Genomic DNA, 57,671 nt, shown 5'->3' with positions numbered 1-57,671 from the left:
GATCGAGAATGCGATCGGGCTCACCAACATCGACGCCATCGCGACGGCCAGCCCCCGCGTGCAGACCCTGGTGTTCGGTCCCGCCGACTTCATGGCGAGCATCAACATGCGCACGCTGGTCGTCGGGGAGCAGCCGGACGGCTACGACCGCGGCGACGCCTACCACCACATCCTGATGACCATCCTCATGGCCGCCCGCGCGCACGGGGTCCAGGCCATCGACGGTCCCTACCTCCAGATCCGCGACGTGGAGGCGTTCCGGCGGTCGGCGCAGCGCACGGCCGCGCTCGGCTTCGACGGCAAATGGGTGCTGCATCCCACCCAGATCGAGGCGGCGAACGACGTGTTCAGCCCCCGCCAGGACGATTACGACCGGGCCGAACTGATCCTGGACGCCTACGAGTTCCACACCTCCGCGGCCGGCGGCGGTCGCGGTGCGGTCATGCTCGGCGACGAGATGATCGACGAGGCGAGTCGCAAGATGGCGCTCGTGATCTCCGCCAAGGGTCGCGCCGCGGGTATGAAACGGACCACCGAGTTCGTGCGACCTGACGAGAAATAGCCTCAGCAGGCAGAATGGTTCTCACAGGACCGATCCTGAGAGAACCACACGAGGAGACCAGCTGACGATGACGAATCCACTCGGACAGTCCAATGGGGCGCGGCGTGGGGCTCTGCCGGAACCCCCCACGGGCTGGCCCATCGGTTCGTATCCCACCTACGCGGAGGCGCAGCGCGCCGTCGACTACCTCTCCGATCAGGAATTCTCGGTGGAGGACGTCACCATCGTGGGTGTCAACCTCATGCAGGTCGAGCGCGTGCTGGGCCGCCTGACCTGGGCGAAAGTGATTGGCGGGGGCATTGTTTCGGGCGCCTGGCTCGGCGTGTTCTTCGGTTTGCTGCTGGGCATCGTGACGGGTGGTTTCCTGGCGCCGCTCGTCGTCGGCATCGTCGGCGGCATCATCTTCGGGCTGATCTCCACGACGATCCCGTACGCGGCGACGCGCGGGACCCGGGACTTCGCGTCGACGATGCAGCTGGTCGCCGGGCGGTACGACGTGCTGTGCGAGCCGAAGTCGGCGGAGAAGGCCAGGGACATGCTGGCCAAACTGGCGCTCTGATCGGCGCTCCCGCCTCGACCTGCGGGTTGCGGTCGGGTCACGGATTGCGTCCTATTCGCGACGTTCGCGGCGATTTCACCCAGTTCGCCGACGATGTCGGATAGGTTTACGGCGCAATGCGTGGGCCCAGGCCCTCGCCGAAACCGTGACCTGTCGGTGGAGTGCGCGTTCCGGCAGGAACAAATGTGCGGGCCCGCGTGCCCAGCCGTACCGCGACTGGATCCGTGAGGGCCGCTCGAGGAGGCGGCTGTGCTGCATCGCACCAAGCCCGGACGCTCACTGAAGTGGGGACTGATCGGTGCCGCCACCGTCCTCACCGTTCCCCTGCTGGCTGCATGCGGGTCGTCCGAAGAGGGCATCGTCCTCAGCTTCTACACGGCTGCCGACGGGGCCGAACAGTACGCGGAGGCTGCGGCCAACTGCACGGCCGCGGCCGGCGGCCGGTACACCGTGGAGCAACGCACGCTGCCGAAGGGCGCGGACGATCAGCGGCTCCAGCTGGCCCGCCGGCTCACCGGAAACGACACGTCGCTCGACATCATGACGCTCGACGTGGTGTGGACCGCCGAGTTCGCCGAGGCCGGCTGGGCGGTGCCGCTCCCACCCGGCATCGCGGCGGAGGTCAGCGAGGGCACGCTCGAAGGCCCCCTCGAATCCGCGAAGTGGCAGGACCAGCTGTACGCCGCGCCCCTGAACACCAACACCCAGTTGCTCTGGTACCGCAAGGACCTCATGCCGGACGGGCAGCCGCCGCAGACGTGGGATCAGATGATCGACATCGCGGAGGGCCTCGCCGCGGAGGGCAGGCCCAGTTGGATCGGGGTGCAGGGCAAGCAGTACGAGGGCCTGATGGTGTGGTTCAACACCCTGCTCGCGAGCGCGGGCGGGTCCGTCGTCGCCGACGACGGGACCACCGTGACGGTCGCGGACGGCGACGCCGCCCTGCAGGCGCTCGAGGTCATGAAGCGGGTGGCCACCGCGAAGGGTGCCGACCCGTCGGTTTCTCAGGGCGACGAGGCGTCGTCCCGGCTCGGGATGGAGAGCGGAAAGGCTGCGTTCGAGGTCAATTGGCCGTTCGTGCTGCCGGGCATGATCGAGAACGCCGAGAAAGGGGACCTGCCGTTCATCGACGAGAAGGGCAACCCGACGTCCGTGGACACGGGCAACACGGTGCTCACCGTCGACGGTCAGCAGAACTTCCTCCCCGCGCCGTACCCGTCGGTGATCCCCGGGCGGCCGGCCGAGGTGACGATCGGCGGATTCAACATCGCGGTCGCGAAGACCAGCCAGCACCCGGACCTGGCGTTCGAGGCGGTGTCGTGCCTGCGGAACGAGGAGAACCAGCGCAACAACGCCGTCAACGGTGGTGTGCCGCCGACGTTGGCGAGCCTGTACGACGATCCGGCGTTCCAGGAGGCGTACCCCGCGTGGCGCGAGGTGCGGGAGAGCCTCGAGACCGCTTCTGTCCGCCCGGTGTCACCGGCGTACCAGAGCATTTCGACCCTGATCACCGCCACGCTGAATCCGGTCGGTGACATCGATCCGCCGCATACCGTCGACGAACTCGCCGAACAGGTACGCAAGGCGGTCAACTCGGAAGGGCTGATCCCGTGACGACCGAAACCGTGCAGGCGGGCCGGGCCGAAGAGCCGAAAGTCGCCTCGAAGAACCAGATTTCGGAGGGGAAGAAGGCTGAACGCCGACTGGGACTGTGGTTGGTGGCGCCCGCCGCGATCCTCATGATCGCGGTGACGGCCTACCCCGTCGTCTACGCGGTATGGCTGAGCTTGCAGCGCTACGACCTCCGCTTCCCCGACGACCGCAAATTCGTGGGCCTCGCGAACTACGTGTCGGTGCTGTCGGACGGGTACTGGTGGCAGGCCTTCACGGTGACGGTGAGCATCACGGTCGTGTCGGTGGTGATCGAATTCGTCCTCGGCCTGATCCTGGCACTCGTGATGCACCGGACGCTCGTCGGGAAGGGCATCGTACGGACGGTGGTGCTGATCCCGTACGGCATCGTCACCGTGGCCGCCGCGTACAGCTGGTACTACGCGTGGACGCCGGGGACCGGGTATCTCGCCAATCTGCTGCCCGACGGCAGTGCCCCGCTGACGCAGCAGATTCCGTCGCTGGCGATCATCGTGCTCGCCGAGGTGTGGAAGACGACGCCGTTCATGGCGCTGCTGCTGCTCGCCGGACTGGCCCTCGTCCCCGATGATCTCCTCAAGGCCGCGCAGGTCGACGGCGCCGGGGCGTGGACGCGGCTGGTGCGGATCATCCTGCCGCTGATGAAACCCGCGATCCTCGTGGCGCTGCTGTTCCGCACGCTCGACGCGTTCCGGATCTTCGACAACATCTACGTCCTCACCAAGGGCGCCAACGACACCGGATCGCTGTCGATCCTCGGCTACGACAACCTGTTCAAGGCGTTCAACCTCGGAATCGGCTCGGCGATCAGCGTCCTCATCTTCCTCTGCGTCGCACTGCTCGCGTTCGTGTTCATCAAGCTGTTCGGCGCCTCGGCTCCCGGGTCCGACACGGAAGGAAACCGATAGCCATGGCCGTTGTCGACACACCTCGCCGCAAGATCAGCTGGTCCGTGGTCAACCTGCTCGTCCTGCTCTACGCACTGGTCCCGGTGCTGTGGATCGCCAGCCTGTCGTTCAAACCCGCGGGAACGATCAAGGACGGCAAGTTCATTCCGCAGAAGTGGACCCTCGACAACTACCGCGGAATCTTCCAGACCAACGCGTTCACCAGCGCGCTCATCAACTCCATCGGCATCGGCCTCATCTCCACCGTGATCGCCGTCGTCATCGGCACCATGGCCGCCTACGCCATTGCCCGGCTGGACTTCCCGGGCAAGAAGTTGCTGGTCGGCGTGGCCCTGCTGATCGCGATGTTCCCCCAGATCTCCCTCGTGAGCCCGTTGTTCGACATCGAGCGCAGGCTCGGGCTGTTCGACACCTGGGCGGGTCTGATCCTCCCGTACATCACATTCGCGCTCCCGCTGGCCATCTATACGTTGTCCGCCTTCTTCAAGGAGATCCCCTGGGAGCTCGAGAAGGCGGCCAAGATGGACGGCGCCACACCGGCGCAGGCGTTCCGGAAGGTCGTGGCACCGCTGGCGGCGCCGGGCATCGTCACCGCCGCGATCCTGGTCTTCATCTTCTGCTGGAACGACCTGTTGTTCGCGATCTCGCTGACCTCGACGGAACGGTCCATCACCGCCCCTGCCGCGATCGCGAACTTCACCGGCGCCTCCCAGTTCGAGGAGCCGACGGGCTCGATCGCCGCGGCCGCAATGGTGATCACGATCCCGATCATCATCTTCGTGCTGTTCTTCCAACGACGCATCGTGGCCGGTCTGACCTCCGGCGCAGTGAAGGGATAATTCTGTGGCCGAAATCGTGCTCGACAAGGTGACGAAGCTGTACCCGGACGGTGCCAAGGCGGTGAGCGACGTCGACATCACGATCGCCGACGGCGAGTTCATCATTCTGGTCGGACCGTCCGGGTGCGGAAAGTCGACCACTCTCAACATGATCGCCGGTCTGGAGGACATCTCGTCCGGTGAACTGCGCATCGCGGGGGAGCGGGTCAACGAGAAGGCGCCGAAGGACCGTGACATCGCGATGGTGTTCCAGTCGTACGCGCTGTACCCGCACATGACGGTGCGGCAGAACATCGCGTTCCCGCTCACGCTGGCGAAGATGTCGAAGTCGGACATCGCGGCGAAGGTGGACGACGCCGCCAAGGTCCTCGACCTCACCCAGCACCTCGATCGCAAACCGGCCAATCTGTCGGGCGGGCAGCGGCAGCGGGTCGCGATGGGCCGGGCGATCGTCCGCAACCCCAAGGCGTTCCTGATGGACGAGCCGCTGTCGAACCTCGACGCCAAGCTCCGCGTCCAGATGCGCACCGAGATCGCCCGGCTGCAACAGCGACTCGGTACCACCACGGTGTACGTCACGCACGATCAGACCGAGGCGATGACCCTCGGCGATCGGGTGGTGGTGCTGCGGGGCGGTGTGGTCCAGCAGATCGGGGCGCCGCAGGATCTGTACGATCACCCGAACAACCTGTTCGTCGCGGGGTTCATCGGCTCGCCGTCGATGAACTTCTTCCCGGGACAGCTCACCGCCGACGGCGTGACGACGCCGCTCGGCGAGTTCACGCTGCCCCCGGAGACCCGCGACAAGATCGGGTCGTCGAACACGGCGAAGGACGTCGTCGTCGGGATCCGTCCCGAGCACTTCGAGGACGTGGCGCTCGTCGACGAGGGGCAGAGGGCGGCCGGTGCCACGTTCACGGCCAACGTCGAGGTGCTCGAGTCGATGGGTTCGGACAAGTACGCCTATTTCACTGCCGAGGGGCCGCAGGTGACGTCCCGGGAACTCGAGGAGCTCGCCGCCGACTCGGGTACCGCGGTCGCGGGCGGCGGGCAGCTGGTCGCCCGGTTGTCGACCGAATCGTCCGCGGCGCACGGCAGGCCGGTGGAACTGTGGTTCGACCGGGCGAAGATCGCCCTGTTCGATCAGGACTCGGGAGCGAACCTCACCCGCTGACCGTGGTGTGGCGCTCACCCGAACCTCGGGTGTTCGCCCCGCCGAGACCGCCGACCGTGCCCCACTCGGCCGCGAGGGCGGTCGCGTGGACCTCGTCCTCCTCCTCGTCGGACGGGGTGCGGGTGGTGCGCGTGATCCCGAAGAACGGCAGCAGGCCGGCGAGCGCGGCTGCGGTCGCGCCGACGACGAACGCGATCACGTACGCCGATTCGGTCGGGACATCCGTTCCGTCGATGGTGATGCCGGCGAGCAGGGTCGCGAGCAGCGCACTGGCGAACGAACTGCCCACGGACCGGGCGATTGAGTTGATGCTGTTCGCGACGCCGGTCTCGTCCTGCCGGACCTCGGCCACGAGCAGCGACGGCAGCGCCGCGTACGCGAGGCTGATGTAGGTGTTGACCAGCAGGATGGCCGCAACCACCTCCCACGTGCGGTCGTGGGCGAAGACGAACACGACGAAACCGCTGACGCCGACGACACTCGCGGCGATCAGAACGGCACGGGAACCGAAGCGGTGGATCAGCTTTCCGCTCAGGATCGAGGCGAGGACGCCGCTGATCGCGCCCGGCAGCAGGTACACGGTGCTGGCCTCGAGGACGGTGGCCCCGAAGCCGTATCCGGCGACCGCGCGCGGGGTCTGGACGAAGTACGAGCTGCCCAGGAACATCACGAACATCGACATGCCGACCACGAGCGCGGACACGTGGGTGACGAGGACGGGCGGGTTGGTCAGCAGCCGGGGCGCGACGAGTGGGTCGGTGATCCTGCGTTCGTAGAGGAACCAGCCGATCAGGACCAGGATTCCCGCGATTCCGCTGACGATGGTGACGGGAGACGTCCAGCCCCAGGTGCCGCCCTCGGCGAGCGGCAGCAGGACGAGGACCAGGCCGGCGGCGAGACCGGCCGCACCGATCCAGTCGATGGAACCGGTGCCGACGCGCGGGCGGCGGGGGATCGCGATCCAGGCGAGGACGAGTCCGGCGGCGGTGATGGCCGAGGACAGCCAGAAGATGCGGTGGAAGTCGGCGCCGTCGGACACCAGCACACCGGTGAGGACGATGCCGAAGCATCCGCCGAATCCGAGGGTGCCGGAGAAGATCCCCATCGCCCCGGTCAGCTTCTCGGCGGGGAGTTCGTCACGCAGGACCGCGATGCCGATGGGGAACAGTGCGAACGACACGCCCTGGAGCACGCGGGCGAAGATCAACACCCCCACGGACGTCGACACCGCACCGATCAGGGACCCGAGCAGCACGACCACGAGCACCCCGAGCAGGACGGGCCTTTTGCCGCGGAGATCGGCGAGGCGGCCGAGGACGGGTGTCGCGGTGGCGGCCGCGAGGAGGTTCGCGGTGAGGAGCCAGCCGACGGCGGTGGGGCCGACGTCGAGTTGCGCACCGATGGTCCCGACGATCGGCACCACCAACGTCTGCAGAACGGCGACAATCATCACGACGAAACACATGACGGGCAGGAGAGCCCTGGCTGCGGTTGTCGATCCGGCGGCCATGGGGTCCTCCTGTAGGGGTCGGTGAACGGGCGTAATCAAACACGGTACTGGGGCTAACTAATGAAGGGGTTCACGGTGGGGTCTGAACGCATGTCGAATCGAGCGCTGGGCCGGGCGACACTGGCCAGGCAATGGCTCCTGAGCCGTTCGGACACATCCGCCCTCGACATGATCGAGCACCTCTGCGGACTGCAGGCCCAGGCGCCCGCCCCGCCGTATTTCGCACTGTGGGCGCGGTTGACACGATTCCGCGCCGAGTCGTTGTCGGACCTCGTCGAGAATCGCGCGGTGGTGCGGATCGCCGCGATGCGCGGGACGGTCTTCGCCTTGTCGGCCTCGGACGCGCTCTCGTTCCGTCCGCTCACACAACCGCTGCTCGACCGCGACCTCCACACCAACACGCAGTACCGGTCGAGTCTCGCCGGGATCGACTTCGGCGCCCTCGCCGCCGCGGGCCGCGAACTGGTGCGCGACGAACCGCGCACGCAATCGCAGATGCGGCCCCTGCTCGAGGAGCGGTTCCCCGGCCGCGACGGGGCCGCGCTCGCCCACGGGGTGCGGGGACTGGTCCCGATGGTCCAGGTTCCCCCGCGCGGGCTCTGGGGCAGATCGGGGCAACCGGCGCTGTCGACGCTGGAATCGTGGGTGGGTCGTCCACTGTCCGCGTCGCCGTCCCTCGACACGATGCTGTTGCGCTACCTCGCCGCGTTCGGCCCGGCGAGCGCGCGGGACGCCCAGGCCTGGTCGGGGCTGACCCGGCTCGGGGAGGTCCTGGACCGGCTGCGGCCGGAACTCCGGGTGTTTGCCGGGGAATCGGGATCGGAACTCTTCGACCTTCCCGACGCGCCTCGGCCGGACCCGGGCACCCCCGCCCCCGTCCGGATCCTCGCGCCGTTCGACAACGTGCTGCTTTCGCACGCGGACCGCAGTCGCCTCCTCGACGACGACGTGCGGAAGCAGGTCTTCACCCAGAACGGCATCATCAAACCTGCCGTCCTGGTGAACGGCCGGGTCGCGGCGTTCACCACGACGGTGGTCGAGAAGTCCCGTGCGGTACTCGAAGTGGAGCCGTTGGCGAACATCGCGAAGACGCACCGCACCGCGATCGAGGCGGAGGGCAGGCGACTGCTGAAGTTCGCGCACCCCGACGCGGCCGAGCGTGTCGTGCGGTTCACGGGCTAGCCGGTTTGTGCCTGCGCGGTGCGAGGTGACTGAGCTCGGCGATGATCTCGTCGTTCCAGACATGCTGGCGCACAAGGCGGTAACGCTCGCGCGCCACCCACAGGTAGGCCTCGGCGTCGGTGTGGTCGGGCAGCATCTCCGCGGCCCGCAGCATCCGGACCACCGGCAGGAACTCCTCACCGAACCAGCGCCGGGCCACGGTCTCACGGCTGAGGAATTCGCCCACCTCCTGCATGAGCCTGAAGCCCCAGGCCTCGACGCTCTGGCTGATCTCGGCGTACTCCCAGGGGTCGGTGACGACCACCGCCGCCCGCTGCGGCCCGCTCAACGGCACCCGCGTGAGGAACAGGCGGCGGTGGTCCTTGATGACCAGGTCGCCGCGCTGCGCGATCCCGTCGGGGGAGATCTTGGTCTGGATCTCGGTGACGTAGGCGTCGATCGTGCTCCAGTGCATCGCGTACGCGATGGAGACGCGGTGGTGGCCGTCGCTGACGAAGTGCATGGACCCGATCCGGTACACCTGGATCGGCGGCACCGACTCGCCCCGGCGCTGCGCGGCCGCGAGCCGTTGCCAGCGCTCGCGCACGCGGGTGGACGTCGGCCGGAAGAACCGGTCGAAGTCGCGGGTGCGGTCGACGCTGCCGACGATGGAGTTGACCGGGATCACCTGCAGTCCGAGCGATCGTTCCCCCACCCGGCCGACGGCCGCGACCACCTCGTCGAACGGCAGGATCTCGTTGACGTCGTCCGGTTCGCGGCGCAGCCAGCTGACCAGCCGCGACAACTCGGCGCGACGACGCTGGCGGGTGAAATCGTTCTCCGCGTCGGCGGCGGGGAACCCGGTGTCACGTGCCATGCCGGCGCCTCACGATGGTGGGGTCGGCGCCCGGGGCCAACTCCATCAGGGTGAATCCCACGGTGTTGATCACTGTCGTCGCGCCGAGCGTGCGGTCCTCGGCCGCCCGGCCGTACGGGTGGACGTGCCCGTGAATCATGACTCGGGCCTGCAACCTGCCCGCCAGGTTCTCGAAGCATTCGAACCCCCGGTGCGGCGGATCCTCCTGGTCGCCCACCCCGCGCGGCGGACTGTGCGTAAGCAGCACGTCGACGCCGGACACACCCGAGCGGCGCGCGTGCCACGCACTCGTCAGCGCCAGGTTGCGCGCCCGCCGCCGCTGCTGCCGCTCGGTCCACTGATTGGGGCCGTCGTTGTAGCGGATCGATCCACCCAGACCCGCGATGCGCAGTCCCGCGATCCGCACGATCCGGCCGTCCGCGTTGACCGCGCCGCAGGGGCCCGGCCACGCCGAGGGCAGACCCGCCCGCATCCATCCGACACGTCCCGCTGAGTAGCCGGACAAGTCGGCGTCGTGGTTGCCCGGCACGAAGACACACGGCGCGTCGAGCGCGTCGATCAGGTATTCCAGGTAGTCGAACGGGAGATCGCCCGCACCGAGGATCAGGTCGACGTCCATGGCACGCACCTGCGAACTCCACAGCGACTCGATCGTCTCGTCGGACACTGCGAGTACCGAGACCATGCTCCGACGCTACCGGCTCGCGAGGCCGGAGGACGGGTGAGCGGCTTCGGTGGTTTGATGACTGGGTGACTGACAGCGTTGTGGCCTCCGTTCGCGCGCACCTGCTGGGGCAGATCGGGGGACCGGAGCCGACTGCGGCATCGGTGACGTTCCTGGGCGTCGAGCCGCTGGACGTGCTGCGCTTCGCGCCCGACGACGAGGATCTGGTTCGCTACGTGACCCTGGGGTGCTCCCGGCACCCGATGGGCGACCCCGGCGAACTGGTGGCCGACCCGCTCCGTGGCCCCCGCGCCGAACTGATCCTCACCCTGCGCGGCGGCGCCGGGGTGGCGTCGGGAGTTGCGCGCACACTCGCGGTTCTGGCGGCGGCTCCATCGGTGGAAGGGGTGGTTCTCGTCGAGGACGCGCTGCTCGACCTGGGGGAGCCGCTGTGGAAGGACGCACCGTTCACCGCCGTGCTGCTCGGTGAATCGACCGTCCCCGACCTCCCGCTGCCCGAACCGGCGGAGGCCGTGCGGTTCCTCGCGGTCGTGCCGCTCACCGGCACCGAGGCGGCGTGGGTCCGACTGCGCGGCGCCGGCGCACTGCGCGACGCCTGGACGGAGGCGGGCATCGACGTCCGCGATCCGCACCGCGGTGCCGCGTCCCTCTAGAGCCAGTGATTCCGGCGGAACATGACGAACAAGCCCACCGCCACCGATGCGATCACGAACACCACGCCGTGATAGCCGTACTGCCAATGTAATTCGGGCATGTTGTCGAAGTTCATGCCGTAGATGCCCGCGATCATCGTCGGCACGGCCGCGATGGCCACCCATGCCGAGATCTTGCGCATGTCGGTGTTCTGCTGCACGGCGATCTTGGCGAGGGCGGCATCGACGAGTGAGCTGAGGACCTCGTCGTATTCGGCGATCCGCTCGGCGACGGTCGTGTGGTGGTCGAGGACGTCGCGGAAGTAGCGGCGGATCTCCTTCGGCACCGGATTGCCCGGTGTTCGCGTCAGCCGCAGGAGCGGATTGGACAGCGGGTTCACCGACTTGCGGAGTTCGACGATCTCCCGCTTGAGGAGGTAGATGTGTTCGACCGCGACGCTGCTGCGCGGACTGAACACCGCCTCCTCCATGCCGTCGACGTCCTCCTCGATGGCCTGGGTGACCTCCAGGTAGGTGTCCACCACGTGGTCCGCGACGGCGTGCAGCACCGCGTACGGGCCCAGGGCGAGCCGCTCCTGGTTCGCCTCCAGCGCATGGCGGACGTTCGCGAGCGGGGAATGGTCACCGTGCCGCACGGTGATGACGAAGTCGGCGCCCACGAACACCATGATTTCGCCGGTCTCGACGATCTCGCTGGCCGTGGCCACCGACTCGTGAGGCACGTAATTGACCGTCCGCAGCACCAGGAACAGGACGTCGTCGTAGCGTTCCAGCTTCGGTCGCTGGTGGGCGTGGACGGCGTCCTCGACCATCAACTCGTGCAGCCCGAACGTTTCGGCCACGCTCTCCATCTGCCCCTCGTCGGGGGCGAGCAACCCGACCCACACGAACCCTTCACCCCGCTTGCGGACCTCGGCCATCGCGGCCTGGTGCGTGTACTTGCCGGGGAGCCTGGTGCCGTCGACGTACACACCGCAGTCCACGATGGCGCGCGCGGTCGGGATGCGGATCCTGGGGCCCGCATCCTTGTCACCGCTGCGCTGATCCTTGTCGCTGCCGCGCTTGGGGAGTGAGGGCACAGACGGCACGGGCCTCTCCCTTCACCGTCGAGTCGGAAACGCTGCTGGTGAATCGTACGTCAGCACCCGCTCCGGGCCGGCGGCGTCGCACGACACGCCAGGCGTCCGGGCCGCACGCTCGGACCGCGTGCCACGACACCTGACAGACTGGTCTGGTGCTCATCGATCTCCACACCCATTCGACGGCCTCCGACGGAACCGACAGCCCGGCGGACCTGGTGCGTGCCGCGGGGGCGGCAGGACTCGACATCGTGGCGATCACCGATCACGACACGACCGCGGGGTGGGCCGAAGCGGTCGCGGCGTTGCCTGCGGGGCTCGCATTGGTTCGGGGCATGGAGATGTCCTGCGAAGGACGCGGTGAGGACGGACGCCCGGTCGCGGTGCACCTCCTCGCCTACCTGTTCGATCCCGCGCACGCGGCGTTCGCGCGCGAACGGGAACGGTTGCGGAACGAGCGGATCGTGCGAATCCGCGCCATGGCGGAGCTGATGATGGAGGACGGTCTGCCCATCGACGCCGACGAGGTGCTCGCGGAAGCAGGTCCCGCGGCGGGGCGCCCGCACCTGGCGAGGGCCCTGATGCGCGCCGGAGTGGTCGGCAGCGTCGGTGAGGCGTTCGTGGACCTGCTGGCCCCACGCGGCCGGTACTTCGTCGACAAGTCGGACACCCCCCTCGACGACGCCGTGCAGCTGGTGGCGGCGGCCGGGGGAGTGAGCGTCCTCGCCCACGGACGGGCCCGCACGAGGGGACGGCTGCTGTCGCTCGATCACGTCCGCGACCTGGCGGGAGCCGGTTTGCACGGGCTCGAGGTGCATCACCCCGACCATTCGTCGGTCGACGCACGGGTACTGCAGGAACTGGCCGACGAGCTCGGTTTAGCCATCACCGGCTCCTCCGACTATCACGGGACGAACAAGGCCATCCGGCTCGGCGAGTTCACGACGGACGCCGACGAATTCGACACCCTCGTATCGAAAGCATCCGGGGTGCAGGTGGTCTCGGCATGAACACGCACGAGTCCGAGCGGTACGACCCCTACGGTCCCACCGTCCCGAGGAGGGTGACGGCCACCGAACCGCGACGCAGTCCTCTCGTGGTCCGCGCGCTGCGCGCCCTCAGCGGGGCCGTCGCCGCCGGCGTGGTGATCCTCTGCCTCGTCGTCATCGGCTCCGCCTACGTGGGCGGCGGCCGGGGCTTCCCCGGCCCCGGGGCGATCTCCATCACCGCACATGTGGTCGCATCCGTGTTCGTGATCGTGGCGCAGCGGGTTGCGGACCGCCGCGACGGCCTCGTCGCCGTCGTCGCATCCGTGGCCGTCCTCGCGGCGGCGGCGCTTCTGCTGGCTACTCAGTGGTGGGGTTGACGGACGCTCGGCCCGATATGTGAAACCGGCTCTCACAGTGACCCGTCGGTAACTTATTCTCACAGGTAGAGGCCAGAAAACGTGAGACATCTGACTGTCGTGGCAATTTGATTGTGCATCGATATTCGTGCCAGACTTAGCACCACTCCGACGTCGGCGCCACCGCCCTTCGGCGGGGGTTTTATGGCAGTGTTGCCAGGGCTCACCCGCCCGTGCCATGACGCTTCGGAAGTTCTGCGGCCATCGTGATCGCGCACCCCGGAAGCTTCACCCTCAGTTGTCGTTCGTGGAGTAACTGTGAAGATCAGCGCCGATCCTCACGGTTACTTCTCAGTAACCCGGCCCCGAGTGAGCCTGGACTTAGCAGGAGTGTCATCGTGTCCATCGTGTCCGAATCCACCACACCGCAGAAGGTCGAGCTGACCGACGAGGAGATCTTCGCCGGCCACATCGGGGGGAAGCTCTCGGTCGAGACCACGACCGCCCTCGATACCCAGCGCGCCCTGTCCATCGCCTACACGCCCGGCGTCGCGCAGGTCTCCCGCGCCATTGCCGCCGACGAAACGCTCGCAGACCGGTACACCTGGACCAGCCGCCTCGTGGTCGTCGTCTCCGACGGTTCCGCGGTGCTCGGCCTCGGGGACATCGGCCCCCGCGCCTCGCTTCCCGTGATGGAGGGCAAGTCCGCCCTGTTCAAGAGCTTCGCGGGCCTGAACTCGATCCCGCTGGTCCTCGACACCAAGGACCCCGACGAGATCGTCGAGACCCTGATCCGGCTGCGCCCGAGTTTCGGTGCGGTCAACCTCGAGGACATCTCCGCGCCGCGCTGCTTCGAGATCGAGAAGCGGGTCATCGAGGCCCTGGACTGCCCGGTCATGCACGACGACCAGCACGGCACCGCCATCGTCGTCCTGGCCGCCCTCAAGGGTGCGGTCAAGGTCCAGAACCGGGAGCTGTCCGAGCTGCGGGTGGTCATCTCCGGTGCCGGCGCCGCCGGCGTCGCCTGCGCGAACATCCTGCTCGCCGCGGGTATCGCCGACGTGACGGTCCTCGACTCCAAGGGCATCGTCTCCAAGGATCGCCACGATCTGAACGAGGTCAAGGTGGATCTGGCCGCGCGCACCAACCCGGCCGGACGCCGCGGCGGCATCGTCGAAGCGCTCGACGGGGCGGATGTGTTCCTCGGGGTGTCCGCAGGGACCGTGCCGGAGGAGCTGATCGCGACGATGGCGGAGAACTCCATCGTGTTCGCGTTGTCGAACCCGGACCCGGAAATCCACCCCGACGTCGCCCGCAGGCATGCGGCGATCGTGGCGACCGGGCGCAGTGATTTCCCGAACCAGATCAACAATGTGCTTGCCTTCCCCGGGGTGTTCCGTGGTGCGCTGGACGCCGGTGCCCGCCGGATCACCGAAGGTATGAAGCTCGCCGCCGCCGAGGCAATCCTCTCGGTCGTCGGTGACGAGCTGGCTGTAGACAAGATCGTTCCCAGCCCGCTCGATCCTCGCGTCGCCCCCGCTGTCGCGGAGGCAGTCGCCGCCGCTGCTCACGCAGAAGGCGTCACCGACTAGCGAGAATCCGTCGAACACCCCGATCCGGAACCCGCACCCACGGTTCCGGTGTCGGGGTGTTTGCCGTTGGGTGAATTGTTCGCTACGACGCGGGCTCGGCGATCCGTTCGGATCTCGGGTTGCGGCGCAGGCGGCCGGTCCCCGGAACGGACGCCCACACCGCCAGCGCGAGCAGTCCGTCCACGACGAGAGCGAGGATCGTCACGAGCAGCGCACCGACGAGCACCCGGTCATACTGGCGCAGGGCCAGCCCGTCGAAAATGTAGCGGCCCAGGCCGCCGAGGTTGACGTACGCGGCGACCGTTGCGGTCGCGATGATCTGCAGGGTCGCGTTGCGCAGCCCGCCGAGCATGAGCGGCAGCGCATTCGGGGCCTCGACACGTGTGAGGACCTGCCATTCGGTCATTCCCATCGCGCGGGCCGCGTCCACGACCGTCCGGTCGACGTTCGCGACACCCGCGTACGTGCCCGCGAGCACCGGCGGGATTCCGAGGATCACCAGGGCCAGGATCGGCGGGATGAGGCCCAGCCCGAGCAGCAGCACCAGGAACGTCAGCAGACCCAGTGTCGGCAGCGAGCGGAGCGCGTTGACGAGACCGACCACGACCACGTCACCCTTGCGCAGATGTCCGATGATCAGACCGATCGGCACCGCGACCACCGCAGACAATGCGACCGCCAGGAAGCTGTACCAGAGGTGTTCGAGGATGCGGGCGCCGATACCGGTGCTACCCGACCAGTTACCCGGATCGACGATGTACTCCCACGCGCCGCCGAAGATGTTCACGAAGCCTCCTCTGCGGCCGGGGCCGCCGACTGTCCCGCGACCAGCGGCGTGCGCCGGACCTTCTGCTGCCGGGTCCACGGTGTCAGTGCCCAGCCGACCAGGAACAGCAGCAGATCGAACGCGAGGGCCAGAACGACGATCGCGATGATCCCGGCGAGGATCTGGTCCGGGTAGTCACGCTGGTAGCCCTGGGTGAACAGGGTGCCGAGACCGCCGATCCCGATCAGCGAACCCACCGACACCAGCGAGATGTTGGTCACGGCCACCACTCTCACGTTCGCGACGAGAACGGGTAGCGCGAGGGGCAATTCGACGGTCAGAGCCCGGCGGAGCCGGGTGAAACCCATCGCGGTGGCGGAGTCGACGACGTCGGCGGGAACGGAGTCGAGGGCCTCGGGCACAGCGCGGATCAGCAGGGCGGTGGAGTAGATCGTCAGCGCGATCACCACATTGAGCGGGTCCAGGATCTGCAGTCCGACGACGGACGGGATCGTCACGAACAGTGCCAGCGACGGGATCGTGAACGCGATGCCCGCGACGATCAGCGTGATCTTCCGCAGCCAGGACGCACCCCGGATCGCGGTCCCCACCGGGACCGCGATGAGCAACCCGATCAGGAGCGGAACCAGCGCGAGGTAGAGATGGGTCTTCGTCAGGTCGACGACGACCGAGAAGTTGTCGATGAGCCACCGCATGGGATCACGGCCCGTCCGGGGTTGCCGGTTGGGCAGTGAAGTAGTGCTCACCCCTCGCACGATCCTCGGCCGCCCGCTGCTCGGCCAGCTTCGCGATCACCTCGGAGCCGAGGATGCCGCCGGTGACCGCGCCGTCGGCGTCGACGGCCACCCCGATGCCCGACGGAGAGGAGATGGCCGCGTCCAGGGCCTGCCGCAGGTCGGCGCCGGGGGCGAAGAGGGATCCGCCCGCCGCAGTGCATTCGGAGACGGGGCGTCCGGCCCGCGCCCCCTCGACACCGGTGACGTCGATCCATCCCCGCGGTACGCCCGCGTCCGTGACGACCAGGACCCATTCGCCCTGTTCGAGCCGGAGCCCGGGCAACTCCCTCTCGGTCGCCGTCCGGATGGTGTGCAGCGGAACCTGATCTGCCGTCCGGAACGACAGTCCGCGGTACCCGCGGTCGCGTCCCACGAACGAGGCGACGAAATCGGTGGCCGGCGCGGACAGCACCGTGTCGGGTGCGTCGTACTGCTGCAACCGGCCGCCCGGTCCGAAGACCGCCACCCGGTCACCGAGTTTGACGGCCTCGTCGATGTCGTGGGTGACGAACACGATGGTCTTGCGCATTTCGGCCTGCAGGCGCTGCATCTCGGCCTGCAGGTCTTCGCGGACAACGGGATCGACGGCGCTGAACGGCTCGTCCATCAGCAGGATCGGTGGGTCGGCGGCCAGCGCCCGCGCGACTCCGACGCGTTGTTGCTGCCCGCCGGACAGCTGCCCGGGATAGCGGGAGGCCAGCGCCGGGTCGAGTCCGACGCGTTCGAGCACAGCCAACGCGGCCTTGCGGGCGTTGCGTCGTGAGTCGCCGCGCAGCACCGGCACGGTCGCGACGTTGTCGACCACCGTGCGGTGCGGGAGCAGTCCTGCGCTCTGGATGACGTAGCCGATGCCGAGTCGAAGCTTCACCGCGTCGGTCTGGGCGATGTCGCGGCCGTCGACCGTGATCGTTCCCGCGGTCGGGGTGATCATCCGGTTGATCATCCGCATCGACGTGGTCTTGCCGCAGCCGGACGGCCCGACGAAGACCGTGAACGATTCGGCGTCGATCTCCAGGTCGAGGTTGTCGACCGCCGTCGTGCCGTCCGGGTACTGCTTCGTGACTCCCGAGAATGTGATCACGGCAGGCTCCTCTACGAGACCGGCTTGTCGAGCCCCTGGTCCGTCACCCACTGCTTCGCGGCCGCGGCCGGCTCGGTTTTCGCGTCACCCGAGACGGAATCATTGAGCGCGACAAGCTCTTCGGTGGTCAGCTTCGCCGACAGCGCGTCGAGCGCCCGGGTCAGCTTGTCGGAGGACTTGGTGGCGCGCACCACCGGGACGACATTCTGCGCCGCGAAGTTGTTCTGCGGATCCGTGAGCACCACGAAACCGTTCTGCGCGATCGCCGGGGACGTCGTGAAGATGTCGGCGGCCGTGATCTGCCCCGACGCGAGGGCGTCCACCGTGGCCGGACCGCCGCCGTCGGCGATCGGGACGAAATTGTCGGCCGTGATGTCGAGGCCGTACTTGGCCTTCAGGCCGGGCAGACCACCGGGACGTTCCTGGAACTCGGCGGGTGCACCGAACTTCACCTCGTTCGAGTGCGCCGCGAGATCCGCGATGGAGGTGAGGTTCCAGCGCTGCGCCGTCTCCTTCGTGACGACGACGGCATCCTTGTCCTCAGCCGGGGCCGGGGTGGTGATCGTCAGTTCCGAACCGAGAGCGGCAGGCAGCGCGGCATCCACGTCGGCGGCGCTCGTGGCCGTCGAATCCGGGTCGAGATACTGCAGCAGGTTGCCCGTGTAATCGGGGATGACGTCGATCGACCCGTCCTTCAGCGCGGGAATGTAGGCCTCACGGCTGCCGATGTTGAACTTCGTCGTCACGTCGAACCCGTTGGCGCGGAGCACCTCGGTGTAGATGTTCGCGACCGTCTCCGATTCGGGGAAGTTCGCCGATCCCACGATGATCGTGTTGGGGTCGTCACCCGATCCCGCGCCGCCAGAGGACAGGGGGTCGGATCCGCCGCCGCACGCCGCGAGCGACACGACGGCCACCGTCGCGAGAGCGATACTGCCAACGGAGCGGCGGGTGAAGCCCGACAGAATTCGTGAGGTGCGCATGAGCGTCCTTCCCGTTGTCACCGGCGCCGGACCTGCCGACGGAAACCGGTGGACGCGTTTCTGCGCCATCGGTTGGCCAGTGTAACGATAGGGGCGGACAGGGCACGGTTTTCGACCAGCTCGAGGTAAACGAAAGGCGCGACGTGGCACACACACGGACAGACGAATCGGCCGAGCGCCCGGGGCCATGGTCCCGGGCACTGATCGCCGCGTCCGCGCTGCTACTGCTCGCGGGGGTGGCGTCGGGATGCGCAGGCGGTGACACGACCCTCGACAGTTCCGCGGGGCAGGGGGCGGGCGAGATCGTGGTGGGTGCGGGTGACGGAGCAGAGAGCCGGATCCTGGCCGAAATCTATGCGGGTGCCCTGCGTTCGACCGGGGCGCCGGTCACCACCGACGGGGGCCTCGGTGACCGGACCGCGTACCTCGGACAGCTCGATGCCGGAAACGTCACGCTGGTGCCGGAGTTCACGGGCCGGTTGTTGCGCTACTACGACCCCGAATCGACGCAAACGGAGCAGGACGATGTGTTCGAGGCATTGAGCAAGGCTCTGCCGCAGGGACTTTCGATCTCCGACTTCGCGGCCGCCGAGGACAGGTCGGCGCTGGCGGTGACCCCGCAGACGTCCGGACAGCTGGATCTCACCACCCTCGACGAACTTGTTCCCTCGTGCGGCAGGAGCACGGCCGTGCTCGCCCCGGCGTTCGAGGCCGACGCTTTTCCCGACCTGACCGGTTGCACGTTCGCGCAGACCCGGACGGTGGCCGACGACGACGCCGCCGTCGGCGAACTCGCCGCCCCCGCACCGGCGGACGGAGCCGTGCGGGTGGCCGGGGTGACCACCGCGTCACCCGCCGTCGCGGGCGCGGATCTGGTGCTGCTGGCGGACGACGATCACGTGTTCACCGCACAGAACGTGGTGCCGCTGTTCCGGATCGGGACCCTCGGCGAAGCCCAGCTGAAGGCGTTGAACGTCGTGGCGGGTGAGCTGACGACCGCGGACCTGGCCGACATGATCGGCCAGGTCCGCGGTGGTGCCGATTCAGCCGACGTGGCGCGGGTGTGGCTCGACGCCCATCTGTGAACCCAGGAACGCCCCGAGTTCCGCCACCGCGTCCGCGGCCTCGCGGACCAGGGACGCCTGGAGGTGGGCGACGTGCCACAGCCGGGCGTACTCGGTGAGCGTGACGTCCACGTCCGACTCGTTCAGCTTGTCGACGAACTCCATGATCTGCGGGTAGAGCACCTCGTCCACCCCGACATGGATCAGTGTCGGCGGCAGTCCCGCCAGATTTCCGTGCAGCGGTGCGTAACCCGGATCGTGCACGTCCCCATTGCCCAGGTACTTCTCGGCGGCATCGAACGACCACGCCGTGTTGACCACGAGATCCCGGTCCCGCGACGTGTCACGCCGGCCGGGATCGACCCACGGAGAGATCAGCGCCAACGCGGCCGGAGTCACACCGTGCCGGTCGATCAGGCGGCGCGCGGTGGCGACCGTGAGGCCACCGCCCGCCGAATCGCCGGCGATGGCGAGTTGCTCTGTCTCGTAACCGTGTTCCGTGTTCAGCTCCAGGTACGCCGCGACCGCGTCCTCGAGCCCGGCCGGGAACGGATGCTCCGGAGCCAGCCGGTAGTCGAGGGTGTAGACGACGCTGCCGGATTCCCTGGCGATGTGAGCGGCCAGCGAACGGTGCGTGGCGAGCGAGCCGATCGTGTACGCCCCACCGTGCAGGTAGAGCACAGCGGTCCGGCGTTCGGTGGCTCCCACCGTGATTCGCTCCGCCGGCCGCCCGGCCAGCGAGGTCGGGCGGACGACGGCACCCGCAGGCACCTGCTGCAACGGAGCGCCGAGGTCGAGGATCGCCCTCTGGACGGCGTACGGGAGTCGGGCATTGAGGCTGAGGCGGTAGAACGGCCGGAGGGCCGTCGCGACGACCGGCAGCGGCAGGTGGAAGCTCATCGGTACCTCAGTTCGACTTGGGGAGGACTCGTCCGGCGACGATGGCAACCACACGCTGGTAGCTCGGTCCGGCGAGCCGCACCCAGGCGTCGAGGAACTTGGCGTCGGCGCCGATCAGGACGCGCGGCTTGCTCTTGCGGACACCGTTCACGATGGTCTCGGCAGCCGCCTCCGGAGTGGTGCGTGCGAGCTTCTGGTCGAAGAACTTCGCGAACGTGTCGAGGTCCTCGCCCGGTCCCGCGGTGGCGTTGCGGGCGATGGCCGTCTTGATGCCACCGGGGTGCACACACGTCACCTTGACGGGGTGCCTGGCGATCAGCATCTCCTGGCGCAGCGACTCGGTGAAACCGCGCACCGCGAACTTCGCCGAGTTGTACGCGCTCTGACCCGGCATGGACAGCAGGCCGAAGAGGCTCGAGACGTTCACGACGTGGCCGTCGCCCGACGCGATGAGATGCGGCAGGAAGGCCTTGGTGCCGTTGACGACTCCCCAGAAGTCCACGTCCATGATCTTCTCGATGTCCTTGAACTCGGACTTCTCGAACTCACCGTGGTAGGCGATGCCGGCGTTGTTGTACACCTGGTTGATCTTGCCGAAGTGGGCCCGCACCTCGTCGGCGTACGCGAGCACCGCCTCGCGCTGGGTGACGTCCAGGTGATCGGCCTTGACCTCGGCGCCCAGCGCCTCGGCCTGGCGTGCGGTCTCGGCGAGCCCGACCGTGTCCATGTCCGAGATCGCCAGCCGGGCACCCCGGCCCGCCAGGTTGAGGGCGAGCGCCCTGCCGATACCGGATCCGGCTCCGGTGATCACGACTACCTTGCCTGCGAACTCGCTCACTGTGCTGTCACCTTGTCGTCGTCGAGGTCGATCTGTGCCGGGATGGCGGCGGGGCCGGGGATCTTGCCGTTCACGTGCATGGGTGCAGGCAGATCGGCGGTGGCCACGCTGTCGTACGCGGTGAGGTCGAAGCGCTTCGTCTCGTTCCGGAACTGGAACGTGAAGCCCGGCCACAGCGTGGTGTTGTTGCCGTGCTTGTCGAGGTACCAGCTCGCGCACCCACCGTTGTTCCAGACGCTGTGCGACAGCTTCTCCTGGAGTTCGGCGTTGTACCGGTCCTGGGCGGCCTGACGGACCTCGATCTTGCCGATGCCGTACTTGTCGAGCGTCTGCAGGGCGTCGACGAGGTAGTTGAGCTGCGACTCGATCATGAAGACCATCGAGGTGTGGCCCAGACCGGTGTTCGGGCCCACCAGGAAGAACATGTTGGGGAAGTTCGCGATCGCGGCGCCCTTGTAGCCCTGCTGTCCGCCCTGGTCGAAGACGTCGGCGAGCGAGCGGCCGTCCTTGCCGAAGATGCCCTCGAACGTGGGGGAGTCGGTGACGTGGAAGCCGGTGGCGACGACGATGGCGTCGACCTCGCGGACGGTGCCGTCCTTCGAGATCACCGAGTTGGCCGTGACCTCGGCGATGCCGTCGGTCACCAGGTCGACGTTGCCCTGTGCGAGGGTGGGGTAGTAGTTGTTCGAGATCAGCATGCGCTTGCAGCCGATCTGGAAGTTCGGCGTGACCTTCTTGCGCAGATCCTTGTCCTTGATCTGGCGGCGCAGGTGGCGTTCGGCCGCGATCTGCAGTGGCTTCATGAACACGGGGGCCTTCGCGAGTCCGACGACCTGGCTCTCGCGCATCCAGTAGATCCCGGTGCGGCACAGCTTCTGGAAGCCGGGGAGGTACTTGAACGCGGTGTGCTCGAGCTTCGTGTACTCGCGGTCCGCCCGGGGCAGGATCCACGGCGCCGTGCGCTGGTACACGTCGAGGTGCGACACCTTCTTGCCGATGGCGGGCACGATCTGGATGGCCGAGGCGCCGGTGCCGATGACGGCGACGCGCTTCCCCGTCAGGTCGGCGTCGTGGTTCCAGCGGGCGGAGTGGAAGATCTCGCCCTCGAAGCCTTCGATGCCCTTGATGTCGGGGAGGGACGGCTCGCACAGTGCACCGACCGCGGAGACGACGACCTTCGCGACGAAGTTGCCCTTGGTGGTGCTGACCTCCCAGCGGGTGGTCGACTCGTTCCAGTGGGCGGACTGCACGTCACAGCCGAAGAGGTGCTTGTCGCGCACCTTGTACTTGTCGGCCACCGACCGGATGTACTTCTGGATCTCGGGCTGCGTCGAGAACGACCGAGTCCACTCCGGGTTCAGCGCGAACGAGTAGGAGTACAGATGTGAGGGAACATCGCATGCCGCGCCCGGGTACGTGTTGTCTCGCCAGGTGCCGCCGACGTCGGTGCCGCGTTCGAGCACGAGGAAGTCGGTCTTGCCTGCCTGGGTCAGCTTGATCGCCGCGCCGAGGCCGGCGAACCCGCTGCCGATGATCAGCGTGTCGATGTGCCGGACACCTGCGGTAGGGGCGGAAGTATCTGTGACGGGAAGACTCATGTAAGAAACAATAGGGCGCTATTGAGGGGCAGTCAATAGCCTATTGACCTTCGTTCAGTAGTCTTGTCTCATGGACGTCGTGAAGCGGACCCGTCTCAGCCCAGAACAACGGCGCGCGCAACTGATCGACCTCGGCGCGAAGATGCTGGCGCAGCGCCCGTTGGAGCAGATCTCCGTCGAGGACATCGCCGATCAGGCCGGTGTCTCCCGCGGTCTCCTGTTCCACTACTTCGCGTCCAAGCACGACTTCCACCTCGAGATCGTGCGGCACACCAGCAGTGAGATGCTCGCCCGCACCGCCCCCGACCCGTACGTCGGGGAAGCGCGGGATCCGATGCAGATCCTGCGCTCGGTGCTCGCGTCGTACGTCGACTACGTCAGCGAGAACCGTGGCACGTACGTGTCGCTCCTGCGGGGAACGGCGAGTGGCGACCCGGACATGCGCGCCGTCTTCGAGGAGACCCGTGCCGTGATGTCCGAACGGACCCTCGAACAACTGCCTGCGATCGGGATCGAGCCCACCCGGGCGGTCGAACTCGCCGTCCGGGGCTGGATCGCCTACGTCGAGGAAGTCACGATCACCTGGCTGCGCGACCCGCACCTGACCCGCGACGAACTGATCGAACTCAACGTCCAGGCCCTTCCCGCGCTCGCCGTCGCCGCCGCACCCGAGATCGCCGCCGCGCTGGTGTCGGCCACCACGACCTGACACCCCTAGTACTCGGGGTACACCCGTAGTACCCGCGGGTGGCACCGGTTTCATTCCCCGGCGTGACGTGGCGACGCATGCGATGTTCCTAGCGTTCTCGTCATGACCACCCTCGATCTTCGCTCCCGCATCGTCGCGTCCCGCCAGGTGCCGCTGGCGGTGATGGTCGCTGCGATGTCCGCACTCGCACTCGTGTGCGCCGTCGGACTCCTCGTGGACGACCGGACCGTGCTCGGGGTGTCCGTGTGGCTCAAACCGCTGAAGTTCGCGGTCTCCTTCGCGCTCTACGGGGCCACCCTGGCGTGGATGCTGACCCTCCCGCACCGAGGCAGCAGATGGACCCGGATCATGGCGACGGTGTTCGCCGTGACCGGCATCATCGATGTCGGATTCATCGCGGTACAGGCCGCCCGCGGAACGTTCAGCCACTTCAACACGTCCGACGACGCCGTCAATACGATCGGTCAGTACGTGTTCATGACCGGTGTCCCCGGACTGTTCGTCGCGAACCTCGTGATCGCCCTGATTCTGCTGTTCCAGCGCGTGGGGGATCGTCCCCTCACCCGAGCCATCCATGCGGGCATGTTCCTGGCGGTGGCCGGCATGGCACTCGGGTACCTCATGGGATTCCAGGGCCGGCAGACCACGACCGACGCGCTCACCCTCGTCGTCCTCGGCGGACTTCTCGCCGCCACCGCAGTCGCCGTCCGGACCGTGAGGTCGCGGGCGGACGCTGGGCCGCAGGCAGGGCCGGCCTAGAGATGCCGCAGGAAGCGGTCGGGTCCGTCGAGGAACGATCGCCAATTGCGGACGAGATCGAGCTGATTCCACTCGGGGTAGTCGATGCCGTCGTCGGTGAGTTCCCAGATCTCGGCGCCGGGCGCGGTGGCGAGGAGGGGAGAGTGCGTCGCGATGATCACCTGCGAACCCTCCTCGGCGAGATCCGTGATCACGCCGAGCAGCGCCAGGCAGGACTGGAACGACAGCGCGGGCTGCGGACGGGCGCCGACACACGTGAGGTGCGCGCCGAGGTCCGCGTCCTCCGGGCTGGCGTCAGCCGACCACAACCGGTCCTGCGCCCCGCGGAACCCGCCCTGCCAGGCCGCGGCGATCGACTCCACCAGAGTCGACTTCCCGACGCCGTTCTCACCCACGATCACCGTGACCGGCCGCTCGAATGCCAGCCCGTTGTCGCACAGTTCCGCGACCGCGGGGAGTTCCATATGACGAAGCCGGGTCGAATCCGCTCCGTGGAGTGAACTCGACCCGGCTCAGTGGCAGATCAGTCAATCAAACGCTCAGCTGAATGCTTCAGCCGTTACACGCTCTTCAGCCGAAGGCTTCATCGATGATCTCCTGCTGTTCCACAGCGTGCACCTTGCTCGAACCCGAGGACGGGGCCGACATCGAACGACGCGAGATGCGCTTGATTCCGGACAGCTTGTCGGGCAGCAACTCGGGCAGCGCGAGACCGAAGAACGGCCACGCACCCTGGTTGGCCGGCTCCTCCTGAACCCACCGGAACTCGGTGGCGTTCGGGTAGCGGTCCAGCGTCTCGCGGAGACGACGGCTCGGAACCGGGTACAGCTGCTCGATGCGGACGATCGCGATGTCCTCGCGGTTGTCCTTCTGCTTCTTCGCCAGCAGCTCCCAGTACAGCTTGCCGCTGACGAGGAGGACACGACGAACCTTGTCGCGTTCGGCGTTGCCCGTCTCGTACGTGGGCTCCTCGAACACCGAGCGGAACTTACCGGTGGTGAAGTCCTCGACGTCGGAGACCGCAGCCTTGTTCCGCAGCATCGACTTCGGCGTGAAGACGACCAGCGGGCGGCGGATTCCGTCGAGCGAGTGGCGACGCAGCAGGTGGAAGTAGCTGGCCGGGGTGGACGGCACGGCCACGGTCATCGAACCTTCGGCGCACAACTGCAGGAAGCGCTCGATACGACCGGACGTGTGGTCGGGGCCCTGACCCTCGTGGCCGTGCGGCAGCAGGAGCACGACGTCGGACAGCTGGCCCCACTTGGCCTCACCGGACGAGATGAACTCGTCGATGATCGGCTGCGCGCCGTTGACGAAGTCACCGAACTGCGCCTCCCACAGCACGAGCGCGTCCGGGTTGCCCACGGAGTAGCCGTACTCGAAGCCGACGGCGGCGAACTCGCTGAGTGCGGAGTCGTAGACCAGGAACTTGCCGGGGTTCTCGCTGCCGAGGTTCTGCAGCGGGGTGTACTCGGCGCCGGTCTTGCGGTCGATGAGGACCGAGTGACGCTGCGTGAACGTGCCGCGCTTGGAATCCTGGCCGGACAGGCGAACCATCTTGCCCTGGTCGACCAGCGAACCGAACGCGAGCAGCTCGGCGAAGGCCCAGTCGATCTTGCCCTCGCGGGACATTTCACGGCGCTTCTCGATGACCGGCTTGACGCGCGGGTGCACGGTGAAGCCCTCGGGCACGTTGACGAACGCGTCGCCGATCCGCTCGAGCACCGAGTCGTCGACGGACGTCTTCAACTTGGTGGGCAGCACCTGGTCGAGCTCGACCGACTCACTGGGCTCCGGCGTGTACTTCTCGAGTTCGCGAACCTCGTTGAACACCCGTTCCAGCTGGCCCTGGTAGTCGCGCAGTGCGTCTTCGGCTTCCTTCAGCGAGATGTCGCCGCGGCCGATCAGGGATTCGGTGTAGCTCTTACGCACGCTGCGCTTGGTGTCGATCACGTCGTACATCGCCGGCTGCGTCATCGACGGGTCGTCGCCCTCGTTGTGACCGCGACGGCGGTAGCAGATCATGTCGATGACGACGTCCTTCTGGAACTTCTCCCGGAAGTCGACAGCGAGCTGGGCGACCCAGACGCAGGCCTCGGGGTCGTCGCCGTTCACGTGGAAGATCGGCGCGCCGATCATCTTCGCGACATCCGTGCAGTACTCGGACGAACGCGAGTGCTCCGGGGCGGTGGTGAAACCGACCTGGTTGTTGACCACGATGTGCACGGTGCCGCCGGTGCGGTACCCGCGCAGCAGCGCAAGGTTCAACGTCTCGGCCACAACACCCTGACCGGCGAACGCGGCGTCGCCGTGCAGCATGAGCGGCAGGACGGTGAAGCCGTCCTCGCCCTTGTCGAGGATGTCCTGCTTCGCGCGGACCAGGCCTTCGAGGACCGGGTCGACCGCCTCGAGGTGCGACGGGTTCGCCGTCAGCGACACGGTGATGTCGTTGTCGCCGAACATCTGGATGTACGTGCCCTCGGCGCCGAGGTGGTACTTCACGTCGCCGGAGCCGTGAGCGGCCGCCGGGTTCATGTTGCCCTCGAACTCGGTGAAGATCTTCGAGTACGGCTTGCCGACGATGTTCGCGAGAACGTTGAGGCGACCGCGGTGCGGCATGCCGATGACGACCTCGTCGAGCTGGTGCTCGGCGGCCTGGTCGATGACGGCGTCCATCATCGGGATGACGGACTCGGCGCCCTCGAGGGAGAAGCGCTTCTGGCCGACGTACTTGGTCTGCAGGAACGTCTCGAACGCCTCGGCGGCGTTGAGCTTGCTCAGGATGTACTTCTGCTGGGCGACCGTGGGCTTGACGTGGTGCGCCTCGACCCGGTCCTGCAGCCACTGCTGCTGCTCCGGCTCCAGGATGTGTGTGTACTCGACACCGACGTGGCGGCAGTACGCGTCGCGCAGCACGCTGAGCACGTCGCGCAGCTTCATCTTCTCCTGGCCGTGGAAGCCGCCGACCTTGAATTCGCGGTCGAGGTCCCACAGGGTCAGGTCGTGCGTGCGGACGTCCAGGTCCGGGTGGCTGCGGAACTTGTCCTTGACGAACTGCAGCGGATCCGTGTCGGCCATCAGGTGACCGCGGTTGCGGTACGCGGCGATCAGCTCGAGAACACGGGTGTTCTTGTCGACGGCGCCTTCGGGCACGTCCTTGCGCCAGCGGACCGGCTCGTAGGGGATGTGCAGCGCGTGGAAGATCTCGTCGTAGAACTCGTCGCTGATCAGCAGGTTGTGGATGGTCCGGAGGAAGTCGCCGGACTCGGCACCCTGGATGATGCGGTGGTCGTACGTCGAGGTGAGCGTCATGAGCTTGCCGACGCCGATCTCGGCGAGGCGCTCGTCGCTCGCGCCCTGGAACTCGGCGGGGTACTCCATCGCGCCGGCACCGATGATGGCGCCCTGGCCGTTCATCAGCCGCGGCACGGAGTGCACGGTGCCGATGCCGCCGGGGTTGGTGAGCGAGATCGTGACACCCGAGAAGTCTTCGGCGGTGAGCTTGCCGTCACGCGCGCGCCGGACGATGTCCTCGTAGGCGCTGTAGAACTGCGTGAAGTTGTGGGTGTCGGTGTTCTTGATCGCGGCGACGACGAGGGACCGGCTGCCGTCCTTGCCCGGCAGGTCGATGGCCAGACCGAGGTTGGTGTGTGCGGGGGTGACCGCGTTGGGCTTGCCGTCGATCTCGGCGAAGTGCCGGTTCATGTTCGGGAACGCCTTGACCGCCTGCACGATCGCGTAACCCAGCAGGTGCGTGAACGAGATCTTGCCGCCGCGGGTACGGGCGAGGTGGTTGTTGATGACGATCCGGTTGTCGAACATCAGCTTCGCAGGGATGGCGCGAACGCTGGTGGCGGTCGGAATGGCCAGCGAGGCCGACATGTTCTTGGCGACGGCAGCAGCTGCGCCGCGGAGAACCTTCGACTCTTCTACTGCAGGAGCGGGAGCGGATGCCTTCGCGTCCTTCGCTGCGGCCTTCTTGGGGGCCTCGGTCTTCGCGGCAGCAGCCTTCGGAGCTGCACCGTTGGGTGCAGTCTTCGGTGCGGCGCCGTTGGCCGTCTTGGTCTGAGGCTTGGGTGCGGTCTCGGACTCGGGAGCCGGGGGAGTCGACGCCTTGGCGGAGGGAGCGGCAGCAGGTGCGGCGGTGGTGGTGCCGTTCGTGCCGTGTCCGTTGGCTGCGCCTGCCTTGGCGGCGGCGTCGGGAGAGTAATCCGTCAGGAATTCGTGCCAACTCGCGTCCACGGACGACGGATCGTCCTGGAAACGCTGGTACATCTCGTCAACCAACCACTGGTTCTGTCCGAACTGGGATGTAGAGCTGCTGCTCACGGCAGGTGTTCGCCTCGTTTCTATTTCGGTACCCGATCAGAGCGCCTATATACATGAGACTAGCCCTCGCGTGTGACGTGTAGATCGCCAGGCCTGCACGTGTGAGCTGTCTCACGGCCAACCGATGGGGTCACCATCGATGACGGTTCTCGCCCCGCGATTATTCCCCGACCCGGCCTCCGCCGCATCCCACAGTCCCGAATAGTGGCCACCGGCATAGCGCAGGGTGGCGTGCGATCCGGTCTCGACCACCCGCCCCTTGTCGATGACGAGGATCACATCTGCCCGGGCCGCGGTGGCCAGTCGGTGGGCCACCACCACTGACGTCCGGGTGCGGGTCACACGGCTGCTCGCCTCGAGAACTACCTGCTCGGTGGCCGGATCGAGCGTCGCGGTCGCCTCGTCGAGCAGCAGCAGGTCGGGGTCGACCAGCTCGGCCCGGGCGAGCGCGATCAGCTGACGCTGGCCCGCCGACAGCCCCTGCCCGCGCTCGCCGATGGGGTGATGCATCCCACCCCGCAATCCGGCGATCGTGCCCAGCGCTCCGACCGCGCGGGCAGCGTCCGCGATCTCAGCGCGGCTCGCATCCGGGCGGCCGTACGCGATGTTGGTGGCGACGGTCCCGGTGAACAGGTGGGCCTCCTGGGGGACGACGCCGAGGCGTCCGCGGTACGCGCCGAGCGGGTACCGGCGGAGATCGACGTCGTCGACGAGCACCGCGCCGGACGTCGGGTCGTAGAAGCGGGCGAGCAGTTTCACGATGGTCGACTTGCCGGCGCCGGTCCGGCCGACCAAGGCGACGGTGGTGCCGGCGGGGATGTGCAGGTCGATGTCGGTCAGGGCGTCGCTGTCGGCGCCCTGATAGCGGAACCCGACGTCGCGTAGGCACAGCTCGCCGCGCAGGTGCCCGTCGATCGGCTGGAGGTTCTCGCGCGAGGTTGCCCGCTCGATGGAACTGGGTGTGCGGAGCAGATCCCCGATCCGGAGCAGACCCACACTGGCCTGCTGGTACCCGTCGAACACCTGCGACAGCTGCTGGATGGGCCCGAACAGGAGCCCGAGGTACAACACGAAGGCGACGAGCGTCCCGGTCGTCGTGTCGCCGCCCGCCACCTGGCGCGCACCGACGAACACCACGGCGGCCAGGGCGAGGTCCGAGAGGAACGCGATGAACGGGAAATACACCGAGATCGCCCGCTGTGACCGCATCCGGCTGCGCCGGTAACTGTCGGCACGCTCGGCGAACCGGCGGGCGGCGAACCCTTCGCGACGGTACGCCTGGGCGGCGCGGAGCCCGGCGATGTTCTCCTGGAAGTCGGCGTTGACGAGTGAGATCCGCTCACGCGAGACCGTGTACGCCACCGAGGAGATCCTGCGGAAGATCAGCGTCGCGACGACGAGCGGCGGGATGACGGCGAGCGCCACCAACGCGAGCGTGACGTCGGTGGCGACGAGGGCGACGGAGATACCGAAGACGGTCAGGACACTCACCACGGCGGTGGACATCCCCGTCTGGATGAACGACGACAACGCGTCGACGTCGGTGGTCATCCGGGTCATGATGCGGCCGGACAGCTCGCGCTCGTAGTAGTCGAGTCCGAGCCGCTGCAGGTGTGCGTAGCTGCGCACCCGCAACCCGAACAGCACACGTTCTCCCGCTCGGGCGGTGAGGACCGTCATCAGGGCGACGACGAGCCAGCCGGCGACCACGAGAGCGACGCCCACCCCGGCCGCGGTCCACAGCGTCGCGGAGTCCTGCGGGACGACACCGCGGTCGATCGCGAACCGGACGATCGACGGGAACGCGATCCCCGCGAGCGAGTCGAGCGCGAGGCAGACGACGACGGCGACCAGGAGGGCGCGGACCGGTCGCAGGATCCGCGACAGCCGGAAGTCGGGCTCGGGCAGGCGCAGGTTCCGGGTATTGATACCCGGGCTCTCGACGGCGGGCGGCAGCGCGTTCACTGCCTGCCGAAGTTCCGGGGTCGCGGCCACGTTGCCCAGCGCTCCCGCCATCGGTCCGCCGGCGGCACGGCCGCCGCCGGGGCCCGCGCCGGGAGCCGGGGTGCGGCCGGACGAGGCGGGCACGTCCCACTCCTCGACGTCCTGCGGCCACAACTCGGACTCGGACGGTATGCGCTGATACGGCATCGGCTCGCTCGGTGCGGGGACGCTGACGTCGATGGGGCCCGCGTTGTCGGGGGAGGCGAACAGCGCGCGGAAGAGCGGGCACCGTTCGTCGAGTTCGGCCACCGTGCCGGAATCGATGATCCGTCCGCCGTCGAGCACGGCGACGCGGTCGGCGAGCGACAGGGTCGACCGGCGATGCGCCAGGATCAGCGCCGTCCGTCCGCGATTCGCGCGCAGCGCCGCGAAGATCGACGCCTCGGTGGTGGCGTCGACGGCGGAAGTGGCGTCGTCGAGGATCAGTACCCTCGGGTCGGTGAGGAGCGCGCGTGCCAGTGCGATCCGCTGCCGCTGCCCGCCGGAGAGCGTGAGACCGCGTTCGCCGACCACGGTGTCGTAGCCGTCCGGCAATGCGGAGACGAACTCGTCGGCGGCGGCCATGTCGGCGGCGGCGCGGATCTCCTCGGCGCTGGCGTCGGGCCTGCCGAGGGCGATGTTGGCCGCGATGGTGTCGGAGAAGAGGAACGGTTCGTCGAACACGAGGCCGACGGCTTCGCGCAACTGCTCGGCGCTCAGGTGCGCGACGTCGAACGACTCGCCCGCCGACGTGAGGGCTACGGAACCCGAGGACGGGGCGTAGAAGCGGGGGAGCAGCAGCGACAGGGCGGTCTTGCCGGAGCCCGCCATCCCGACCACCGCGACCGTCTCGCCGGGCGCGATGCGCAGGTCGAGTCCGCGGAGGATGTGCCGGTCCGACTCGAATCCGAACGTGACAGAGCGCAGGTCCACACCCAGCGGTCCGCCGGGCAGTGCGGTGGGGTGCGGCGGGTCCGCGACCTCCGGTTCGGCGTCGATCACCTCGTACACGCGCTCGACGGCGGCCCTGGACAGCTGGGCCATGATCACGACCGACGACAGCGTCCGGGTGACGCCGGTCATCGTGGCGACGTACGTGGCGAAGGCGAGGAACGTGCCGATCGTGATGGAGCCGTGCAGGGCCAGGTAGCCGCCGACGGCGATGACGCCGACGAGACCGAGCTGGGGCAGCGCTGCCATGGTCGGCGCGAAGCGCGCGTTGATCCGGGCGGCTCGCAGGCGTTCCGCGTACAGCGTCCGGCTGTGGTCCTCGAGCTGGTCGACGGCCCGGCGCTCCTGGCCGAAGCCCTTGACGACGCGGACGCCGGTCACGGTCTCCTCGACGTGCTGCGCGAGGTCGGCCGCCCGCTGCTGCGCCGACCAGGTGGCCGCGAACAGTTTCGGCCTCATCGCGTAGACGACGAGGCACACGGCGGGAACGATCACCAGCGCGACGACGGTCAGCAGCGGTGACAGCCAGGCCATGATGCCGAGCGCGAGGACGAATTGGAGCAATGCGCCCGCCGACAACGGGACCATCGCGAGCAGACCCTGAACCAGCTGGAGGTCGGTGATGGACCGGGAGACCACCTGACCGGTGCGGATCTGATCCTGCCCCCGCCCGTCGAGTCGTTGCAGCGCGCCCAGCAGACCCAGCCGCAGATCGTGCTGGACGTCGAGCGACAGCTTGCCGGCGAGCATCCGGCGGCCGTACTGGCAGCCGAAGCGGACGCACGCGAGCAACGCGATGAGCAGGGCGGCGATGCCGATCACCTGGGTGGCGCGACCCGATCCCCCGGCGTCGACCGCGTACTTGGTGAGGAGAGGGAACGAGATGTCGATACCCGCGGCGACGATCGTCACGGACAGGGCACCGAGTGCGACGCGGCGGTGCGCCCAGCACTCACCGCTCAGCCGTCGAATCCAGCCCGGCCGTGCCTGATCCTGCTCCAGCGTCTGCTCCCGTTCGATCACCGAACCGGACGCACTCTCACTTACCACTGGATCCACGTTAGCGCCGGGTACCGACAGGGTCAGCACCCGGCGCGGCGTCAGGTGATGTCGCGCTGCCGCGTGAGCGCCCAGCCGCCGCCGACGAAGACCGCGGTCCACACGAGCAGGGCGAGGGGCGCGGTTGGCCAGAGCGTGAGCCAGTCGATCTCGTTGCCCGCGGCCGCGTTCGCGACCGTCCCGAGGGTGGCCGACACGGGGAGGACACTGCCGACGGAGCCGATGCCGATCCCGCTGAGGATCGAGCGGAGGATCATCTCGCCGAGGGTGTACCAGACCACCAGGGCGATGCAGCTTCCGACGGACGAGCCGGTGAGCATCGACACGCCGCCGCCGATGAGCGCCCACAGCGCCCCGCAGATCAGGGCCGCCCCGAGCATGGCGAACAGGGATCCGCGCAGTTCGAAGGTGTCACCGCCGAACGTCAGCAGCAGGGCGACGCTGACCAGCTCCACCACGAGGCAGTAGAAGAAGCCGAAGGCCGCGGTGACGGCGAGCTTGGTGCCGATCACCCCGTCCCGGCCGCGGGCGGTGAGGAACGTGGTGGTGAGGGTCTTGTACCGGAATTCCGTGCCCACGTTCACCGCCCCGAAGACCGCGGCGAACAGGACGACGAGGGCGACCGCGACCGCCAGCCCGAAAAGGGTGGCGGCGAGGTTGGCCTCGCTCGGATCGGCCTCGAACGCGTCGGTGAACGCACGCATCACCGGCAGTGTGATCGCGCTCGAGAACATCCCGACGATCAGTGGTGCCAGACCGAGCATCCACCAGAACCGCAGTGTGGTGACCTTGCGGAATTCCGCGGTGAGCAGCGCTGTCATCGCGGACCTCCGGACATCGGACCGTGCTGGGGGTGTGCGGGTGGTGGACCGTAGCCCGGTGGTGGGGCGTACCCGGGAGGCGGACCGTAACCCGGCTGTGGGGCGTACCCGGGAGGTGCGTACCCGGGCTGGGGCGCGTACGTCGGCGGTGGGCCGTATCCCGAGGGCGCCGCGGCGCTCGCTCCGGCCACGTACTGGCCTGCGGTCATCGACAGGAAGAGTTGCTCGAGGTCGATGTGATCGCCGACGGCTCCGAAAATCGTGACCCCGGCTTCGGCGGCGACGGCCTCGACGAGTTCGAGGGACGCGCCGACGACGGCGAGGCGACCGTCCGCGAGCGACCGGGCGTCGACGATGCCCTTGGCGGCCAAGGCGGTCGCCAGCGCGGGCGGGCTCGAGGACGCGACCAGCAGCCGGCTCTGCTGCGACTTGCGCAGCTCCTCCATGCGTCCCTGATAGACGAGGGAGCCGCGGCTGACGATCACGAGATTGTCGACGGTCTGCTCCACTTCGCGGAGGATGTGGCTCGAGATCAGCACGGTTCGGCCGGATGCGGCGAAGCCTTTGAGGAATTCACGCAGCCAGGCGATGCCCTCGGGGTCGAGTCCGTTGGCCGGTTCGTCGAGGATCAGGATCCGCGGATCACCCAGCAGCGCCGTCGCCAGCGACAGTCGCTGACGCATGCCGAGAGAGAAGCCGCCCGCCTTGCGTCCGGCGACGTCCTCGAGCCCGACGAGTGCGAGCACCTGCAGTGCGCGTGCGTCCGGTACGCGGATCGCGGACGCGTACACCTTCAGATGGTCGAGTGCAGTCCGGTTGGGGTGCAGGCTCTGCGAGTCCAGGACGGCGCCGACCGTGCGCGCGGGGTCGACGAGGAGGCGAATCGGGACACCGGCGACCGTCGAGGTGCCGGACGTCGGCTTCACGAGACCGAGGATCATCCGCAGGGTCGTGGTCTTGCCCGACCCGTTGGGACCGAGGAATCCGGTGATCGAACCCTGCGGCACGGTGAAGCTGAGGTCCGTGACCGCGTCGACGTTCTTGAAGCGCTTCGACAGCCCCCGCACCTCGATCGGCGCCGTGAAACTTCCCGGGATTGCTGTGGTCAACCCGTCCTCCCCTGCCACAATCGAATGGAACTGTTTCGACCCTACTGGGCTGCCGTGCCGAGATTCACCAACTGACGTACAGGGCGTCTGCGACGGCGCATGCTGAAACCAATCGATTGGGGACGCACATGAGCAAGCACCACCATCACCATCGCGACGTCATTTCCCCCGCGTACACGGGGCGCCTCTCGATCGACCCGTTTCCGGCGCTGCGGCTGCCGGACGACGAAACCGATCCCGAGGCCGCCTACCGGTTCATCCACGACGAGTTGATGCTCGACGGCAGTTCGCGGCTGAACCTGGCCACGTTCGTCACCACGTGGATGGATCCCGAGGCCGACAAGCTGATGGCCGAGACGTTCGACAAGAACATGATCGACAAGGACGAGTACCCCGCGACCGCGGCGATCGAGTCCCGGTGCGTGTCGATGGTGGCCGATCTGTTCCACGCTCCCGATCTGTCGAACACCGACCCGGCCAGCGCGACCGGCGTCTCGACGATCGGTTCGAGCGAGGCGGTCATGCTCGGTGGTCTCGCGCTCAAGTGGCTGTGGCGGGCGAAGCGGGAGGCGGCCGGGAAGGACACTGCCCGACCGAATCTGGTGCTCGGCAGCAACGTCCAGGTGGTGTGGGAGAAGTTCTGCCGGTACTTCGACGTCGAGCCGAAGTACCTGCCGATGGAGAAGGGCCGCTACGTCATCACGCCGGAGCAGGTGCGGGACGCGGTCGACGAGAACACCATCGGAGCGGTCGTGATCGTAGGCACCACCTACACGGGGGAACTGGAACCGGTGGCCGCGATCGCGGCGGCTCTCGACGAACTCGCCGCGTCCGGCGGCCCGGACGTCCCGATCCACGTGGACGCGGCGAGCGGTGGGTTCGTCGTTCCCTTCCTGCAACCGGAGTTGTTGTGGGACTTCCGGGTTCCGCGCGTGGCCTCCATCAACGTGAGTGGTCACAAGTACGGATTGACGTATCCGGGGATCGGGTTCGTGGTGTGGCGCGACCGTGAGCATCTTCCCGAGGGGCTGGTGTTCCGGGTCAACTACCTGGGCGGCGACATGCCGACGTTCACCCTGAACTTCTCGCGGCCCGGCAATCAGGTGGTGGGGCAGTACTACAACTTCCTGCGACTCGGCCGGGCCGGCTACCGGTCGATCATGGAGACGCTGCGCGACACCGCAGTTCGCGTGGGCAGACGCATCGCCGAGATCGAACACTTCACCCTGATCACGGACGGCACCGACATTCCGGTGGTGGCGTTCGAACTCGTCGGCGACCCAGGGTTCACGGTCTTCGACGTGTCACACGAGTTGCGGGCGCGGGGGTGGCAGGTGCCCGCCTACACGATGCCCGCCGACGCGGAGGACGTGGCGGTCCTGCGCATCGTCGTGCGCGAGGGCTTCAGCGCCGATCTCGGATCCCTCGTCGCCGAGGCGATCGAGGAAGTGTGTGCCGAACTCCGCGAAAAGGGTGGCGGGCGTTCGACGGAACAGCACTTCGCCCACTAGCCGCTTCGTCTACCGGCTCAGGCTTCGATCGCGCGGATCTCGTCCGGCCAGCGGGCCGGGGCGGGCCCGAACGCTTCGCGTGCGTTCTTGACGACGCCCTTGCCGATAGCCCGGTTACCCGCGCCGCCGATGGCCGCGCCGATGCCGGCGGGCACGAGTTTGCCGAGGACCAGCGCGCTGCGGCGGGCGGCGTACTTGGTGATGAACTTGCGCACCAGGGTGCTGTTCATACCCTTCATGGTGGGGCCGGGTATGCGGCTCGTGATGGCGCTCGCCCAGTTCTTCGCCGTGACGCCCGTCGCCTTCTGGACGATTTCCATGCCCGATTCGCCCAGCGCCACCGAGAGGACGAGTGCGCGCCGCTGCTGGTGGTCGGCGGCGGAGATGCCGTGCACCGACGCGACAGCGAGAGTGAGCAGCGCCGCCGCTTCCAGGAAGAACGCCGATTCGGCGCCCACCGCCGCGATGGACGCGACGGTGCCGACCCCGGGAATGGCGGCGGTGGCGCCAACTGCGCTGCCGCTGCCCGTCACGGCCAGCAGGAACATCTTCTCCATGCGCTCGACGATCTGCGCGGGCGACTCACCGGGGTGCGAGCGCCGGACCCATTCGACGTACTTGGCCACCGCGGGAGCCTGGAGACGGCTTCCGTTGTCGAGGACCGAGACCAGTACCTTCTCCACCGGTCCACCATTGCCAGCCATCGGGGCTCCCGTCTCGCCGTGTGCTTCGAGTGTGCTGGCACCGACTGTAGGTGAGTGAACGCTGTGGCCGGTGACGGCACCGTTGCCTAGGCTGGTTTCGTGAGCGTCGCAGACAGCGATACCGCGGTGTCGTCCGGGGCCTTCCGGCGCCCGGCGGCATCGTTGCGCGCTCTGGTCACGGGATACGACGGCTATCGGCTGGCCGGTTTCGAGCCCGGCATCCACCTCGGTCTGCCGTCGCCCTGCCTGACAGTGATCGTGACGATCGACGAGCCGCTCGACATCGCCGCCCAGGCGACGCCCGAGCAGGCGCCCGGTCGTTACGACACTCTCGCCAGCGGCATCGCCACGGCACCGGTGACGATCCGGCACGACGGCAATCAGCACGGCGTCCAGTTGGCCCTCAGCCCGCTCGGCGCCCGGGCGCTGCTGGGGGTGCCCACCGCCGCCCTCGGCGCCTGGGTCGTCGGCCTCGAGGAACTGCTCGGTCCGGACGCGGGGGAACTGGCCGAGCGGCTGTCGCTCGAACCCGGCTGGGACGAACGGTTCGCGATCCTCGACGAGGTCCTGACGCGCCGCGCGGCGCCGGCGGAGATCGACCCGCACCTCACCCGCGCCTGGCATCTGCTCGTCGCCGGCGAGGGCCCCCGGGTCGGTGATGTCGCGCACGACGTCGGCTGGAGCCGAAGGCATCTGGTGAACAAGTTCGTCGCGGAGTACGGCGTGACGCCCAAGGACGTGGTGCGGTTGTCCCGTTTCCACCGCTCGCACCGGATGCTCGAGGGTGCCACCGGGGTGACGCTCGCCGACGTGTCCGCGGTGTGCGGGTATTACGACCAGGCCCACATGGCGCGGGACTGGCGCGACCTCGCGGGCGTCCCACCGTCGCGGTGGCGTGAGATCGACCCGTTCTCATTCGTCCAAGACCCCTACCACGACGACGGCGCAGAGTGATGACATGACTACTTCGACGCACACCACATATGTGTGGCCCACCCTCGTCTACCGCGACGCGCGGGCCGCGATCCGCTTCCTCGTCGACGCCTTCGGGTTCGCCGAGAACGCGGTGTACGGCGAGGGCGACCGGGTCGATCACGCCGAACTCGGCTGGCCGAAGGGCGGCGGGATCATGCTCGGCTCGCCCAGTGAGGACTCGGTCATCAGCGACCTGCCGCCCGGGACGGGCTCGGTGTACCTCGTCGTCGACGACCCCGACGCGCTCCACGAGCGCGCCGTGGCCGCCGGCGCCACGATCGTCCGCGGACTGCGCGACGAAGACTACGGATCGCGCGGCTTCACCTGCCGCGACCCCGAGGGCGTGTTCTGGAGTTTCGGCACCTACACCGGCGCGTAGGCCCGCCCGATCACGCTCCGTGCCCGGCCGGGACCTGCTCGCCGGGCTTCGGCGGAGGCGGCGGCGTGCCGTCCCCGAACGGCCTGCCGCCCAGCTGTTCACGCCCGTGTGGCTCGAGCCAGCCGGACAGGTCGGGACCCTTCGGCACGATCCGGGTGGGATTGATGTCGGTGTGCACGATGTAGTAGTGCTGCTTGATCTGGGTGAAGTCGATGGTGTCGCCGAACCCGGGTGTCTGGAAGAGATCGCGGGCGTAGCTCCACAGCACGGGCATCTCGTCGAGTTTGTTGCGATTGCACTTGAAGTGTCCGTGGTAGACGGCGTCGAACCGGGCCAGGGTGGTGAACAGACGCACGTCCGCCTCGGTGATCGTGTCTCCGACGAGGAACCTGCGGTCGGTGAGACGGTCCTCGAGCCAGTCGAGGCGGGCGAACAGGCGGTCGTACGCAGATTCGTACGCCTCCTGGGATCCGGCGAAACCGCACCGGTACACCCCGTTGTTGACATCGCGGAACACGAGATCGGCGACCTCGTCGATCTCCTCCCGGAGCGGCTCGGGGTAGAGGTCGGGAGCGCCCTCACGGTGGTGCTGCGTCCATTCCGAGGACAGATCCAGGGTGATCTGCGGGTAGTCGTTGGTGACCACCTGCCCGGTGGGGACGTCGACGATCGCGGGCACGGTGATGCCGCGGGAGTAGTCGGGGAAGCGTGCGAAGTACGCGTCCTGCAGGCGCGGGATCTTCAGCGCGGGATCGACGCCGCCCGGATCGAGATCGAAAGTCCAGCTGCGCTTGTCGTGGGTGGGGCCGCACAGTCCCATCGACAACACGTCCTCGAGCCCGAGCAGTCGCCGGACGATGATCGCGCGGTTGGCCCACGGGCACGCCCGGGCGGCGACGAGGCGGTACCGGCCGGGTTCGATGGGATAGCCGTCGCGGCCGTCGGCCGTGATACGGGTGGGGATGTAGTGGGTGTCGCGTGTGAACTCGGCGCCGGATTCGACGTTGGCGCTTTCCGTGCTGTGCGGTTCTGCCGTTCGGTCTGTCATAGTCGACTTTTCCCCGTCTTTCGATGTCGTCTCAGAGCGTACTTCGGGAGATCGTGACCGCGGCATAGCTGCCCAGTTCCCGGTACCCGGCGCGGGCGGCGAGCGCGCGAGCGGCCAGATTGTCGCGGGGTGACCGGCATTGGGCGATCAGGCCGCTGTCGAGCGCGTCGTCGGTGGCGATTCCGGCGACCGTGGCGCCCAGTCCGCGGCGCCGGAACGCCGGCGCCGTCAGCACGCCGACATCGGCGAGGAAGCCCTGGAACTCGGCGTACCCGGCGGAACTGACCGGTTGCTGCGCGTCGTCGAGAATCGTGAACCATCGGTCGCGGTCACCCAGATGGGCCTCCGTCACGTCGTCCGGGGGACACGCCTCTTCGACCTGCCGGACGTGGTCGTGTTCGTGGGAGACGAGCGGTGGCCGCCCAGTCGCCGGATCCTGGTAGTCGGTGCCGAACGCGAGCACCACGGGACCGGCGCACCGTCCGGACCGATCCTGGGTGAGGGCGAGCAGGGTCGCGGATTCGGTCAGTTCCTCCGACGTGTGCCCGTCGGCACGCTCGATCGCCCACCGCGGTCCGACGAGCGCGGACGTCTCGCCCAGGCGCAGGAATCGGATCGTGTCCGTGTCGTCGTCCACCCGGACGGCGCGGTCGTCGGCGCCGGGCCGGGTGGACAGTGCGTCGTCGGGCAATCCCAGTTCGCGTGACCAGGCGAGTCGAATGATGTCGAGGTGATGGGAGTCCACGGGACCCACGGTAACCGCTTGTTCCCCGTCGGCCCGGACGGTATATTCCACGTGGAGTATTCGACGTGGAGTAGTGGGAGGTGGTGACCGTGGCACTCACGCCGCTCGGTGTCACCATCCTCGGTCTGCTGTGTGAGCGCACGATGCATCCATACGAGATGTACCAACTCGCCGCCGCCCGGCGTGGACGCGTCGTGAAGATCCGGCCGGGGTCGCTGTATCACACGGTGAGCAGGCTCGAAGGTGAAGGACTGGTGCGCACCACCGGGACCGACCGGGCGGGGAACCGGCCCGAACGCACTATGTACGAGGTCACGGAGGCGGGCCGGGAAGCGCTCGTCCAACGGGTGAGTGACATGCTGGCCAGCCCGGTGCACGAGTACCCGCAGTTCCCCCTCGCGCTGGCGGAGGCGCACAACGTCGACGCACCCACCGTGGCAGAACTGCTCCGGGAACGGCTCGATCACCTCACCCGCGAGATCGACGAACTCGAGACCGCCGCCGCGCTCGCCTGTTCCACCGAGATCCCCAGGATCTTCCTCCTCGGCAACGAATTTCTCGTCACTGTCGCCCGCGCGGAGCACGAATGGCTCAGCGCCCTGGTGGCCGACATCGACTCCGGAGCCCTCCCGTGGCTTTCGCCGGAACTACTCGAACGACTGACACACTCACGCCGGATCCCATCCGGTTCAGTAAAGGATTGATGATGGACACCGAGCGCACCGCACCACCCACGTCGCCACCCGAGCACCGAAATCCCTGGCCGGCCCTGTGGGCCCTCGTCATCGGCTTCTTCATGATCCTCGTCGACAGCACCATCGTCGCGGTGGCCAACCCGGCGATCATGAACGACCTGCACACCGACATCAACAAGGTCGTCTGGGTCACCAGCGCCTACCTGCTGGCCTACGCGGTGCCGCTGCTGGTCACCGGCCGCCTCGGGGATCGGTTCGGTCCCAAGAACATCTACCTGATCGGGCTCGTCCTGTTCACCGGGGCGTCGCTGTGGTGCGGCCTGTCCGGCACCATCACCCTCCTCATCGTCGCCCGGGTGTTCCAGGGACTCGGCGCCGCACTGATGACGCCCCAGACGATGGCCGTCATCACCCGCACGTTCCCGCCGGACCGCCGCGGCACCGCGATGGGTCTGTGGGGCGCCGTCGCCGGTGTCGCCACCCTGGTGGGACCGCTCGCGGGCGGCGTGCTCGTGGACAACCTCGGCTGGCAGTGGATCTTCATCGTCAACGTGCCCGTCGGCGTGATCGCGTTCGTGCTGGCCTGGCGGCTTGTGCCCGCGCTCGAGACCCACGAACACAAGTTCGACATCCCCGGTGTCGTGCTCAGCGCGCTCGGCATGTTCTTCCTCGTGTTCGGAATACAGGAGGGCAGCTCCTACGACTGGTCGGCGACCGTCCTGGCGTCGATCGGCGCCGGCCTCGTTCTCCTCGGCGTCTTCGTCTGGTACCAGTCCTGGAACAAGAACGAGCCGCTCCTGCCGCTGGGCCTGTTCAAGGACCGCAACTTCTCGCTCGCCAACGTGGCGATCACCTCGATGGGGTTCGCGATCACCGCGATGGTCCTGCCGCTCATGTTCTACACGCAGGCGGTGCGTGGTCTGTCGCCCACGCGATCGGCCCTGCTACTCGTGCCCATGGCCGTCCTCACCGGCGTGTTCGCACCGTTCATCGGCAAGCTCGTGGACCGCACCCACCCGAGGTACATCGCGGGCGCCGGGTTCCTGCTGTTCTCGATCGCACTCGGCTGGCTGTCCATGGTCATGTCGCCCGACGTGGCGATCTGGGAACTGCTTCTGCCGATCGGACTGATCGGCCTCGCCAACGCGTGTATCTGGTCGCCGCTCGCGGCCACGGCAACCCACAACCTTCCGCCCCATCAGGCGGGCGCCGGAGCCGGCGTCTACAACACCACCCGACAGGTCGGCGCCGTCCTCGGCAGCGCCGCGATCGGCGCACTCATCACGGCCCGCCTGTCCGCCCAGGGTCTGAACGCCGACAGCCAGGAGGCCGGCGTCGGGGAGATGCCGGAGTTCGTGAAGGAACCGTTCGCGACGGCGATGTCGCAGTCGATCTGGCTGCCCGCCGCCGTCCTGCTGATCGGTTTCATCGCCTCGGTGTGTTTTGCGCGACCGTTGCGTGAGAAGCCCGGAGTCAGTGCGGGCGACGCAGCCAGTCGGGAAACATCACTGCAGGGTTGAGGTAGTCCGCGGGATCGAATGCCTGCTTGATCGTCCACATCGCGGTGATGTCCTCGCGGCTGAGGGCGAGGTCCAGGTAGTTGCGTTTGTGTGCGCCGACGCCGTGTTCGGAGGCGATGTTGCCGCCGTGATCGCGGATCAGTTCGGTGACCGGCCGGTACAGCACGGACTCGTCGGGGCAGCGCAGCACGTTGAGGTGGACGTTGCCGTCGGCGACGTGCCCGAACAGCACCGGAATCGCGTCGGGCGCCCGGCTCGTCACCATCGCGACCGCGTCGGCGACGAACGCGGCGAGGGTGTCCAGCGGGAGGGCGGCGTCGAACTTCAGCGGAGGTCCGAACAATCCGACCACCTCCGCGAACGCATCCCGCGCCGCCCACACCCGGGCGCGCCCTGCAGGATCGATCCCGACGGCGGGTTCGTCGTCGGGAGCACACTGCTCCAGCGCCTCGGCCAGCTCGTCGGTGAGGTCGCGCCGGCCGGCCAGTTCCACCAGGAGATACCACGGCAGACCCGTGGGAACGGCGAAACCCAGCCGCGAGGAGGCCAATTCGAGCCCGCGGCCGTCGAGCATCTCCACGGCGTCCACCCCGTCGAGCCGCCGGACGACGCGAGCCGCATCGATCAGGCCGGGCAGTTGCGCGAAGCCCGCGAGGGCGGTCACACGGAACTCCGGCACGGGGTGCAGCGCGAGATCGACGGTCGTGACCACACCGAGAGTGCCCTCGCTGCCAACCCACAGCGCCGGCAGGTCGTATCCGCAGTTCTCGGCGCCCACCCTCATGCTGCGCCGCACGATCGCCCCGTCGGGGAGCACCACTTCCAGGCCCAGCACCTGCGCGGACATGTGGCCGTACCGCACGGTGTGCAGCCCACCGGCATTGGTCGACACCATGCCGCCGATCGTCGCGGAATCGCGGGACGCGATGTCGACGCCGAACAGCAGTCCGGCGTCGGACGCGGCGCGCCGGAGCGTCGAGAGGGTTACCCCGGCGCCGACGGTGACACGCAGGTTCTCCCGGTCGACGCCGCCGATCGAGGTCAGCCGTTCCGTCGACAGCAGTACGTCGCCGTGCTCGGGAACCGTGCCCGCTTCGAGTCCGGTGCGGCCACCCTGCACGGTGACCTTCACGCCGGCTCGGCGGCAGATGCCCAGCACGGCCGAGACTTCCGCGGCGTCCGCGGGCCGGACGAGTGCGCTTGCACGCCCGCTGTAGCGCCCGGTGTGGTCGATCGCGCGGGCGGCGAGCACGTCTGCGTCCACGGTCACGAACCGTTCTCCGACGACGTCGGCCAGCGCCGCGCGCAGCGAGTCCACACCCCGATCGTAGGCGGAACAGGCGGCATGACTGAGCGTCTACGTAGTTCTCCTACTATCTGCCACCGATGTGGCGGGCGTTGGAGATGGACGTGTGTCACGGCTACCCGCATCACCGTGCGGTGCTGGGGGTTTGACCGTGTCCCACACCGACGCTTGTGGTGCAGGAACATGCTGTTTCGGAGTCACCCCCAACCGCGGTGTCACGGTGGGCAGGCTGCGGCGGACCCGGCGGTGCCGTGGCCGACGCGGGGTGGGACCGTTCTTGTCGCGGCACCTGCGCACCGGCGCGTGCTCGACCACCCGGACCGCGGGCAACTGCCCCCGCCGACGAGTGACCTTGCCTTTGCCGAGCAGTACGCGTTTGGCCAGGTTCACCCCCGCGACATGGTCGCGGTTGCCGCCGACCAGGCAGCCCGGACACCACGCGTCGTGGTAGCCGCCGGGGCGTGCGAGCTCTTCGTCGCAGCCCGGACACAGCGCGGAGGATCCTCGGGCGGGCACCGAGACCACCGCGATACCGACACCCGCGGCGGTGTGCGCGAGCGCGGCGACCGCTTGGCGGCGGGCCGACTGCGCGGCCCGATTGTTGTTGACCCGCCCGTGTCCGCGGCTCTCGAGGGTGCTGAGATCCTCCACCGCGATCACCTGCGCCTGGGCGTCGGCGGCGTAGTCGGTGACCTGGCGGGCGAAGTGGAACGCCAGTTCCCGGTTGATCTTTCGCCTCTTGATACCCACCGCCTCGCGATGCTCGTTCAGGACGACGATCTTCTCCTCCAGCGCGGCGCGGACCTCGGGTGGGGCGGCGGCGGCCAGTCGGGTCAACCGGGCCGCCTTGGCGTGCAGCAGCTGCCCCTCGGCCTGCAGGCGGGCCAGTTTGATCCCGAGGCCGCGGTCGTCGTAGGTCCAGCCCCGGTAATCCGAGGACAGCCCGTCCGGGTTGTCGGCGGCGATGGCGGCGGCACCCAGCGTGGACGGGGACCAGTCGACCCCGACCGCGACGGTGGCCGAGGCCAGGTCGCCTGCCGGGACGAGTTCGGTCGCGGCGCACCGCCACAACAGGCCCCGGCGGTCGCGGATCAGGGTCGGCAGGTGCCAGTCGGTGACCGTTCTGTCGTGCAGGTGCGCGGGGATGACGGCGGTCAGCCGCACCCACCGCCACTGCGCCCGCCCCGCCGGGGTTTCGCTGGTGGGCAGCTTCACCGTCAACACCAGTTCACGCTCTGTCACGGTGATCCCTGCGAGCTGCCGGTCGGCGGCCGACAGCTGGGCCATCGCGCTCGTCTGCGGCGGTTCCTGCAGGTCGGTGATCCGCAACCGGCCGGCCGGTGCCCCGCCACCGCGGCGGGCGCATGCGACGAGCTGACGTTGCACGCCCCGCGCAAAGCCCGACGGCACAGAGTCGCCCGACCCGGTCGGCGGTGCCACAGCAGTTCGAGACCGACGACCTCCGGGGCGCGGTACGCAGCTTCCTCGACGTCGGACCGGGCAAGGCGACGTACCGCGGACAGTAGGCGTCGGCGATCCGCTCCCCGCAACTGTGACGGGCGTCATATAGTCGTGGCAACGTCCCGGTCGCGCAGCAGTGTCGTCAGCGGAGGTGCAGATGCCGTCGTCCCTCGTCGAGTACCCGAGTAGTGGTCCCTTCTTCCACGACGACCGGGTGGTCCGTGGTCGCGACGGCCTGCTCCGGTACGGCGGGCTCAACCCGTCGCTCACCGAGCTGCTCGACATTTCCGTGCACCGCTACGCCGGCCGGGTCGCCGTCGAGGAGGACGGTGGCCGGTCGCTCACGTTCTCGCAACTGTGGACGTCCGCGGCGCGGGTGGCCGGCGGTCTGAAGTCGAAGGGCGTCGAGATCGGCGACCGCGTCGCCGTCCGGCAGCCCGTGGGGGTCCGCTGGGTCGAGGCGTTCCTCGGGGTGTTGCTCGCCGGCGGCGTGCCGGTCGGGGTGAGCCCGGCACTCGACGACGCGCAGACCGGTGAGGTGCTCGCCGACAGCGAGTCGGTGCTGATCCTCGACGGCGAACTGCCGGAGGGCATCTCGTTCATCGACGACGGCGCGAGCCCCGACGAGCTGGTGCTGCTGTCCTATACGCCCGGCCCCTCGGAGTCCCCGAAGGGGGTGGAGTTGAGCAACGAGAACGTCCTCTCGACCATCGAATCCGTGCTCCACGCGCGCGGGTTCAGTTCCGAGGGGCTGCGGAATCTCCTCGTCGAACCCGAACTGCACACCGTGGGCTCGCTCGTCGAACTGCTCTCGACGCTGGTGGTGGGCGGAACGGTCCTGTTGACCGGGAGCACCGACGCGGCGTCGTGGCGCGGCACCGGCGCCGACGTGCTCACCGCGGCGCCCGCCGTCCTCCTGAGGGCCGTGGAGACCTCGCGGGTGACGAGTTTCGGCCGGCGCGCGGTGCGCTGGATCGACTACAGCGGTTCCGGTCTGTCGCTGGAGCAGTCGCAACGCCTCCGCCGGACGTTCCCCGCGGCCCGGCACTTTCTCGGGTGGGGAATGACCGAGACGTGCGGGGCCGGGCTGGCGCTGCCCGACGAGTGCGCTCTGACACACGCGGGCAGTGTGGGCGTCGCGTTCGGTGGGATGGAGGTGGCCCTCCTCGGACCCGACGCCGGCCGCGGTGTCGGCGAATTGCTGTGCCGCGGTCCGGGAGTCAGCCGCGGCTACTGGAACCGTCCCGAGGTCACCGCGAAGAGCTTCACGGGTGGCTGGTTTCACACCGGCGACACCGCGAATATCGACGGCGAGGGCTTCGTCCGTATCGTCGACCGCGACACCGCTGCCTAGGTGGTGCGAAAGGCAGGTATCCACCCGTGAGCTCTCCCGTCGCCGAGCTGCACATGCACATCGAGGGGTCCCTCGAACCCGAGCTGATCTTCGCGCTGGCCGAACGGAATTCCGTGCAGCTGCCGTACGCGGACCTCGACGATCTCCGCTCGCGGTACGAGTTCACCGATCTGCAGTCGTTCCTCGACCTGTACTTCGCAAACATGCAGGTGCTGCGGACGGCGCAGGACTTCGCGGACCTCACCCGCGCCTACTTCGCGCGGGCGTCGGCGGGCGGCGTCGCGCACGTGGAGTTCTTCTTCAACCCGCAGGCCCACGTCAATCGTGGTGTCCCGCTGCACGAGGTGCTCGACGGGATCATGGACGCGGTGGGAACCAGTGAGCGGGAGTTCGGCCTCAGCAGCGCCGCGATCGCCGCGATCCTGCGGGACCGTCCCGTGCACGAGGCGGAGGAAGTGTTCTCCGAGATCATCCGGTTGCAGACGCCGATCGTCGGGCTCGGGCTGGACTCGGCCGAGGTGGGTAACCCGCCGTCGCTGTTCGAGGACGTGTTCGCCCGCGCCCGGTCGGAGGGGCTGCACGTGGTCGCCCACGCAGGCGAGGAAGGCCCGCCGGAGTACATCTGGCAGGCGCTCGATCTCCTCGGCGCAGAGCGCATCGACCACGGGGTGCGGGCGCTCGAGGACCCGGCGCTCGTGGCGCGTCTGGTGGACGAGGAAGTGCCGCTGACCGTGTGCCCGCTGTCGAACGTGCGATTGTGCGTCGTCGACTCGCTGTCCGAGCACCCGCTGCGGACCATGCTGGAGGCGGGTCTGCTCGTCACCGTGAACTCCGACGACCCCGCGTACTTCGGCGGGTACGTCGACGACAACTTCGCCCAGCTGCGGGATCAGCTCGGCCTCACCGATGCCGAGCGGGAAACATTGGCGCGCAACTCGATCACGGCGTCGTTCGCGAGCGACGCGCGCAAGGCACAACTGCTCCGCGGCTGACGGTTCCGGCCGTCAGTCGATCAACCCCGTGTCGCCGAGACTCGCGACGACGGCCAGGACGTCGCGGTCGCGGCCGTACGGGCCGACCAGGCAGAGGCCGACGGGAACTCCGTCGTCGGTGCGCAACGGCACGGTCGCGTTGGGCAGTCCGGAGATGGTCGCGAGGCACGTGAGCATGCCGGTGGCGCGCATCGTGTTCCGGAACCGGTCCCCGTTGGGGTAGCTCGTCCGCTCGGGGGCCGTGGAGGAGGTCGCCGGCAGCAGGAGCAGGCTGTCGCCTACATACGCGGTGATCGTCTGCGACGCCTCGGCGAGCATGATCAGTTTCCGGCCGTACGTGGATTCCCAGATGCGGCTCGCGTCGGCGAAATTGCGGCCGGGTTCGTCGCCGAGTGATGTCATCGCCCCGCTCACCCAGTCGCCGTGCAGTCGCCACGCCTCGTAGCCCTGCACGGAGACGACGGCGTCGTACCAGTCGGGAAGCCGGCCGATGTCCGTGTCGGTCCACGTCAGCCGGGGGAGGGAACTCTTCTCCCACGCGGTGAGGGCGCGCCGCACCGCACCGAGCGCCCCCGCCTCGGCGACGGCGTTGATGCCGTCCGAGGTGAGCGCGCTGCGGAACGGGGTCTCCGCCGTGAGCGGGAGGAGCGCGCCGGAGACCGCGACGAGGGTGTCGAGGTCGCCGCAGACCCACGCCGGCGTGTCGAATGTGGGGGACAGCGGGAACAGCCCGTCGGTGGAGACGGCACCCCGGGACGGTGCGAAGCCGTACAGGCCCTGATACGAGGCGGGGATGCGGACGGAACCGGTGGTGTCGACACCCAATCCGATGTCGGCGGCGCCCTGCGCGACCGCACTCGCGGCGCCCGAGGTCGCCCCGCCGGGCAGACGGTCCTCGGCGCGGGGGTTGGGCGGCGTCCCGAACTGCTGGTTGATGCCGGAGTGCCCGTACCCGAGGTCGTCGGTCTGCGCCAGGCCGACGACGCGGGCGCCCTGACCGACGAGGCGCGCCACCACTGCGGCGGTACCAGTTTCGGTGGGTGCCTCGGCGAGCCGCCGTCCGCTGCCCGCACCGATCTGCTGTCCCGCAACGGCGTACAGGTCGGTGACGGCGAGTCGCATGCCGGCGAGGGGCCCGTCACCGGTCGGCGCGACCAGCGGATCCCCCTGCACGCGCCACGTCGCCTTGTCGACGGGCACGAACTCGGACACCGCTGCACCGCCTGGAGCGGACAGGCCGTCGGGAAGCGGCGGAACCTCCGGATTGTGCAGGCGTTCCCCGCACGCGCCGAGCGTCACGGCGCCGAGCGCCGCCGCGCCGGAGGTGCCCGCGACACGAAGGAAGTCGCGACGGTCGAAAGATCGACTGGGGGCCACCCAGCCCACGTTAGCGACCGAGGACCTGCTGGAGGTACGCGTTGCCGAACATTCGCTCGGGATCGTACTTGTCACGCACGGCGACGAACTCGTCGAAGTTCGGATACGCGGGCCGCAAGTCCTCGGCGGTGCGGCCGTGCATCTTGCCCCAGTGCGGTCGCCCGTCCACTTCCCGGGCGATGGCCTCGACCGCGGAGAAGTACGGCTCGTGATCGCGGCGGTGGTACTGGTGCACCGCGATGTACGCCGTGTCCCGTCCGTTCGCCGTCGACAGCCATACGTCGTCGCCCGCGGCGAAGCGGACCTCGACGGGGAACGCGACCGTGAAACCGGACTTCTCCACCCACGAGTCGATCGCCGCGAGCGTGTCGGGAAGCGCCTCGGTGGGAACCGCGTATTCCATCTCGCGGAACTTGACCCGGCGCTCCGACGCGAAGACGCGGTAGCTGCGGTCGGTGAACTCGCGCGCACTCAGCATGCGGGACGACAGCCGGTTGATCTTCGGAATCGTCGACGGCGCAAGGCCGGCGACCCTGTTGATGCCCTCGAACAGGACGTTCGCGAGCAGTTCGTCGTCGACGTAGGCGCGGATCGGGTGGAGGGGAGAGACCGCGGTGTCGCCGGGTCGCCGGGTGTTGCGTTTCGTCAGGACGCGGCGGGTGTGGGGGAACCAGTAGAACTCGAAGTGGTCGATCGTGGTGCGGTCGTGATCGAGCAGGTCGAGGGTGGCGTCCAGTGACTCGGGCTTCTCGATTGCGTGCATCACGTAGTTCGGCACGCACTGGATCGTGACCTTCGAGATGATGCCCACGGCGCCGAGCCCCAGGCGTGCCGCCTCGAACAGTTCGGGGTTCTCGGTAGGGGAGCAGTCGGCCACCGAGCCGTCCGCCAGCACCATCTGCAGGGCGCGGACCTGAGTGGCGAGACCTCCGAAACGCGCTCCGGTGCCGTGGGTTCCGGTAGACAGCGCACCGGCGATGGACTGCACGTCGATGTCGCCCAGGTTGATCATGGCCAGGCCACGGTGCCAGAGTTGCTCACTCAGATCGTGCAGCCGCGTGCCGGCGAGGACCGTGACGAGGGCGCCCGCCGGTTCGTCGAGGGTGACGGATTCGATCCCGGTGAGGGCGTCGAGGCTGACGAGGATCCCGTCGGTGACGGCGACCCCGGTGAAGGAGTGACCCGACCCCACGGCCTTGACCCGCTGCCCCTGCTCCGCGGCACCGCAGACGAGCGCGCTGAGTTCCTCCACCGAGCGTGGAGTCGCGAAGCGCAGCGGGTTCGCCGTCTCGGTGCCCGCCCAGTTGCGCCATGTGTCCTGTGCCATTCGCCCATCATGAACCTGGACGCTCGTCCAGGCAAATGGCGAGTTGGTCGGGCGTCCGTGTTGGTCACGGGCGAGGCCCCCGCAGGTTCTACCATCAGAGGATGCTGAACAGGCTTCCTGCGGATGAACGTCGTGCCCAACTCGTCGAGTCGGCGCTGGCCATCGCGGAGCAGCGCGGCGTCGCGTCGGTCACGGTGCGTGCCGTGGCGGAGGAGGCGGGCGTCTCGCTCGGTGTGGTGCACTACTGCTTCGAGAGCAAGGAGGAGCTCCTCGCGGCGATGGGTGAGAGCCTGGTTCTGCAGCTCAGCGCGTCGATGCGGCTGGCATTCGGTCAGGTGCGGCACGCGCCGGATCTGCGCGGGATCGACGGTCTGCGCGAACTTCTCCACATCGGGATCAGTGGAATGTGGCCGATCATCGAGGCCACCCCGGACCGCCAGTTACTGACGTACGAGATCACCGCGCAGGCGTTGCGGCACCGGGCGTCGGGGAGCGAGCGGGCAGGCGACATCGCTGGTCAGCAGTACCGGACCATGGACGAGGAAGCGATCGAGTTCCTCGCCGAGTGCGCCCGCATCGCCGGAGTCGGCTGGGGCACCCCGGTTGAGGCGATCGCGCGGTTCGGGCTGGCCATCCTCGACGGGCTCGTGCTGCGGTGGCTGGTGGACCGCGACAGCGAGGCGATGATCGCGGCGCTGGACGACATGGTGCGAGTGATCGCGTCGAAGGCGGTCGAGCAGGCCTGAGCGGGCCCGATTCGATCTGGACAATCGTCCAACTCGATGGTTGACTGGCGTCGCAGATCGATGCAAAACGATTGGACGAACTGTGACGCCCACGCTCGACCGTCTCATCGCCTCGACGACCGAGGTCGACCCGCCGTTGGCCGCGCTCGACCTCACCACGCTGCGCGCCAACGCCGCCGACCTGGTGCTGCGCGCGGGCGGCACCCCCGTCCGCGTCGCCAGCAAATCCGTCCGCTGCCGCGCGGTACTCCAGGTCGCCCTAGGGGAGAATCTCACCGGGGCCGGCGGGTTCCGCGGGATCATGGCGTATTCGCTTCGCGAGGCGATCTGGCTCGCCCGGCACGGCGCGAACGACGTCCTCATGGGCTACCCGACGGCCGACCGCGGGGCCCTCGCCGAACTCGCGGCCGACCCCGAACTGCTGAACCAGATCACGTTGATGGTCGACGGCGATGACCACCTCGACTTCGTTCTCGCCGCGGCCGGCACCACGTCGCTCCGGGCCCGGCTGTGCATCGACGTGGACGCCTCGCTGCGACTCGGACCCGTCCACATCGGGGTCCGGCGTTCCCCGCTCCGCGAACCGTCCGCCGTCGCCGCGTTCGCGACGCGCGCCGCGGGGCGGGGATTCGCCGTCGTGGGCGTCATGTTCTACGAAGCGCAGATCGCGGGGCTACCCGACTCGAGCCCGCCGATCGGCTGGATGAAGCGGGCGTCCGCGAAAGAGCTCGCGACCCGGCGCGGTGCCGTGGTGAACGCCGTCCAGTCAGAGGTCGGGGTGCTCGAGATCGTCAACAGCGGGGGCACCGGCTCGCTCGAGGTGAGCTCCGCGGACCCGGTCGTCACGGAGGTGACGGCGGGTTCGGGCCTGTACGTTCCGACGCTCTTCGACAGGTACCGCGCGTTCCGTCCGCACCCGTCGCTGTACTTCGCCCTGTCGGCGGTCCGGCGACCGGCTCCCGGCATCGCGACGCTGTTCGGCGGCGGCTACATCGCCTCCGGTCCCGCCGGGGGCAGTCGCGTGCCCAAGCCGGCGTGGCCGCTCGGGCTGAAGCTATTACGCAACGAAGGTGCCGGTGAGGTCCAGACCCCGGTGACCGGAAAGGCGGCAGCGGATCTCGGCATCGGCGACCGGGTGTGGTTCCGGCACGCGAAGGCCGGCGAACTGTGCGAGCGGTTCACCGAGGTGCACCTCGTCGAGTCGGACGGCTCCCGCACCGTGGTGCCCACCTACCGCGGCGAAGGTCAGTGCTTCGGCTGACCGGTGAGCCGCATGAAGGCGCCCAGCTCGGTCAGACCTTCCGGGGTGCTCGGCATGTACTGCGTCAACGATTCCGACCGGATAATGATCGCAGCCCACTTGCCGCGGGATACCGCCACGTTCATCCGGTTCCGCGACAGCAGGAACGACATGCCGCGCGGCACGTCCTCGATCGCCGACGCTGTCATCGACACGATGGCGACGGCCGCCTCCCGCCCCTGGAACTTGTCGACCGTGCCCACCTCGACCTTGTCGAGGCCGACCGCGGCCAGATCGCGTTCGATCGACCCGACCTGAGCGTTGTACGGCGCGACGACCAGGATGTCGGACTCGTCGAGTGGGCGGGTGCCCTCGAACTCGCTGGGGTCGGTCCAGCCGGAACCGAGCAGCTTGGTGATCCGGTTGACCACTTCCCGCGATTCCTCAGGGGATCGGGTGGCGTTGCCCTGGTGGTCGACGAAGACGGTATGCACACCCGGTTCCATGCCGTCGAGTCGTCGTGCGGCACTGGCCGATTCCTGCGAACGCAGCTTGCCCTCGTAGGACAGTGTGGACACGGGTGCGCACAGTTCCGGGTGCATGCGCCACGTGCGTTCGAGGAAATAGCCCCGGCTCGCGGGCAGCGCCCCGTGCCCCTCGGCGAGCCATCCGAGGGCAGACGCGTCCACCGGTTCCGGGTGGGTGCCCTGGCTGACCTGCGGAAGCTGCTGAGGGTCGCCGAGAAGTAGGAGGTTGCGGGCCGCTCCGCCCACCGCGATGGTGTTGGCGAGAGCGAACTGCCCGGCCTCGTCGATGACCAGCAGGTCGAGGCTGCCGGGCGGCACGCGGTCGGTGTTTGCGAAATCCCAGGCGGTCCCGCCGATCACGCAGCCCGTGCCCTCGGCCTCGGCGATGAAGCCGGGGTAGTCGTTGGAGCTGATGTCGGTCCACGTCGCGGCGCGGTGCCGCCCGTCCTTCTTCGCGACGAGTTCGGCGGGGAGCCCGGCCTTCACGACACCGCCGAGCATGTTCTCGATCACCGAATGCGACTGCGCGACCACGCCGATCCGCCAGTGGTGCCGCTCGACGAGCGCCTTGATCACCCGGGCCCCGGTGTACGTCTTGCCGGTGCCGGGAGGCCCCTGCACCGCGACGTACGAGTCATCGAGGTCGAGCAGTGCCGCGGTGATCGCGCCCGCGTAGTCCGTGCCGTCGACGGGTGGGAGCGGGTTCCCGCTCCGCGTGCGCGGGTCGGACCGCCGTAGAATGTCCACCGGCGCGCACAGCGGGAGCTCCGGTAGCGGCGAGCACATGTCGTCCGCGGCCACCGCGATGGACGATTCGATGCGGTCGGTGGTGATCGGGGGACCGGGAGTGATCGCTGTCGGAAGTTGCACGTACTCCTCGCCGTTCAGGAGTTCCTCGACGATCACCACGTCGCGGCGCCGGCCGTCCTTCCCGACGTCGAGAACGTTGACCGTGCACGTTCCCCGCTGCTGCGGATTGTCGCCCGCGACCGCCTCGGGTGCGGGAGTGTCGTAGAGCGCGTACATCGTGGTCTTGGGCCCCACCGTGCTCCCGGTGCCGAAACGGCCGGTGAGCTGGAGGCGCCGGCGCAGCTTGCGCTGCCGCGGGCTGCTCTTGTGCCAGTTCTCCTCGACGACCGCGGACGACACCACCAGCACGTCCCGGATGTCCGACAATTCGTCGTGCGGCACGACCAGCCGATCGAAGTGCGCCCACCAGAACGGTTTCCGCTCGCGGCGGTGATAACCGACCGCCGCCGCCATGAGCGCGGCGGCCTGCTGGTCGTGTCCCCGGTGCTCGCTCGGTCCGTGCCCGGCGAACTCGCGCAATGCCGCCTCCGCGGGGGTGCACTCCTCGGTCACCGGGGTGGGCCCGTCGCCGGGTGGCCGGAGGGCGATGCCGTGCGTCTCCGCCTGCCCGATCAGCCAGTCGCGCAGCCGCAGCGTGGAATCGCAGTCGTACTCGTTGTAGTCGGCGATGCCCTGCAGCAGCGCTCGTGCCTCGTCGTCGCGGCTGTTGTCGCGGTGATCGCAGTAGTCGGCGTAGGCGACCACCGACGCGGCGGCGTTCGTGACGTCGCCGTCACGCGGCTGCTCCGGCATGTACAGCGGTTCGAGTTTCTTGATGCTGTAGGACCGTTCGCCGATGCGCAGGCACCCGCGCACCACCGGATACAGATCGACGAGGACGTTGTCGCGCAGCAGGGTGTCGACGGTCTCCTCGCCGACGCCGTGCCGTCCCGCCAGCCGCAGCAGCGCCGACTTCTCGTACGCGGCGTAGTGGTAGATGTGCATGTTCGGGTACTGCTGACGACGCGCTGTCACGTAGTCGAGGAAGTCGACGAGTGCCTGCCGTTCCTCGGCGCGGTCGTGTGCCCAGAACGGCCGGAAGACGGCGGCGTCGGCGGGACCCTCGACCACACCGAAGAGGTATTCGAGACCCCAGTCCGTGGAACCGTTCTCGGCCCAGAGCGGGTCTCCCTCGAAGTCGAAGAAGATGTCGCCGTCGTCCGGTTCCGGCAGCCCGCCCAGAGCCTGCGGGGCGTACACCTGGAACTCGGGGGTCCCCGAGGACTCCTGCCGCAACTGCAGGGCGGCCTGCGCACGAAGCGATTCCAGGGTGCGCTCGGGCAGGCCCTCGACGCTGCCCGCATGCGCGGCGAGGGCGTCGAGAGTGCCGATCCCGGCCGCGATCAGCCGGCTCCGCTGCGTCGAGCGCATTCCGGCCACCAGCAGGAGGTCGCGGTGTTGCTCCACCTCCGGGGTGCACGTGTCGCACCGGCCGCACGCCGTGTACCGGGGGTCGCCCCATTCCGCGAGCAACTGCTCGTCGCGGTGCTCGTCCAGAATTCGTTCGAGCGAGGAGCGTCGCGCGGAGTACACGGGAATGATGTCGCCGAGCGAGTGCGCCGAGTCGCTGTCGTCGCCGAGCAGCAGGTGGACGTCCGGAGACGTCGGGATCCCGTTGCCGGCCAGCGCTTCCGCGTACGCGGCGAGCTGCAGCAGGGCCGACACCTTCGCGTGCCGTGACAGTTTGGTGTCGTAGACGGCATACGTGTCGCCGTCGCGGACGAGGAAATCGCAGAAACCCAGGAATCGGCCGTCGAAGAACGTCCCCTGGTACACGACGTCGGCGCCGCCGCGGATCGCTTCCACGGTGGCCAGGTTCGCCTCGAACAGACCCACCGCGGTGTATTCGGGACGGTCCATCGTGACCACCCCGTCGCCGTACTCGGCGCGGAACTGCTCGAGCCGGCGATGTTCGTGAGCATCGCCCAGGCTCGACGTCCGTCGCAGCATCGGATCGTCGTCGACAGACGTGGCGGAACCGGCCCCGGCGAGCCCGAGCGTGGCGTCCAACCGGCGCAGCAACGCGAACTCGCAGGTGGCGGCCGCGGAGAGGTCGCTGGCGCTGTAGACGATGGTGTCGTCGAGGAGGAACACAGCTACGTCCCCAGTTCTGCCGGTGAGTTCACCCGGCCGATTGTGCCATCGGGGTGCGACAGGCCCAGAATGGCAGCCATGCCCTTCTTCGACGGCCACTCCGGACGAGTCCACTACCGGCACTGGAGCGCGGTGGGTGGACCCGTCGCCCAGCTGGTGTTTCTCCACGGAATGGGGCAGCACACGGGTCATTACCACCGGTTCGCGCGCGGACTGACGCCCGCCGGAATCGGGGTGTGGGGAATCGACCAGGCCGGTCACGGATTATCCGAAGGCGATCATCCGGGATCCGTCGCGGACCTTGCGGAGGACGCCGCGCTTCTCACCGGCCTCGCCGGCAGGCACGCGCCGGATGTTCCGCTCGTGCTCATGGGGCATTCGCTCGGTGCCGCGGTCTCGATGGAACTTCTCGCGTCCGGTGACCCCGGTTTCCGGTGCGCGATTCTGTGCGGGACACCGAAGACCGCCGCCGTGCAGCAGACGGCGGACGCGCTGGGCTCACTCGGGATACCGCTGCTCGCGGTCCACGGTGTCGACGACCGCATCGCACCGATCGACCCCGTCCGGGACTGGGCGGCGGGGATAAGAGGCCTCGAGTTCCGGGAGTTCGACGACGCCGGACACGACCTGCTTCACGAGAGGGTCCAGGTCACGGTGACCGCGGTGGTCCGCGACTTCATCCTGGACGCTGCGCGCCCGTGAGTGCCCGAGGAGTCTCTGCACTCCTCGGGCACTCACGGGCGGCGGAGCCGCTTACGCGTAGATGGCCTCGATGGCCGCGCCGTGCTCCTTGTGGATGACGTTCCGCTTGAGCTTCAGCGTGGGCGTGAGCTCACCGGTCTCCTGCGTGAAGTCGACCTCGAGGATGCGGTACTTCTTGATCCGCTCGGGGTTGGACACCTTCTTGTTGCCCTCCGCCACGGCCTCGTCGATCTCGGCGACCAGGTCGGGGTTCTTGACCAGTTCGGACACCGGGGTGTCGGCGGCCAGCCCGTGGCGTTCCTTCCAGCCCGGGAGGGTTTCGGAGTCGAGGGTGATGAGCGCGCCGATGAACGGCTTACCGTCGCCGACCACGAGGCACTGGCTGATCAGCGGGTGCGCGCGGAGTGCGTCCTCGAGGACCGCAGGCGCGACGTTCTTGCCGCCCGCGGTGACGATGATCTCCTTCTTGCGGCCGGTGATCGAGACGTAGCCCTCTTCGTCGATCGAGCCGAGGTCGCCGGTGTGGAACCAGCCGTCCCGGATCGAATCCGCAGTGGCCTGCTCGTTGTGCCAGTACCCGCCGAACACGACGGGACCCTTCAGGAGCAGTTCGCCGTCCTCGCCGATCTTCGCGGCGTGGCCGTCGATCGGCTTGCCGACGGTGCCGACCTTCTGCGCGCGGGTGGTGTTCACGGAGATGGCGGCGCTCGTCTCCGTGAGGCCGTAGCCCTCGTACACCGGGACGCCGATGCCGCGGAAGAAGTGACCGAGGCGTGCACCGAGCGCGGCGCCACCGGAGACGGCGCGGTCGCACTCGCCGCCGAGCGCGGTGCGGAGCTTCGAGTAGACGAGCTTGTCGAACAGGGCGTGCTTGAGCTTGAGGCCGAGCCCGGCGCCGCCGTTGTCCTGCGCCTCGCTGTACGCGATGGCCGTGGCGGACGCCTTCTCGAAGATGCTGCCCTTGCCGCCGTCGTACGCCTTCTGCTTGGCGGAGTTGTAGACCTTCTCGAACACGCGCGGCACCGACAGGATGAAGTGCGGCTTGAACGCGGCGAACTGGTCGAGCAGCGTGGTGAGGTCGGCGGTGTGCGCGACGGTGACCTTGGCGTCGAACGCACCGAAGGAGATGGCGCGGGCGAAGACGTGCGCGAGGGGCAGGAACATCAGGGTGCGCCTGCCGGCGTACATCGCGTCGCTGAGCGCCAACTTCACGGCCGCCGATTCCGCGTAGAAGTTCGAGTGGGTCAACTGCACGCCCTTGGGACGGCCCGTGGTCCCCGACGTGTAGATGAGGGTGGCGGGGGAGGACGCGCGCACCTGGTGACGACGCTCGTGCAGCTGCTCGTCGGTGACGCCCTCGCCGCGCTTCGACAGTTCGTCGATCGCGCCGGATGTCTTCCCCGTCGCTTCGCTCGCCCCGCCCTCGATTTGCAGGACCTCACGCAGGTCCGGCGCGGCGTCGGTGACGACCTTCAGCGCCTCGGCCTGCTTGGGGTTCTCGACGACCAGCAGCGACGTGCCGGAGTCTTCGAGGATCCACTTCGCCTGATCGGGTGCGGACGTTTCGTAGATGGCGACGGTGCACCCGCCGACCGTCCAGATCGCGTAGTCGATGACGACCCACTCGTACCGGGTCGCCGAGAGGATCGCGACGCGGTCACCGAGCTCGACGCCGGAAGCGATGAGGCCCTTCGCGACGGCGGAGACCTGCTCCGCGAACTCGGCGGCGGTGACGTCTACCCAACCACCTTTGCCCGGGCGCTGGAACGGGACGAACT

The 57,671-nt window shown here is 68.4% G+C and carries 48 protein-coding genes and 1 pseudogene (2 of these 49 cut by a window edge); 24 read left to right on the top strand and 25 right to left on the bottom strand.

Translation table 11 applies throughout. The features are described 5' to 3' along the window. The 6 genes from ACFWAY_RS13080 to ACFWAY_RS13055 all read left to right on the top strand — a co-directional run. Positions 1 to 562, top strand: the 3' portion of a protein-coding gene (locus ACFWAY_RS13080; protein ID WP_378451540.1) for an HpcH/HpaI aldolase/citrate lyase family protein. Its footprint begins 401 nt before the window's first position; the window shows 562 of its 963 coding nt (coding positions 402-963); the start codon falls outside the window, past its left edge; the stop codon is at positions 560 to 562. A 67-nt stretch (positions 563 to 629) separates the two neighbouring features. Continuing rightward, positions 630 to 1,121: a general stress protein gene (locus ACFWAY_RS13075; RefSeq protein ID WP_005239275.1), complete on the top strand. Its 492-nt coding sequence runs from the start codon at positions 630 to 632 to the stop codon at positions 1,119 to 1,121. Between the two features lie 249 nt (positions 1,122 to 1,370). Continuing rightward, the gene (locus tag ACFWAY_RS13070) at positions 1,371 to 2,735 is read left to right on the top strand and encodes an ABC transporter substrate-binding protein (protein ID WP_378510886.1); all 1,365 of its coding nucleotides are present in this window, start codon (positions 1,371 to 1,373) and stop codon (positions 2,733 to 2,735) included. After that, entirely contained in the window at positions 2,732 to 3,679 is a 948-nt protein-coding gene (locus tag ACFWAY_RS13065; RefSeq protein ID WP_378510885.1) for a carbohydrate ABC transporter permease, read from the top strand. The genes ACFWAY_RS13070 and ACFWAY_RS13065 overlap by 4 nt, the downstream gene beginning before the upstream one ends. Before the next feature lie 2 nt (positions 3,680 to 3,681). Next, positions 3,682 to 4,518: a carbohydrate ABC transporter permease gene (locus ACFWAY_RS13060; protein WP_005239292.1), complete on the top strand. Its 837-nt coding sequence runs from the start codon at positions 3,682 to 3,684 to the stop codon at positions 4,516 to 4,518. Between the two features lie 4 nt (positions 4,519 to 4,522). Further along, positions 4,523 to 5,692 (top strand): ABC transporter ATP-binding protein, encoded by a 1,170-nt coding sequence (locus tag ACFWAY_RS13055; protein ID WP_378510884.1) that lies wholly within the window; start codon positions 4,523 to 4,525, stop codon positions 5,690 to 5,692. Here ACFWAY_RS13055 and ACFWAY_RS13050 read toward each other — a convergent pair. Further along, entirely contained in the window at positions 5,682 to 7,202 is a 1,521-nt protein-coding gene (locus tag ACFWAY_RS13050) for an MFS transporter (RefSeq protein ID WP_378510883.1), read from the bottom strand. The genes ACFWAY_RS13055 and ACFWAY_RS13050 overlap by 11 nt on opposite strands. A gap of 75 nt (positions 7,203 to 7,277) precedes the next feature. On the opposite strand from ACFWAY_RS13050, the gene ACFWAY_RS13045 reads away from it, so the two are divergent. Then, positions 7,278 to 8,384 carry a winged helix DNA-binding domain-containing protein gene (locus ACFWAY_RS13045; protein WP_378451536.1) on the top strand — a complete coding sequence of 369 codons (1,107 nt, stop codon included), beginning with the start codon at positions 7,278 to 7,280 and terminating at the stop codon, positions 8,382 to 8,384. On the opposite strand, the gene ACFWAY_RS13040 is transcribed toward ACFWAY_RS13045, so the two are convergent. Continuing rightward, a complete protein-coding gene (locus tag ACFWAY_RS13040) occupies positions 8,374 to 9,240 on the bottom strand; it encodes a hypothetical protein (RefSeq protein WP_005264657.1) in 867 nt (288 codons plus the stop codon). The genes ACFWAY_RS13045 and ACFWAY_RS13040 overlap by 11 nt on opposite strands. After that, positions 9,230 to 9,925: a metallophosphoesterase gene (locus ACFWAY_RS13035; protein WP_185728757.1), complete on the bottom strand. Its 696-nt coding sequence runs from the start codon at positions 9,923 to 9,925 to the stop codon at positions 9,230 to 9,232. The genes ACFWAY_RS13040 and ACFWAY_RS13035 overlap by 11 nt, the downstream gene beginning before the upstream one ends. A 65-nt stretch (positions 9,926 to 9,990) precedes the next feature. Here ACFWAY_RS13035 and ACFWAY_RS13030 point away from each other — a divergent pair, with 65 nt between their 5' ends. Then, positions 9,991 to 10,578 (top strand): suppressor of fused domain protein, encoded by a 588-nt coding sequence (locus ACFWAY_RS13030; RefSeq protein ID WP_378510882.1) that lies wholly within the window; start codon positions 9,991 to 9,993, stop codon positions 10,576 to 10,578. On the opposite strand, the gene corA is transcribed toward ACFWAY_RS13030, so the two are convergent. Continuing rightward, a complete protein-coding gene (gene corA, locus ACFWAY_RS13025; protein WP_378510881.1) occupies positions 10,575 to 11,666 on the bottom strand; it encodes a magnesium/cobalt transporter CorA in 1,092 nt (363 codons plus the stop codon). The two genes, ACFWAY_RS13030 and corA, sit on opposite strands and share 4 nt — an antisense overlap. Before the next feature lie 146 nt (positions 11,667 to 11,812). Between corA and ACFWAY_RS13020 the strand changes: the two genes are divergently transcribed. The 3 genes from ACFWAY_RS13020 to ACFWAY_RS13010 all read left to right on the top strand — a co-directional run bounded on the left by ACFWAY_RS13020 (position 11,813) and on the right by ACFWAY_RS13010 (position 14,594). After that, positions 11,813 to 12,667 (top strand): PHP domain-containing protein, encoded by an 855-nt coding sequence (locus ACFWAY_RS13020; RefSeq protein ID WP_378451533.1) that lies wholly within the window; start codon positions 11,813 to 11,815, stop codon positions 12,665 to 12,667. Further along, complete coding sequence (locus ACFWAY_RS13015; RefSeq protein ID WP_378451532.1) at positions 12,664 to 13,023, top strand: hypothetical protein; 360 nt, start codon at positions 12,664 to 12,666, stop codon at positions 13,021 to 13,023. Before ACFWAY_RS13020 ends, ACFWAY_RS13015 begins: the two co-directional genes overlap by 4 nt. A gap of 377 nt (positions 13,024 to 13,400) precedes the next feature. Continuing rightward, positions 13,401 to 14,594, top strand: coding sequence for an NADP-dependent malic enzyme (locus ACFWAY_RS13010; protein ID WP_378510880.1), 1,194 nt, complete (start codon positions 13,401 to 13,403; stop codon positions 14,592 to 14,594). An 82-nt stretch (positions 14,595 to 14,676) separates the two neighbouring features. On the opposite strand, the gene ACFWAY_RS13005 is transcribed toward ACFWAY_RS13010, so the two are convergent. From ACFWAY_RS13005 to ACFWAY_RS12990, 4 genes are read right to left on the bottom strand one after another with little or no spacing between them, the layout of a single operon-like run. Then, positions 14,677 to 15,381, bottom strand: a complete 705-nt coding sequence (locus tag ACFWAY_RS13005; protein ID WP_378510879.1) for an ABC transporter permease — start codon at positions 15,379 to 15,381, stop codon at positions 14,677 to 14,679. Then, the gene (locus ACFWAY_RS13000; RefSeq protein WP_378510910.1) at positions 15,378 to 16,076 is read right to left on the bottom strand and encodes an ABC transporter permease; all 699 of its coding nucleotides are present in this window, start codon (positions 16,074 to 16,076) and stop codon (positions 15,378 to 15,380) included. Before ACFWAY_RS13000 ends, ACFWAY_RS13005 begins: the two co-directional genes overlap by 4 nt. A 4-nt stretch (positions 16,077 to 16,080) precedes the next feature. After that, on the bottom strand, positions 16,081 to 17,238 hold the full coding sequence (locus ACFWAY_RS12995) for an ABC transporter ATP-binding protein (RefSeq protein ID WP_378510878.1): 1,158 nt from the start codon (positions 17,236 to 17,238) through the stop codon (positions 16,081 to 16,083). Positions 17,239 to 17,249: 11 nt separating this feature from the next. Next, positions 17,250 to 18,221 (bottom strand): ABC transporter substrate-binding protein, encoded by a 972-nt coding sequence (locus ACFWAY_RS12990; RefSeq protein WP_378510877.1) that lies wholly within the window; start codon positions 18,219 to 18,221, stop codon positions 17,250 to 17,252. Positions 18,222 to 18,364: 143 nt separating this feature from the next. Here ACFWAY_RS12990 and ACFWAY_RS12985 point away from each other — a divergent pair, with 143 nt between their 5' ends. After that, entirely contained in the window at positions 18,365 to 19,306 is a 942-nt protein-coding gene (locus tag ACFWAY_RS12985) for an ABC transporter substrate-binding protein (protein WP_378510876.1), read from the top strand. Here ACFWAY_RS12985 and ACFWAY_RS12980 read toward each other — a convergent pair. Genes ACFWAY_RS12980 through ACFWAY_RS12970 form a run of 3 tightly spaced genes read right to left on the bottom strand, consistent with a single transcriptional unit; the run spans position 19,265 to position 22,621 of the window. After that, positions 19,265 to 20,185 carry an alpha/beta hydrolase gene (locus ACFWAY_RS12980; RefSeq protein WP_378510875.1) on the bottom strand — a complete coding sequence of 307 codons (921 nt, stop codon included), beginning with the start codon at positions 20,183 to 20,185 and terminating at the stop codon, positions 19,265 to 19,267. The two genes, ACFWAY_RS12985 and ACFWAY_RS12980, sit on opposite strands and share 42 nt — an antisense overlap. Positions 20,186 to 20,192: 7 nt before the next feature. Then, on the bottom strand, positions 20,193 to 21,023 hold the full coding sequence (locus tag ACFWAY_RS12975; protein WP_378455197.1) for an SDR family NAD(P)-dependent oxidoreductase: 831 nt from the start codon (positions 21,021 to 21,023) through the stop codon (positions 20,193 to 20,195). After that, a complete protein-coding gene (locus ACFWAY_RS12970) occupies positions 21,020 to 22,621 on the bottom strand; it encodes a flavin-containing monooxygenase (protein ID WP_378510874.1) in 1,602 nt (533 codons plus the stop codon). The genes ACFWAY_RS12975 and ACFWAY_RS12970 overlap by 4 nt, the downstream gene beginning before the upstream one ends. Positions 22,622 to 22,691: 70 nt before the next feature. Between ACFWAY_RS12970 and ACFWAY_RS12965 the strand changes: the two genes are divergently transcribed. After that, positions 22,692 to 23,330: a TetR/AcrR family transcriptional regulator gene (locus ACFWAY_RS12965; RefSeq protein ID WP_378455199.1), complete on the top strand. Its 639-nt coding sequence runs from the start codon at positions 22,692 to 22,694 to the stop codon at positions 23,328 to 23,330. A 102-nt stretch (positions 23,331 to 23,432) separates the two neighbouring features. Next, entirely contained in the window at positions 23,433 to 24,089 is a 657-nt protein-coding gene (locus ACFWAY_RS12960) for a hypothetical protein (protein ID WP_378510873.1), read from the top strand. On the opposite strand, the gene ACFWAY_RS12955 is transcribed toward ACFWAY_RS12960, so the two are convergent. From ACFWAY_RS12955 to ACFWAY_RS12935, 5 genes are all read right to left on the bottom strand, one after another. Further along, complete coding sequence (locus ACFWAY_RS12955; protein WP_378510872.1) at positions 24,086 to 24,553, bottom strand: AAA family ATPase; 468 nt, start codon at positions 24,551 to 24,553, stop codon at positions 24,086 to 24,088. The two genes, ACFWAY_RS12960 and ACFWAY_RS12955, sit on opposite strands and share 4 nt — an antisense overlap. 106 nt (positions 24,554 to 24,659) lie before the next feature. Continuing rightward, positions 24,660 to 28,418, bottom strand: coding sequence for a multifunctional oxoglutarate decarboxylase/oxoglutarate dehydrogenase thiamine pyrophosphate-binding subunit/dihydrolipoyllysine-residue succinyltransferase subunit (locus ACFWAY_RS12950; protein WP_378510871.1), 3,759 nt, complete (start codon positions 28,416 to 28,418; stop codon positions 24,660 to 24,662). 111 nt (positions 28,419 to 28,529) lie between these two features. Further along, positions 28,530 to 32,402, bottom strand: a complete 3,873-nt coding sequence (locus ACFWAY_RS12945) for an ABC transporter ATP-binding protein (RefSeq protein WP_378510870.1) — start codon at positions 32,400 to 32,402, stop codon at positions 28,530 to 28,532. Positions 32,403 to 32,452: 50 nt separating this feature from the next. After that, complete coding sequence (locus tag ACFWAY_RS12940; protein ID WP_378455204.1) at positions 32,453 to 33,232, bottom strand: ABC transporter permease; 780 nt, start codon at positions 33,230 to 33,232, stop codon at positions 32,453 to 32,455. After that, positions 33,229 to 34,341 (bottom strand): ABC transporter ATP-binding protein, encoded by a 1,113-nt coding sequence (locus tag ACFWAY_RS12935; protein ID WP_378510869.1) that lies wholly within the window; start codon positions 34,339 to 34,341, stop codon positions 33,229 to 33,231. The genes ACFWAY_RS12940 and ACFWAY_RS12935 overlap by 4 nt, the downstream gene beginning before the upstream one ends. A 128-nt stretch (positions 34,342 to 34,469) precedes the next feature. Between ACFWAY_RS12935 and ACFWAY_RS12930 the strand changes: the two genes are divergently transcribed. Continuing rightward, positions 34,470 to 35,852, top strand: coding sequence for a glutamate decarboxylase (locus ACFWAY_RS12930; protein WP_378455206.1), 1,383 nt, complete (start codon positions 34,470 to 34,472; stop codon positions 35,850 to 35,852). Positions 35,853 to 35,869: 17 nt separating this feature from the next. Here the strand turns inward: ACFWAY_RS12930 and ACFWAY_RS12925 are convergent, their stop codons facing one another. Next, the gene (locus tag ACFWAY_RS12925; RefSeq protein WP_378455207.1) at positions 35,870 to 36,556 is read right to left on the bottom strand and encodes a hypothetical protein; all 687 of its coding nucleotides are present in this window, start codon (positions 36,554 to 36,556) and stop codon (positions 35,870 to 35,872) included. Positions 36,557 to 36,655: 99 nt separating this feature from the next. Here ACFWAY_RS12925 and ACFWAY_RS12920 point away from each other — a divergent pair, with 99 nt between their 5' ends. Together ACFWAY_RS12920 and ACFWAY_RS12915 are read left to right on the top strand one after the other, a co-directional pair. Beyond that, entirely contained in the window at positions 36,656 to 37,510 is an 855-nt protein-coding gene (locus ACFWAY_RS12920; RefSeq protein ID WP_378510868.1) for a helix-turn-helix domain-containing protein, read from the top strand. Positions 37,511 to 37,514: 4 nt separating this feature from the next. Continuing rightward, the gene (locus ACFWAY_RS12915; RefSeq protein ID WP_378455209.1) at positions 37,515 to 37,910 is read left to right on the top strand and encodes a VOC family protein; all 396 of its coding nucleotides are present in this window, start codon (positions 37,515 to 37,517) and stop codon (positions 37,908 to 37,910) included. 10 nt (positions 37,911 to 37,920) lie between these two features. Here the strand turns inward: ACFWAY_RS12915 and ACFWAY_RS12910 are convergent, their stop codons facing one another. Then, positions 37,921 to 38,958 carry a glutathione S-transferase family protein gene (locus ACFWAY_RS12910; protein ID WP_378510867.1) on the bottom strand — a complete coding sequence of 346 codons (1,038 nt, stop codon included), beginning with the start codon at positions 38,956 to 38,958 and terminating at the stop codon, positions 37,921 to 37,923. Positions 38,959 to 38,989: 31 nt separating this feature from the next. After that, a complete protein-coding gene (locus tag ACFWAY_RS12905; protein WP_378455281.1) occupies positions 38,990 to 39,712 on the bottom strand; it encodes a GNAT family N-acetyltransferase in 723 nt (240 codons plus the stop codon). 71 nt (positions 39,713 to 39,783) lie between these two features. Here ACFWAY_RS12905 and ACFWAY_RS12900 point away from each other — a divergent pair, with 71 nt between their 5' ends. Further along, positions 39,784 to 40,407, top strand: coding sequence for a PadR family transcriptional regulator (locus ACFWAY_RS12900; RefSeq protein ID WP_378455211.1), 624 nt, complete (start codon positions 39,784 to 39,786; stop codon positions 40,405 to 40,407). 2 nt (positions 40,408 to 40,409) lie between these two features. Next, the gene (locus ACFWAY_RS12895) at positions 40,410 to 41,918 is read left to right on the top strand and encodes an MFS transporter (protein ID WP_378510866.1); all 1,509 of its coding nucleotides are present in this window, start codon (positions 40,410 to 40,412) and stop codon (positions 41,916 to 41,918) included. Here ACFWAY_RS12895 and ACFWAY_RS12890 read toward each other — a convergent pair. Further along, a complete protein-coding gene (locus tag ACFWAY_RS12890; protein WP_378455212.1) occupies positions 41,872 to 43,236 on the bottom strand; it encodes an FAD-binding oxidoreductase in 1,365 nt (454 codons plus the stop codon). The genes ACFWAY_RS12895 and ACFWAY_RS12890 overlap by 47 nt on opposite strands. 39 nt (positions 43,237 to 43,275) lie before the next feature. Further along, positions 43,276 to 44,664 (bottom strand): annotated as a pseudogene (locus ACFWAY_RS12885) (zinc ribbon domain-containing protein); the annotation flags it as partial. A 178-nt stretch (positions 44,665 to 44,842) separates the two neighbouring features. Here ACFWAY_RS12885 and ACFWAY_RS12880 point away from each other — a divergent pair. Together ACFWAY_RS12880 and ACFWAY_RS12875 are read left to right on the top strand one after the other, a co-directional pair. Further along, on the top strand, positions 44,843 to 46,039 hold the full coding sequence (locus ACFWAY_RS12880) for a class I adenylate-forming enzyme family protein (RefSeq protein WP_378510865.1): 1,197 nt from the start codon (positions 44,843 to 44,845) through the stop codon (positions 46,037 to 46,039). A gap of 26 nt (positions 46,040 to 46,065) precedes the next feature. Next, positions 46,066 to 47,031 (top strand): adenosine deaminase, encoded by a 966-nt coding sequence (locus ACFWAY_RS12875; protein WP_378455215.1) that lies wholly within the window; start codon positions 46,066 to 46,068, stop codon positions 47,029 to 47,031. Positions 47,032 to 47,043: 12 nt separating this feature from the next. Here ACFWAY_RS12875 and ACFWAY_RS12870 read toward each other — a convergent pair whose 3' ends face one another. Together ACFWAY_RS12870 and ACFWAY_RS12865 are read right to left on the bottom strand one after the other, a co-directional pair. Then, on the bottom strand, positions 47,044 to 48,408 hold the full coding sequence (locus ACFWAY_RS12870; protein ID WP_378510864.1) for an amidase family protein: 1,365 nt from the start codon (positions 48,406 to 48,408) through the stop codon (positions 47,044 to 47,046). A 10-nt stretch (positions 48,409 to 48,418) separates the two neighbouring features. After that, the gene (locus ACFWAY_RS12865) at positions 48,419 to 49,735 is read right to left on the bottom strand and encodes a D-arabinono-1,4-lactone oxidase (RefSeq protein WP_378510863.1); all 1,317 of its coding nucleotides are present in this window, start codon (positions 49,733 to 49,735) and stop codon (positions 48,419 to 48,421) included. Positions 49,736 to 49,836: 101 nt separating this feature from the next. On the opposite strand from ACFWAY_RS12865, the gene ACFWAY_RS12860 reads away from it, so the two are divergent. Next, positions 49,837 to 50,481, top strand: coding sequence for a TetR/AcrR family transcriptional regulator (locus tag ACFWAY_RS12860; protein WP_378455218.1), 645 nt, complete (start codon positions 49,837 to 49,839; stop codon positions 50,479 to 50,481). Positions 50,482 to 50,563: 82 nt separating this feature from the next. Continuing rightward, entirely contained in the window at positions 50,564 to 51,742 is a 1,179-nt protein-coding gene (locus ACFWAY_RS12855) for an amino acid deaminase/aldolase (protein WP_378510862.1), read from the top strand. Here the strand turns inward: ACFWAY_RS12855 and ACFWAY_RS12850 are convergent. Further along, complete coding sequence (locus ACFWAY_RS12850) at positions 51,727 to 55,191, bottom strand: TM0106 family RecB-like putative nuclease (protein WP_378510861.1); 3,465 nt, start codon at positions 55,189 to 55,191, stop codon at positions 51,727 to 51,729. The two genes, ACFWAY_RS12855 and ACFWAY_RS12850, sit on opposite strands and share 16 nt — an antisense overlap. A gap of 78 nt (positions 55,192 to 55,269) precedes the next feature. Here ACFWAY_RS12850 and ACFWAY_RS12845 point away from each other — a divergent pair, with 78 nt between their 5' ends. Next, complete coding sequence (locus tag ACFWAY_RS12845; RefSeq protein WP_378455221.1) at positions 55,270 to 55,893, top strand: alpha/beta hydrolase; 624 nt, start codon at positions 55,270 to 55,272, stop codon at positions 55,891 to 55,893. A gap of 51 nt (positions 55,894 to 55,944) precedes the next feature. Here the strand turns inward: ACFWAY_RS12845 and ACFWAY_RS12840 are convergent, their stop codons facing one another. Beyond that, on the bottom strand, positions 55,945 to 57,671 hold the 3' portion of the coding sequence (locus tag ACFWAY_RS12840; RefSeq protein ID WP_378510860.1) for an AMP-dependent synthetase/ligase. It continues 91 nt past the right edge of the window; the window shows 1,727 of its 1,818 coding nt (coding positions 92-1,818); the start codon falls outside the window, past its right edge — the gene reads right to left on this strand; its stop codon occupies positions 55,945 to 55,947.

Source organism: Rhodococcus sp. NPDC059968, from assembly GCF_042738615.1.
In the GTDB taxonomy this organism is placed as follows: Bacteria; Actinomycetota; Actinomycetes; order Mycobacteriales; family Mycobacteriaceae; genus Rhodococcus_F.
Note: the sequence above shows the minus strand (reverse complement) of the source record. Positions and strands in the feature narration are given on the sequence as shown.

Coding starts and splice junctions, on each gene's coding strand:
- ACFWAY_RS12845 (WP_378455221.1), top strand. CDS start 55,270: ATGCCCTTCTTCGACGGCCACTCCGGACGAGTCCACTACCGGCACTGG.
- ACFWAY_RS12860 (WP_378455218.1), top strand. CDS start 49,837: ATGCTGAACAGGCTTCCTGCGGATGAACGTCGTGCCCAACTCGTCGAG.
- ACFWAY_RS12965 (WP_378455199.1), top strand. CDS start 22,692: ATGGACGTCGTGAAGCGGACCCGTCTCAGCCCAGAACAACGGCGCGCG.
- ACFWAY_RS12980 (WP_378510875.1), bottom strand. CDS start 20,185: ATGAGCTTCCACCTGCCGCTGCCGGTCGTCGCGACGGCCCTCCGGCCG.
- ACFWAY_RS12895 (WP_378510866.1), top strand. CDS start 40,410: ATGGACACCGAGCGCACCGCACCACCCACGTCGCCACCCGAGCACCGA.
- ACFWAY_RS12925 (WP_378455207.1), bottom strand. CDS start 36,556: ATGGCTGGCAATGGTGGACCGGTGGAGAAGGTACTGGTCTCGGTCCTC.
- ACFWAY_RS12955 (WP_378510872.1), bottom strand. CDS start 24,553: ATGGAACTCCCCGCGGTCGCGGAACTGTGCGACAACGGGCTGGCATTC.
- ACFWAY_RS13075 (WP_005239275.1), top strand. CDS start 630: ATGACGAATCCACTCGGACAGTCCAATGGGGCGCGGCGTGGGGCTCTG.
- ACFWAY_RS13060 (WP_005239292.1), top strand. CDS start 3,682: ATGGCCGTTGTCGACACACCTCGCCGCAAGATCAGCTGGTCCGTGGTC.
- ACFWAY_RS12930 (WP_378455206.1), top strand. CDS start 34,470: ATGAGCAAGCACCACCATCACCATCGCGACGTCATTTCCCCCGCGTAC.
- ACFWAY_RS13015 (WP_378451532.1), top strand. CDS start 12,664: ATGAACACGCACGAGTCCGAGCGGTACGACCCCTACGGTCCCACCGTC.
- ACFWAY_RS12865 (WP_378510863.1), bottom strand. CDS start 49,735: ATGGCACAGGACACATGGCGCAACTGGGCGGGCACCGAGACGGCGAAC.
- ACFWAY_RS12990 (WP_378510877.1), bottom strand. CDS start 18,221: ATGCGCACCTCACGAATTCTGTCGGGCTTCACCCGCCGCTCCGTTGGC.
- ACFWAY_RS12940 (WP_378455204.1), bottom strand. CDS start 33,232: ATGACAGCGCTGCTCACCGCGGAATTCCGCAAGGTCACCACACTGCGG.
- ACFWAY_RS12915 (WP_378455209.1), top strand. CDS start 37,515: ATGACTACTTCGACGCACACCACATATGTGTGGCCCACCCTCGTCTAC.
- ACFWAY_RS12880 (WP_378510865.1), top strand. CDS start 44,843: ATGCCGTCGTCCCTCGTCGAGTACCCGAGTAGTGGTCCCTTCTTCCAC.
- ACFWAY_RS12910 (WP_378510867.1), bottom strand. CDS start 38,958: ATGACAGACCGAACGGCAGAACCGCACAGCACGGAAAGCGCCAACGTC.
- ACFWAY_RS12960 (WP_378510873.1), top strand. CDS start 23,433: ATGACCACCCTCGATCTTCGCTCCCGCATCGTCGCGTCCCGCCAGGTG.
- ACFWAY_RS13040 (WP_005264657.1), bottom strand. CDS start 9,240: ATGGCACGTGACACCGGGTTCCCCGCCGCCGACGCGGAGAACGATTTC.
- ACFWAY_RS13035 (WP_185728757.1), bottom strand. CDS start 9,925: ATGGTCTCGGTACTCGCAGTGTCCGACGAGACGATCGAGTCGCTGTGG.
- ACFWAY_RS12970 (WP_378510874.1), bottom strand. CDS start 22,621: ATGAGTCTTCCCGTCACAGATACTTCCGCCCCTACCGCAGGTGTCCGG.
- ACFWAY_RS13050 (WP_378510883.1), bottom strand. CDS start 7,202: ATGGCCGCCGGATCGACAACCGCAGCCAGGGCTCTCCTGCCCGTCATG.
- ACFWAY_RS13000 (WP_378510910.1), bottom strand. CDS start 16,076: ATGCGGTGGCTCATCGACAACTTCTCGGTCGTCGTCGACCTGACGAAG.